The following is a 57,671-nucleotide window of genomic DNA, read 5'->3' on the forward strand; positions in this document are numbered from 1 at the left end:
TTTGAGCGTTACAATGAGGTGTTTTTGCAGTTAATAAAAGAAGGGCATATTTATGCATGCTATGAAACAAGAGAAGAGTTAGACATTAAACGAAAATTGCAGTTAAAACAAGGACTTCCCCCTGTATATGACAGAAGCGCGTTACTTCTAACTGAGCAAGAGAAAATTAGTTATGAGCAAGAAGGAAGAAGACCACATTTTAGATTTAAGTTGGATAGAAATGAGGTTGTTAAATGGAATGATGAAGTTAAAGGTGAAATAAATATTGCAACCAGTAGCATAAGTGACCCTGTGGTAAAAAGAGAAGATGGAATTTACACATACATGTTACCTTCTGTTATTGATGATGTTGACTTTAATGTAACCCATGTTGTACGCGGGGAAGATCATGTAACTAATACCGCAGTTCAGCTCCAAATGATTAAAGCATTAAAAGCGAAAATCCCTACATTTGCTCACCTTTCTCTGCTACATTTTGATGATAGCAAGATATCCAAGCGAGCCGGCGTGCTAGATATCAAATCTATAAAAGAAGATGAAATTGAACCGATGGCACTAGTTAGTTATTTAGTGAAGCTCGGAACATCCAATCCAATTGAAGCTTGTGCCTGTATGCAATCTTTGATTGATTCATTTAATATTAAAAAATTTAGCTCAGCATCTGTACAATTCAGCTTGAGTGAAATATATAAGCTAAATAGCAAAGTTCTGCAACAAATGCCATTTGAAATGGTGCAAGACCGTTTAAATCAAATTGGAGTGGACTCCTCAGAGTTTTGGTATTTTATAAGGAACAATATAGAAAGGTTTTCTGAGGTGGCCAAGTGGTGGAAAATATGCAAATCTGATATAGAGCCTGTGATTCTTGATAAGGAGCTTATAAAAATTGCGTTCAATGCATTGCCCCAAGGTGATTGTAATGAAAACACGTTGTCAGAATGGGTCAAAACTATTCGACAAACAGTGGATATAAAGGCAAAAAACCTATTTACGCAGTTGCGTTCAGCTTTAACAGGAACAGAAACAGGACCAGAGCTCGCTAAACTATTAATTTTTATCGGCAAAGAAAATATCATTGCAAGGTTAAAAGAAAAGTGAAAACTAAAGAATTATAGCTAATGCAATCCCTACGTCATACCGCGATTCATTCGCGGTATCTCAGCCGCTAACAAGAGATCCCGCTAACAAGCAGCGGGATGACGGTTGTCGTTTAGCCATAAACATTAAGAAATTTACCAAATAAAAAAAAAGGCAAAAGAAGCCCCGTGGTTATTATCCGCTTTAAAATATTGGCGTTTTTTATGTTTTAAACGCTTGACAAGCAAGATTTAGCTGCTTTTAATTGCAACTAACCTACGCTGCAAATGTTTAAGAAATTTACTAAGCAGAAAAAAAGACAAAGAATCCCCGAGTTAGCTAGTCTTTTACTATCTCTGTCGAGTATTGGCATTTTTTGATGTCTTGTAACGCTTTATAAGCGCGTTCAGCTTATTTAGATAAAAATCTAGATGTAGATGAAGTTTTGTAAAGACATACAGTATCTATATACTGCAAAAAATTGAACATAAGACGCCGATACATTAAGTAATCCTTACCTTTTAATCTGCAGATTGGCGAAAGCAAATACAATAGCTTCACTATCATGATAAGGGCGCTGGTGGAGTTTGTCAAGTAAGTTTTTGTATTTTAATTTTAGAATTTTATAGGCTTTTGTTCTCATGAAAATTATGTTCTCATGAGTAAATTAATGTTATCCTTTTTTGTTGATCTAAAGTTTCTTATGTTCATACACTTACGTGTTCATAGTGTTTATTCGCTGCTTGAAAGCTCGGTTAAAATTGAGGAGCTGATCGGCCTTTGTTTGCGAAATAAAATGCCAGCGGTTGCAATTACTGATTCAGGTAATTTATTTGGTTCACTTGAGTTTGCAGAATATGCGGCAAGTAGGGGAATACAGCTAATAATAGGATGCAATATTATAGTTAAACATTCAGAACAAAATTTACCTATATTATTGCTTGCAAAAAATGAGCAAGGGTACACTAATTTAGTCACTTTGGTGAGTGAGTCTTTTAGAAAGCGCAAGAATAACAGCGATATTCCTTACGTTGATTTTGATGAGCTATTGAATTTAAGTACGGGTCTGATCGCTTTAACCGGTGGATGTTTGGCTCAACTATTGTTGGGGCAAGATAAAGAAACGGTTGAAAAACTGCTTTCAGCATTTAATGGTCATTTATATGTTGAATTGCAGCGTCATGGGCTGAGCAAGGAGCTAGAGCTTGAAGAAACTTTAATAGATTTTGCTTATCAGCACAATATACCACTGGTTGCAACAAATGATGTATTCTTTACAAATAGATCTGACTATGAAGCTTATGATATATTAACGTGTATATCAGAGGGTAGTTATGCTCTCGAAAATAACAGGAAAAAGCTAACCTCTGAGCATTATTTCAAATCTGTGGCAGAAATGGAGGAGCTGTTCAGTGATATTCCTGAAGCAATTCATAACACTTTAGTAATAGCTAAGCGGTGCTCTTACATGCCAAGAAGCAGGCAGCCTATTCTGCCTAAATTTCCTTGTAGAGAAAATAAAACTGAGAATGAAGAACTGAGGGAGCAGGCAGTTGCGGGATTAGAATTCCGCATTACGAATGAGACAGACATAGACCTTAAACAATACTACGATCGGCTAAATTACGAACTAAGCGTAATCACTTCAATGAATTATTCCGGGTATTTTCTAATAGTTTCTGACTTTATCCGTTGGAGCAAAGCAAATGGCATTCCAGTTGGTCCAGGAAGAGGCTCTGGTGCTGGATCAATTGTTGCTTGGGGCTTGCAGATTACAGACCTTGATCCAATAAAGTTTGGCCTAATATTTGAAAGATTTTTGAATCCTGATCGTGTATCGATGCCTGACTTTGATATCGATTTCTGCCAAGAGAAAAGGGACCTGGTTATTGATTATGTTCAGAAAAAGTACGGTTATGTTGCTCAAATAATCACTTTTGGAAAATTGCAAGCAAGGGCAGTATTGCGTGATGTTGGTAGAGTATTGCAAATGCCTTACTCTCAAGTGGATAAAATATCTAAAATGGTTCCATTTAATCCAGTAAATCCTGTAACTTTATCACAAGCGATAGAGTTTGATCAAAACCTGCAGAAAGAGCGGGATAGTGATGAGGTAATTGCAAAGCTTCTTGATATATCTCTTAAGCTTGAAGGAATATATCGTCACGTTTCAACCCATGCTGCTGGAATTGTAATATGTGATCAAAAGTTGGAAAATTTTGTTCCTGTGTACTACGATCCAAATTCGGCTCTGCCAATCACTCAATACAGCATGAAATATGTGGAGAAAGCTGGGCTAATAAAATTTGATTTTCTTGGGCTTGGTACGCTAACGCTAATAGATCATGTATGTCGTTTAATTAATCGTGATGGAAAAAAGATTGATATTTCTTCAGTTCCTTTAAATGACCAAAAAACCTATGAGATACTCTCAAGCGGTGATTCAATTGGAGTGTTTCAGCTTGAAAGTTCGGGAATGAGAGAAGCTTTAATTAAACTAAAACCGGACTGCATTGAAGATATTATCGCTTTAATTTCCCTTTATCGTCCAGGACCTATGGATAACATTCCAACTTATGTTGCAAGAAAACATGGACTTGAAAAGCCAGATTATATTCATCCGTTACTTGAGGAAGTATTAAAAGAGACATTTGGGGTAATAATTTACCAAGAACAAGTGATGGAAATAGCCCGTATTCTTTCCGGGTATAGCTTAGCGGAAGCAGATCTGCTGAGACGTGCCATGGGTAAGAAAATCAAGGAAGAGATGGATAAACAACGTGAACTTTTTGTCCAAGGGGCAACAAAAAATGGCGTTGATTATGACAGGGCAAGTTATATCTTTGACCTTGTTGCAAAATTTGCTGGTTATGGGTTCAATAAATCTCATGCTGCAGCATATGCGGTTATATCTTATCAAACGGCTTACCTTAAAGCTAATTATCCATTAGAATTTTTTACAGCACTAATGAATCTGAATATTGATGATAGAGATAAACTGAATTTATTTTATCATGCAGCAAAGTTTAGTGGCGTTACCGTTCTTCCACCTGATATAAACAAATCTAAAGCTGAATTCTCAATAGAGAACGAACGCATACGTTATGGTATTGCTGCCTTGAGGAATGTTGGTTTTTCTATAGCGGAAGGAATAGTGAACGTACGTTCAAGCGCTTGTAAGGACATATGGGAATTCATTCAAAATTCAGGTCATATAATAAATAAGAGAGCGCTAGAAAGCCTGATTAAATCCGGAGCATTCGATAGCGTGCATAAGAACAGAAAGCAGCTATATGAGTCAATGGACACGCTGATTTACTTTGCAAATAAAAACAAACAGGATAGAGAATCAAGTCAAGCTGCTTTGTTTGGTAGCCTTGATGTCCTCAAACCGAAACTTGAGAATGTGGAAGATTTTGATGAAGAGAAAAAATTAGAGCATGAGTTATTTTCACTAGGATTTTATTTAACTAATCATCCACTTGAAAAATTTAGAATTCTTCTGGAAAAGTTAAATATTGGGTTTATCGGAGAAAATAGAACAGCAAAAACTGCTGGGGTAATATTAAATGCACGTATGAGAACTTCAGAGCGTGGAAGGTTTGTTATCCTCACACTTTCCGATCCCCATAACGTTTCTGAAATAGCATTCTATAATAATGAAATAATAGAAGAAAAAAGAGATTTATTTTCACCAGGAACATTTGTGATAATTGATCTTGAAGCTTCGGAAAATACGACAAGATTAGCAGGCAAGGATATATCTGAGTTTACAAAAAGAATCGCTTCTACAATAAAAGAATTAGTTCTCACCACTGAGTGCACGGATTCGCAAAAAGCCGCTATGGAATTAAACGCAATATTGAAAGATGAAGGCAGAACCAAAATAATGCTAAGACTTCTTCTCGAAAAACATAAAGTGAGCATCTTATTACCAGGTGCGTACTCAATTGCTCCTCAAGTTATGTATGAAATATCTAACTTAAGCTGGATTAAAGGCGTAGAAATTAACACAAATAACTTGCTTATATAAAAAAGCTTTATATAATGAAATATTTAATCGGTATTAAAGGAAGATATAGTGAATCTTTATGAATTTACTTTTATAACACAACAAGGATTATTACAGCAAGAAGTAGAGGAAATGGTCCAAGAGCTAGCTGTTTCATTGAAAAATATTAAAGCAGATGTTATGTTCCAGCAAATCAGGGATATTCTGAAAAAAGGAAATGACAAGCTTACAACACAAGAGTTAGAAGTGCGTGCTGAAAACATTAAAGAAGGTCTAGTTGCTTACTCTGATTTCTTGGAAGATCTTACAAAAATTTTATGGGTTGAATTGGAAGAAGATCTTTCAAATTTGAAAGAAGTGAAGTCAAAAATCGATAAAGAGTTGAAAGATGACCTAAAAGATTTAGGAATAACGCAAGATTTTACAAAATTTCTAGGAGGCAGTACTAAAAGTGCGTTTATCCATAACGCAGTAAATGCTTTGAAGAGAAATATTTCAGAACATCTAATAAAGATTTTTCAAGATATTTTGAAAGATTTTAGAATAAACGGTCCAACTCAATCGAGCAAAGCGTTGGAAATGCTTTTGAAAAACATTGAAGCATCAGGATTAATCAAGTATGAACATTGGGGTCTTTTGGATTTTGCATATCACAAAAATAAAATGAAGAGCGGTCATTATTGTATAATGTGCATAAGTTCTACTGCAAGCATTCTGGATGAATTTATGCGTAGAATGAAACTTAATGAGAACGTTATTCGCCACTTTCCTGTGCAGGTTGATAAAATTTTTGAAGGTAAATCTCATATGATGAATAAACAAATTGAGGAGCAAAGCGCATAATGATGAAAAGACGAAATAGTTTTAATAATTCTTACGTATCTGTAAATAATAGGACTGGCTTTAGGCGTTCTAAAGTTTGCCCTCTTGCTGCGTCTAAAGATGAAGACATAGATTATAAGAATATAGATTTATTATCCAAGTTTACCTCTGACTATGGTAGGATATTACCTAGAAGATTAACAGGCGTATGTGCAAAAAAACAAAGGAAGTTACGCTTAGCGATCATAAGGGCACGTTTTTTAGCTCTTATTCCTTACTGTACTAAAAAAGTTTAGGTAATTTATGTTGATAATTTTAAAGGAAAATATAAGGACTTTAGGTAAGCTTGGTGAAGTTGTCAAAGTTAAACCAGGTTATGCACGTAATTTTCTTTTTCCACAAAGAAAAGCGGTGAAAGCTACCAAGGAAAATTTAACAAAGCTAGAGGAGCAACGTTTATTACTGGAAGAAGAGAATATAAAAAGATTAAATGTAGCAAAAGAGCTTGCATTGTCACTACATGATAAGTTTGTGGTATTGATAAAGCAAGCTTCAGAGGATGGTAAAATTTTTGGTTCTGTAACAACACGTGAAATTGCGAAAATTTTACTACAAGAAGGACATGTGATAGACCACCGTAGTTTATCTTTTGGTGGAGTAAGCATCAAAAACTTGGGTGAATACCAAGTAAACGTAGAATTACATAGTGAAGTAGTAGTACCAATTACTATATACGTCGTGAAATCCGAAACAGATGCAAATGAGCTAAGGCAAGTAAAATTGCAAAATCAGAAGTCTGAGCAACAAGAGGCAGAGCAAGATGCGAATAAAGAAGCTGCTGATGGTGATGATAGCTGATCAAAGATGATCCCTTGTTATAGCCGAAAAGAAATGTCTGCCATGGCTAAGCTGGTGTCATCCCAGTGCTTCCCTCATGTCATCCCAGTGCGTGACACTGGGATCCAGTTTATTTCATCATGGACATTATTTTATGCTTCTAGAATCCGTTGTCCATTGAATAATTTGCAAATACTTTTATACCTGGATTCCAGTGTCACGCACTGGAATGACACCATTATTGGAATAAATCAAAAATGATTCCCCGCTATAGCAGAAAAGAAATGTCTTCCATTTGGGAGGAAAATAATAAATTTAATATATGGCTTAAAATAGAAAAATTAGCGTGTGAAGCTCAAGCAAAGTTAGGAGTGATTCCGAATAATATTGCTGAGAACCTCTCTGGTGCTATTGAATTTGATGTTGAATGTATCAACGAAATTGAATCCATTGTAAAACATGATGTTATAGCTTTTCTGACATATATTGCTAAAAAAGCGGGAGTTGATGTTCGTTATCTTCATTATGGAATGACAAGTTCTGATGTTTTGGATACATGCCTTGCGGTGCAACTGAAAGAGTCCTGTGATATTTTGCTCGAGAATCTAAAAAATTTACTTGCAGCATTGAAAAAAAAAGCTGAGGACTATAAAGATATTGTTTGTGTTGGACGCAGTCACGGAATGCATGCAGAACCAACAACTCTTGGAATAAAATTTGCCAGATTTTATGCTGAATTTAAACGCAATTATCAGAGATTAATTAGCGCGCAAAAAGAGATCTCAATTTGTAAAATATCAGGTGCAGTAGGCAATTTTGCAAATGTTGATCCGTTTGTTGAAGAATATGTAGCGAAAGAAATAGGACTCATACCTGAAATCATATCGTCTCAAGTCATTCCTCGTGATAGACATGCTATGTTCTTTTCAGTTTTGGGAGTGATTGCAAGCTCAATAGAAAATGTTGCTGTTGAAATTCGTCATTTGCAAAGAACTGAAATCGGCGAAATTTCTGAGCATTTTTCCACGGGGCAGAAGGGAAGCTCTGCTATGCCACACAAATGTAATCCTATTTTAAGTGAAAATCTGACTGGACTCTCACGTTTAATACGCAGTTATGTTTTTCCTGCGTTAGAAAATGTTGCATTGTGGCACGAACGTGATATATCACACTCGTCTGTGGAAAGATGCATTGCTCCTGATGCTTGTATAACAATGGATTTTGCTTTAGTGCGATTAACAGATTTGATAGATAAATTGGTGATCAATAAGGAAAACATTGAAAAGAACTTAAATTCTTCAAAAGGTTTAGTTTTCTCACAGCGTGTATTGCTTGAGTTAGTAAATAGTGGTTTGGCGAGGGAAGAGGCGTATAAAATTGTTCAGAGCAATGCAATGAAAGTGAAACAAAACAACAGTGATTTTCTGGCCGAATTGAAACAAGATAAACCCTTACTTAAGGTTATTAACTCGGAAAAACTTGAATCTTTGTTTGATTTGAAGTATTATACGAAACATATAGATCGTGTGTATAATAAGGTTTTTAATTAGGCTGAGTAGCTCAGTTGGTAGAGCAGGAGGATCATAATCTCTTGGTCGGGGGTTCAAGTCCCTCCTCAGCCACTCGAACTAAACTATGTTTAGCAAAGCAGTGCTACTGGTGAAACCCAGTGTCAGTTACTTGGAATGAGTTGTATATCCACTCAGGTGAGGAGACAATGGATAAGAGATTGTGAAAAGGGTTTAGCTTTTGGCCTATGATCTCTTTAAATGACAGAATTTCACTACAAAACTTAACTTTCTTCTATGCAGTTAGCTAAGTCAAGAAAGGTGAATCTATCTCTTGTTGTAAACGCAAGATCGACCACTTTACAATATTGTTCTTTATTCCAACTGAGGTGCTCTGGTAAGTGTGGAATTGATAGATCTTCAAATATTTTTTGCAGGTGTTTTGCAGGTAGTAAATTTTGCTTAATTAAACTGGAAATATTATGCCATTCTTTACAAATAATCTCTTGGATTTTTTGCTGCATAATTTGCTTCTGTTCAAAAGTTCTTACAAATTCGATATTATCAAAGCACTGAGTTATATGTTCTACATCTAAAGTGGTCGGTTTGATAATCGGGTTTTGTATTGATAATATCTTTTCCTGCAAATTAGCCATGGTAATCGTCGTAACAGCAATTTTTTCGCCATGTAGTAAGGAATGATCTCTTGTTACCATTTCCATTGCGTGAGCTATCATATGCTCTCCTTGGCTTGCAGAATAGCTGCCTTTTGATATTACCATTCCAAGTCCTGAAATTAGTAGAACTTCCATAAGTAATAGGACCACTTTTCTACTTCTTTTAGTAAGCGCCGTATACTCTCTTAGCAAAATTTGCTCCAAATCGCGAACAAGTGTAAAAGGTAATTCATTGTATTCTGTGCCAAGCAACAAATGAGATAGTAGCCAGTCAGCCTGAACTGTTGAACGACAAATGAAATCTGCAAATCCGCTTAATGTGAGACGCAGTGGTGCATTGGCAAGTATGTCTATATCTATATATACTGCTCTTGGAAGATGTGCTTTGAACGATTTTTTATATCCATTTACTAATATTGAAGCATTTGCAGAGGTATATCCATTCATAGAAGCGGCTGTTGGGAACGATATATAATCTTTTTTCTCGAGGTAGCTTGCATATTTGCAGATATCGTTAACAGTGCCGCTACCAAATGCAACTATTAAGTCACTGTCTTTTGCTTTGTTTCTAACTAGATTTACAGTTTCAAGAGAGGCAGCTCTGCTTGGTGTCATGCAAGTAGCTGACACTGGGATCCAGGAAAACAACTTATGGATTCCAGTGTCACGCGCTGGAATGACAGGTGGAGCTGGAATAATTAAGTTAGGAATTTTATTAAGTACGTTTTTGTTTAAAAGTTTTGCTGTATTTTTATCTGCAACTAGAAAGACGTCATTTCCGTGTCGTGTGCATATTTCATAGATATCATCAGCAAGGTAGTAATCTGTTATTACTTCCCTTAGAAAAGTTTGTTCGGTTTGATGTAATATTTGTTTTAAATAGTGCATAGAGTGTTTACAATATAGCAGTATAAGTATTTTAAGATTGACATGAAAATTGACCCTGTAGAGCTAACTAGGAAATTGATCTCTTTTGAGAGTATAACACCAGAAGACAGCGGGGCAATAGAGTATATAGCAACAATCTTCAAGAAGAGCGGCTTTGATTGTGAGATTTTAGAATTTGGTGATAAAGTTAAAAATCTTTATGCGAAATATATAAATGGAGTACCAAATTTGTGCTTTGCTGGGCACGTTGATGTTGTACCACCGGGTCAGTTAAAAGATTGGGCATTTGGTCCATTTAATCCAGAAGTGAGGGATGGAATGCTATATGGAAGAGGGGCCGCTGATATGAAAAGCGGAGTAGCTGCATTTATTGCTGCTATGGTAAATTTGATTGCAGAGAAGTTTCAATTTAATGGTTCGATAAGTGCATTGATTACCAGTGCTGAAGAAAGCATGGAAGAATATGGAACAAAGGCAGTTTTGGAATGGATGAAAAATAAGCAGAAAAAGATAGATTTTTGTGTGGTTGGCGAACCAACCAGTAGTGAGAAATTAGGTGATACCATAAAAATAGGCAGAAGAGGTTCTGTAACATTTGAATTAATTTGCCATGGAAAACAAGGGCACGTTGCCTACCCAGACCTAGCAGACAATCCAATATATAAGGTAATATCGATATTGAGTAAGGTAAAAAATACTACTTTTGATCATGGTAATAAATATTTTCAGCCTTCACATTGCGAAGTTACTACTATCGATGTTGGAAATAATACTAGCAATCTAATACCTGGCTCAGCAACTACACGTTTTAACATTCGATATAACAATGAACAAACACCGGGTGGCTTATATAAGCTGATTGATGAAATATGCTCCAGTGTAACTAGCGATTATAAACTTTCTGTGCATAGCAGCAGGGACGTTTTCCTCTCTACTCCCGATAGAAATACTGATATTATGCTTGATGCAATAAGTAAGGTTACCAACATTGATGCTATACTTAGCACAAGTGGTGGCACATCTGACGCTGCGTTTATCAAAGATGTTTGTCCAGTGATTGAATTTGGTATAATCAACAAAACCGCACATCAGATAAACGAATGCGTATCAGTAAACGATATACACAAGTTAACAGCTATATATAAGGAATTTATAGAAAATTATTTCAATCCCACTAATAAAATATTGAATCAGGTCAACGTGGTTAGGAATATATCTAGTGGTCCATTGTTAGCTTAGATGTAATCAGATCTCTTGCATAACTGTTGTCTGAATAACAACTGGTGTCATTCCAGCAAAATGTGTCAAGTAAGTTTTTTCGTTTCTATAGCTACTTGGATGACAAAAGAAGAAATACTAGACTTTATACCTTTTGCACTCAAATTCACATAAATCATGAATTATGCACGTTTCACACGAAGGTTTCTGTGCTTTGCAAACATATCTACCATGCAAAACTAGCCAATGATGAGCATAAAGCAGGTATTTTTTGGGAACCACATTTAAAAGAGATTGCTCTGTTTTAAACACATCTTTTTCTTTCACAAGCCCAATTCTATTGCTCACTCTAAAAACGTGAGTATCAACTGCCAATGTTGGAATGCCAAGCCCCGAATTTAAGAACACATTAGCGCTCTTTCTCCCCACTCCAGGCAAAGACACCAAATCATCAAAATTAGTAGGTACTTTGCTGTTGTATCGTTCTACCAATATTTTACTAAGCCCGATTATATTTTTTGCTTTGGAATTATATAAACCAATACTGCTTATGCATTTTTTCAGCTCACTCTGCCCAAAGCTCAGCATTTTTTCTGGCGTATCAGCGATATTAAATAGTTCTCTTGTAATTTTATTAACGCTTACATCAGTTGTCCGCGCTGATAAAACTATCGCAACCAGTAACGTAAAATGATTGGTATAATTTAGCTCTATTTTTGGCGCAGGATTTGATTGTTGAAACTTTTCAAATATTAGTTCTACTTTTTTTGAGTCCATCTCATTTACCACACCTCTTTTAAATATTTAAACAAAGAACCCCTCTTTCCCATCATACAAATACAATTTGTCCATTCTCACCACGTCAAAATTGTGTTCTTCGAGTTTGATTAGCAAGTTATTTACATCACTATTTGTAATAGCTTGCTTTTCATTATTTGCGATAAACCTACAGGTTATTTGGTCACTTGAAGGTTTTGAGTTTCCTGGCCAAATCGCAAGTCCTTTTGAGTATATTGCTATCATTTGCAGATTACTTGATTCAAATAATCCTACTATTTGATCAACATTACTGGATTTGTCCCAAGCGAGAGTTATATCACTACCCACTAGCTTTTTAACTTTGTAATCTTGTTCGTAATTGTCTTGTACTTTATTTATTTTACTATCCAAATTTATTTTACTATCCGAACCACTGCCAATTATAAGCTCAGCAGGTTTCTTTCCTAAATTATCTATAACAGCTTCTGCAAATTCTTTGGTACCAACTTTCTGTTTACTTCTTTTCTCCTTATATAAATCGGCAGTGTGTATTCCATCCTCCAAAGTCTTGAGCCATGCATCGTAGATTAGTTTTGCAGTACCCACTTGACCTATGTAAATTAGCATATGCACTGCAGCATTTAAAAGACCAGAAGGATTGGCTATGTTTTTTCCTGCAATATCAGGGGCAGAACCGTGCACTGCTTCAAACATTGCGTATTCATTCCCGATGTTGCTACTTCCGGCAAGCCCCACAGATCCAGAGGTTTGTGCGACTATATCTGATAATATGTCGCCATATAAGTTCTCGGTTACTATAACATCAAAATTCTCCGGTTCTGTTGCAACACGCGCCATTCCAATATCAACTATATAATGTTCTGCCTTTATATCTGGGTATTCCTTTGCAATGCGATCAAACGCGGCATGGAAAGTTCCGTCAGTCATTTTCATGATGTTATCTTTAGTCAGGCAAGTTACTTTTTTTCTGTTGTGTTTTTTTGCATATTCAAAAGCGTACCTGCATATCTTCTCTGAGCCAGATCTAGTAATAATTTTAGTGCATTGGTAAGAGTCACCAGTGAGCCTATGCTCTATTCCGGTGTAAACGTCCTCTTCATTTTCACGTATCACTACGATATCAAACTTATCGAATTTATTTTCTATAACAGGATGATATGAAATGCATGGTCTGATATTTGCATACAACCCTAGATTTTTTCTGAGTGCAACGTTTAAGCTTTTGTGCCCTTTACCTTGAGGAGTTGTTGTCGGAGATTTTAATAATATTTTTGTCCTTTCAATTGATTCCCAACCACTTGGAGAAATTCCGTGAGACCATTCTTTACTGTAAACACGCTCCCCTATTTCAATAATATCTATTGAGATTTCCGCTTCTGCTTCGCGCAATATCGACAGCACCGCTTCCATGATTTCTGGTCCGATACCGTCGCCATATGCAACTGTGATTAGTGTTGACATAACTTCCCTAGTTATAAATGATTTAATATTAATTTAAATAATAGAGTGGCACAAGTAGCTAATATTACCCAAGTTAGTATATTTACGGTTATTTAATAACGTATTTTTATATCATATGATGATATTATGAAATATAGGTGGGGTTATGAATACTGAAATAAATGTTAAAGTAAATTATGTAGGATTTACAAGGCGTATTGTAGCAGAAATACTTGACCTCATCATATTTTCCCCTCATTTTATCTTCGGTTTTATCTATGGTGTATTCATCGTATCATTACAAGATCAAGATAAAGACTCTTTTCAGGAACTTGCACAACTAGCAACAGAAATACCATTTATAGTTTCTACAGTGGTCGCAACATTAGTACTAACAATATCCAAAATATTAATGGTAACAAAACTTGGTGGTACCCCAGGAAAACTATTGTGTGGTATGCATATTAAAGATGCTAATACATTTACAAATGTTACCCTTATGCAAGCAACAATAAGATGTATTTCTAAGGGAAGCATCTGGATTATTTTTCGCTTTTTGCTTCATCTGCATTATCATGGTTATACTTTTCTATATCTTTTAATTGTGCTAATTTTATTTTTGTTTGCAGTATTTGATCAACGCAAACAGACTTTTTACGATAAAATTGCAAAAACAGTAGTGATAGACTATAAATCTAGTTGATATTTTTCTTTATAGGTAGTACATGGATAAAAAAGTAAACTACTCAACGATGACAAGACGTACTCTAGCATTTATAGTTGATTGTATTTTATTTATCGCAATACCATTTGGTTTAATGGCGGTGGGTTTCTCACTTACACACGCAATACAAGGGATCATGGGTGCAATAATTGTAATCACCACGATTGTATTTTCTTTATTTTTAATGATACCATGTATATTTCATATATTCATGCTAGTAAAATTTGGCGGCACTCCAGGACACTTGTTATTTAGCATGCGTGTAAAAGACAAAGATACATTTGAGTCAATCACTACAATGCAAGCAATGAAAAGGACTATAGCTCTTTTTATAATTTATTGCATATCACTTTGTAATCCCATTTTATTCTTAGCTATACTAATCTTAGTTTTAGTATGTGCAGTAGGTGATGAACATAAACAAGCTTTTCACGACAAAATTGCAAACACGGTAGTGATAGATTATAAACCTAGTTGATATTTTCCTTTAGCTGTCTGCCACCAAGGGTGTCATTCCAGTGTCACGCGCTAACTTAAGGTAAATTGCCAACTTAACTATAAATATATTTTGGTAAATCCAAATTATTTTAGCTATAAGAGCGTTTTACTTTTTGCTCAGCATATCCATCATAACTGGCTTACTTTTAGTGATTCATGGAGTTAAAAAAGTCAGCATTGCTCTTTGTTAAAAGTAGTTTGTCACGTAAAAATTCCATTGCTTCAACGGGTCCCATAGGATTGAGTATCCTACGCACCACCCATATTTTATTTAGTATAGCCTTATCAACTAATAGCTCTTCCTTCCTTGTTCCGGATTTTGTAATATCAATAGCTGGAAATATACGTTTATCAGAAAGTTTTCTATCAAGTATGATCTCAGCATTTCCTGTACCTTTAAACTCTTCAAAAATAACTTCATCCATTTTTGAACCAGTCTCTATAAGAGCTGTGGCGATTATAGTTAAAGAACCCCCATTCTCAATATTACGAGCTGCTCCAAAAAAGCGTTTTGGTCTCTGCAGTGCGTTTGAATCTACACCACCAGTTAGAACTTTCCCAGACGAAGGAATAACCGCATTATAAGCACGTGCAAGTCTAGTAATATTGTCAAGTAGAATTACCACATCTTTTTTATGCTCAACCATTCTTTTAGCTTTTTCTATTACTATTTCAGCAAGCTGTACGTGACGGTAAGCAGGCTCATCGAACGTAGAACTTACTACCTCACCTTTTACAGAACGTATCATATCTGTTACTTCTTCAGGTCTTTCATCTATAAGTAACACTATTAATTCTACTTCAGGGTGATTTATAGCTATAGAGTTAGCCATTTGCTGAAGCAATACAGTTTTTCCTGTGCGAGGTGGAGCAACTACTAACGCTCTTTGCCCTTTTCCAAGAGGAGCTACTATATCTATAGCACGCATGCTTAAGCCTTTTTTATCATCACCATTATTACACTCAAGTACTATGCTTTCCTCAGGATAAAGAGGAAGCAAATTATCAAAATGGACGTACTTTCTTAATTCACTTACTTCAGTAGAGTTTATACTTTGAACCTTAGTTAAAGTAAAATATCTCTCTTTATCACCAGGTGGCCTTATTTCTCCATATGCCATATCTCCTGTACGTAAATTAAACTTCTTTATTTGCCCGTTAGAAATATAAACATCATCGGTACTTGGGGCATAATTTGCACTTGCTGAACGTAAGAAACCAAAACCATCAGGCAATATTTCCACTATTCCACTCCCTGTGGTTATGCCTCCTTCTTCACTCATTTTTTTCATTAAGCTGAATATTATTTCCTGCTTTAGCATTCTACCATTGCTTTTACCGTTAGTTGAAATTTTTCTTTCTTCAGCTAACTCTAACAATTCTTCTGCTGTTTTCTCTTTTAATTCGCTCAGATCTAATGTTTTTCTGTTTTTCTCAGTACCTTCATTGACCATCTGTTTTACTGTATCGTTATTGTAAATTTGCTCACTTTTTTCAGGTTGAGCTGTAACCTTTCCTTTTGCCAAAACATCTTCATTGATTGTTGTCATAATCCTCCAAAAATTTTAATTGATGCTTACTAACCTAAAATGTGACTATAAGATAATAAATTAGGCTGAGTTAGTTTCAGTGCGTATTAAGCTTAATTATCATTAAACCCCGTACTTTACTTACATTATACTAATAAACACTAGCAAGTCAAGTTAATTTAATGTTAACAAAGCACAAAAATTTGAGGATTTTCAATAGCTATTCTTTATATTTTTTTAACCTTTCTTGCTTCTCCTCTTCTACTTTTGCTTTTTCCACTTCTGCTTCTAAATTTTCTTGACTACATAAGCCGAGTAGTACAGGATCTTGGGGTTTTATATTTTGCATGTTATGATGAGATCCATCTCTTACCTGCTCAACTGTGTAATTTGTTGTACTAATTAATTTAGCTATAACGTTATTGTCCAAGATAGGAAATTTTTTTACTAAATAATAAATCGCATCAGGTTTATCTCTACGTCTTGCCGTAGAGGCAAAGCCAAGAATGCTACCAATCGCTTTACTCCTTTTTTTTATATTTTTTATAATCAAATTTGGTACACGATTTGGATTTTTTTTGCAATCATCGATTTCTTTTTCAGTAATTATTCCAGAAATAATAGGGTTATATTTTTCTACTCCTATTTCCTCATCAGCTATGTCTTGTACTTCTTCAAGGGCCAATCTGCAACATTGTGCTATTTGATTAAAAGTTAAACCAGTGTTGTCTACTAACCAAGCAGCTATTTGCACTAGAAACTGTTTATTTCTATCGTTATTGCCCTTAGAAGATTCCATTGACATCAAAAAAGCATCTCCCATTTAAAGTATCCCTTACTGTTATACAGAGCTAAAATATAAACTATTAAAACTAAAAAAGCATTAATTTTGTCATTCAATAACTTTTTGTTTGTCATTTCCCACCTCTTAAGTTAATTAAATGCGCTTACCTTTAAGCATATTTCAAACAAAATATTTCCCCTTCCTAAGGTATAGTATAACTCAGTTAAACATATGTTCCTATTTAAGATTAGAGAGTTAAATTTTAAGTTAATATATTGTAATATTATATATATTAGCTAATAAAGCAACAGGTTTACAAGCATTAAATTATCACTATTCTATAATTAATCATTAATTAACTGGGTTTAAAATGAATGTTAAAAATTTTTTCACTAAAGTAACCGTTGTCCTTTTAGCTTGCTTGTTAATCTTCATGGGAATTGGCAACCTTTTATCAGGTGATGATGAAAAAGAAGAGGTAGCTAGGGTTGGAAAAGAAGTTATAATGTCAGATGAGTATAAATCACTATATCAAAATTATGAAAAGCAAATTTCTGGATCTGATGCGAGTAGAGAACAAGTAAAAAAGCTGAAATATGATTTGCTTAACGCACTTATAGAGCAAAAACTATTGTTTAACCTAACTAGTGAGCTGGGGTTGACAGTTGGAGAAGAATCTATAAAAAACCATATTAAAAACACCAAATACTTTCAAAATGATAAAGGTGAATTTGACAAAAATAAATTCTATGAAACGCTAAATGACCTGCATATGACAGAGAAAGAGTATATAGCAAAGCTAGAGAAAGTCCTGCCTGCAATGATGTTCATGACTTCATTATTTAAAGATAATTATCCAGTAACTTTTGGCGAGAAAATTGATGAGCAGATATACAAAAGTCGCTACCAAACTAGAGTAGTTGATATTGTTAAAATAACTGAAGATGCAGTTACAAACATTCCTGAACCAGATGATCAAGCCTTACTTGATTTGTACGAAAGAAATAAATCCCATTTTTATTATCCTGAGTATCGAACTGCGCAATATATTTCCCTAGGCCAAAAGTATTTTGAAGATCAAATCAAGATCTCAGATGAAGAAGTTGATGGTATAATAGAACAACAAGAACTTAAAAATCAAAGAGATATATTCAATGCAATATTTTCTACCAAAGAAGAAGCTGAGACAGCAAGAAGAGCATTTGAGGAGGGTAAAACAAGCTTTGAACAGATAGTAGAAGAGTTTGGCAAAGCAAAACTTGAGGAAACTAGAGTAAATAATATAACTAAGGATTTTTTACCAGAAGACGTGAGAGAGAAGGTATTTGCTCTTAAAGTAGGTGAAGTAAGTGAAGTTTTAGCAAGCAGTTTTGGTTGGCACATAGTAAAAGTGGAAAGTGCGCATCAAATCTCTGATGAAGACTTAGTTGATTTAAAAAAAGACATAAAGTCAGTTCTAACTAACCAAAAGTCTTTTGAAAGAGTCAATGATTTCATAAACCAAGTGAACTATAAGATATACAATGGTTCAGAAATTGAAGAAATATTGAGTGAATATAATTTACCTATACAAACTATTGGTCCAGTAGATGCGAGTGGAAAAGATCAAAGCGGTAATAACGTAGGAGATTCTGGTGATTTGATTTCTTTCATTTTTTCGCGAGAAAAGGATCAGAAAGGTTATTTTAAGGGCGTTGGGGACGCCGTTGTTAGTGTAAAAATCGTCGATATCTTTCCACCCAAATTGCAAAGTTTTGAAGAAGGCAAGGCATTAGCGGTAGAGCTTTGGCGTGGTGAGTTTATAAAAGAAAGAATGTTTAAATTCGGGCAAGAGGTTGCAGTTCAACTAAGAGAAAAAACAGATTTGGAAGAAATTCAAGGTGTGGAATTAGTTAAAGGTCAGCAGATGCACCGCAATAAAGTGGATCAACAAAACTACCCCTTTTCTTTTGTAGAAGAGATTTTCAATATGAAAACAACTGGTTCAGTGACAGATCCTATTCAATACAATAATGAAATTATAATAGGTGTTCTAAAAGAAATGCATTCATCAAATGGCAAATTAAACACGCTTGACACCGGAAAACGTGTGATGATATCGCTAAAAGAGCAATTAATTAGCTATCTGGAATCAAAGTATAAAGTCGAAGTTAATCACGCTATACTTGATGATATATAATCAAAAATCTTATAAGCTGCTTCAAACGCATCCAGTGCCCAGACACACAACTGTACGAACATTGCGATTTGAGAGCAATCTTCACTAGAAAGGATGTCATCCCAGTGCCCAGACACTGGGATCCAGGAATTTTATTAAGTTGGTAAGCATAAAAGTAGCCGTTTTATGTTAAAATACAACGTTTTAATGATTAAAAAAAGGCTGGATTCCAGTGTCAAGCACTGGAATGACACCATTTGCTGTGCAATTTACCTTCAAAAATGAATGTTCGTATAGCTGTGCGCCCGGCACTGCCCTACATTATTGGTAATTATATTATAAGGTGCAAAAGTTGTATAATTCATTTGACTTAAAACGGCTCATTGTATAAAATTGTGGCTAATATATGAATAAAGGTTAACATGGCAGTTAAAATAAGGTTGGCGAGGTTTGGCGCAAAGAAACGCCCTTTTTATAGGATAGTTGTAGCTGATTCACGAGCACCAAGAGATGGGCGTTTTATTGAGAAAATAGGACAATATGATCCAATGTTACCAAAAGACAATAAAAATCGTGTTGTGGTGAAAGCTGATAGATTAAAACATTGGCTAAGTGTAGGCGCGCAGGCAACTGAAAGAGTACTGTGGTTTATCAAAAAAGGCATAGTAACTTTAGAAACAGAACCAAAGAAAACAGAAAAGAAGAAAGTAGAGAACGAGAAAGCACAAGGGCAAGAGGCATAAGTCTCTTAAAATGCTAAATACTGATTTAACAAACAGCGATAAATTAGACGATATTGTATCTTCTGATTTGTCAGCTATGAATGACTTTGTCTTCAAAAATGTCAATGATGAAGATGCTAAGCTTGCTACTGATATTATATCTCATCTTGTTAGGTCAGGTGGAAAAAAAATAAGGCCTAAACTAGTTTTTATTATATGTAAAATGCTAAACTATTCTGGGGAGAATAGGATCAACGTTGCTGCATCGGTAGAGTTTATACACAATGCTACTTTACTTCATGATGATGTGCTCGATGAAAGTGAGGGACGCCATGGAGTTAAAACAGCGAATAAGATTTGGGGAAATAAATCAAGCATTTTAGTTGGTGATCTATTGTTGACTCTAGCATTTAGATGGCTTATAGAGTGTGGAAATTTAAATATTCTCTCTATTTTATCTAAAGCATCGCATTTACTTGTGAAGGGTGAAATAAAGCAGATGACAGCACGTTTTGACCCCCACACAGTCAGGGAAAATTATTTTGATATCATTGGAGAAAAGACAGCATCTTTATTTTCTGCATGCTGTGAAGCTGCATCAACAGTATCTGGTGCAACAAATGACGAAACAGAGAGGCTAAAGAATTTTGGTTTTAATTTTGGTATGGCATTTCAAATAGTTGATGATATGCTCGATTATACTGCTAATCAAGGCACTTCTGGAAAGCAAGTCGGAAAAGACTTTTTCGAAGGTAAAGTCACCTTACCTGCTATTATAGCATACGAAAAGGGCAGTCCAGCAGAGCAAAAATTCTGGGAAAAATGCTTTTCTTCAGCTAGACACAATTTTGACCAAGCATTACACTATATTAATCACCATAATGCCATTCAGCTTTCTATGGAAAAAGCTAGACACTACATTAATATGGCACAAAATGATATTAGTACTTTTTCTGATTCTTTTTATAAAACTACTTTAATTGACTTTTTAAATGCGAGCATAGAAAGACGAATGTAGCTGGCGCTTGATATTTTCGAATTAATTGCTATATATTTATTAGATTCTTAAGGGTAATAATATGTCAGATAGCAGTAAAGAGAAAAAGAAGAAGTTTGCTGATATGGTAAGTAGGCAGAAAGGTGACGACCAACAAAGTGATAACCATAAGCAGACTGATGATTTAAATGAAGATCTCAATACATTAAAAGAACGTGCAGCTCAGCTTGAAGATCATTTACGCCGTGCTGTTGCAGATAATGAAAACGTCAAACGTATAATGCAAAAGCAAATTAGCGATGCAAGTGACTACGCAGTCACAAAACTTGCACGTGATATGATCGACTCGTGCGACAATTTAAAAAGAGTAATGGAAATTTTGAAAGACGGTGATCCTGTTCATGAGGGGATTAAAGTAGCTTATCAAAAAATTATAAATGATCTAAAAAAACATGAAATAGAGGAAGTAGATCCACTTGGTGAGCTTTTTGATAGTAATTTACACCAAGCTGTTGTGGAAAGAGAAGACAATGAAAAAAAGCCTGGCACCATTGTAGAAGTACTACAAACTGGTTATACTATCAAAAATAGGTTGCTCCGTCCTGCAATGGTTATTCTTTCTAAGAAATCTGCTGATTGTGGAAGCGATTAGCATGAGGTAAATGTATAATGACAAGTATTGTCTTTTCAGGTATCCAGCCAAGTGGCGTACTACATTTAGGTAATTATCTTGGTGCAATCAAACAGTGGATAGACTTACAGGATAAATACAAATCTCTTTTTTGTATTGTCGACCTACACGCAATCACAGCAAATAAGCTTCCCGCAAGTGAATTAAAAAGTAATATTTTCAAAACAGCAGCAGCTTATATTGCATGCGGAATAGATACAGAAAAGTCCATTATTTTTAGTCAGTCCACAGTTAGTGGTCATGCAGAACTGGGCTGGCTGCTTGGATGCTATACACCAATTGGTTGGCTTAATCGCATGACTCAATTTAAAGATAAAGCTGGCAGCGATAAACAAAAAGCCTCTCTTGGATTATATAGTTATCCAGTACTTATGGCTGCAGATATATTGTTGTATCAAACTAAATACGTTCCTGTTGGTGATGATCAAAAACAGCATTTGGAGCTTGCACGTGATATTGCATCAGCTTTTAACAATCATTATAAGCTGGATTATTTCATCGTACCTGAAATCTTAACTTTGGATTGCACATCAAGGATAATGAGCTTAAGGGATGGCACAAGCAAGATGAGTAAATCTGATCCTTCAGAACATTCGTGCATTAACCTTGATGATACGGATGACTTAATTGTCAAAAAAATAGAAAAAGCAAAAACAGATTCAATTCTAGGCTTTGCTACTTTAAAGTGCCGACCAGAAATAAGCAATTTGATAAACATTTATTCAGTGCTTAGTAATGTAAATGCAGAAAAAGTATGTGAAGAAGTGAACAAACATGACATGAAGCACTTCAAAAAAGAGTTAGCTGATTTAATTATCAGTGTTATATCACCCATACGTGAGAAAATGAATGATCTTTTAAAAGACCAATTCCATTTACATGAAATATTAAAAAAAGGCACAAAGAAAGCAGCAGAAATTGCAACCCATAATATAAAAGAAATCAAGGATATTATTGGATTTGCTCAATATCTGTAAGGTTCCAAAGTGTGATGGTGCGAACCGTCATACCGCCGCGGTATCTCAGCCGCTAACACGTAGCGGGATGACGGTTTTTCAAATTGTCGGTAAATCTAAGTCAGTTTAGCTATAGGCAGCAATTTTCTGTATTTATTTTAAGTTGAAGAAAGCTCAAATGAAAAATCGTGTTTTGCTAAAAATCACAGAATGCAGTCTGGTTACAAAATTCTCTAATGGTCTTAAATAAAACTTCCAGTGAATGATTGTCAGACATATTGTGCTCTGCTGATTTTATTAAGTGTACTTCAACATCGGTTGACTTAATTTTTTCAGCTAAATTCAATGAAGTTTGATAAGGAACATCTTTATCATTAATGCTATGCAGCAAGCGCACAGGACAGTTTATATCTATTGTCTTTTTGTTTAAAAGAAGGTTCTTTCTGCCATCTTCGATCAAATTTTTAGTTATTTTGTATGTACAATGCTCTGAAGTAAAATCTATTACACCTTTAGAATCTAGTTCTTCTTTTTGCTTGCCTGACAATTGCTTGAATATCAAATCTTCAGTAAAATCGGGAGCAGACGATATACCAATTAGTGCTGCAATTTTTTCTGGAAATTGAAGGGCAGTGAGCAACATCAGCCATCCTCCCATACTTGAACCTATAATTATTTGTTTATCGCTAGTTAATTCACTCATTACTTTAGCACAATTTTTTTGCCAATCACTTATCGTGTAATCAATAAAATTACCACTTGAATGACCGTGACCAAAATAATCAAATAGCACAAGTGCTACGTCATTTTCTTGGCAAAATTTGTAAATAGCAGTTGCTTTAGTTCCATCCATATTGGATGCAAATCCACCGAAAAAAACTACAGAAGCTTTCTTTCCTTGTAGCTTTCGATATGCTATGTGACCATTATTTCCATCAAACAATTTACAATAATCCATACTACTTTGGCAAAGCAACCGGGCTATCACTCAATTGATGCAAATAACTAACTAGATCTGCAATTTCTTGTGGATTGGAAATACCTGCAAATGCCATACGTGTACCTTTTATATAGGCTTTTGGGTTCTTTAAAAAGGCAAATAGCTCCTCATACCCCCATTTTCCACCTCTGTCAAGCACTGCTTTTGAGTAATTGAATGAGTTACCAAGATGGGCCTTTTTATTTCCAACTATGTTCCATAAGTTTGGTCCTACTTTATTCATTCCACCTTTCTCAAAACTATGGCAGGCTATACATTTTTTTGCTGCTGATTTACCTTTCTCAAAGCTAGCATTCTGCATGAGCGCTCCAATATCAAGCGCCACTTGCTCGATTTTTTGCTGGAACTCATTGCTGCCAGCAGCTACTATCGTTTGGTGTTCAATCTTATATTCTTCTGGACTGTAAAGCATATCAACTACATTACTAACTATCATAATGATTAGCCCAGAAAGTAAAATCGATGCTGCAATCTTATTAAGCTCCATAGTTAATTTTTATTAAGTAATGTTACTTAAATTATGCGAATATTTTCGCAAATAGCAACCAATTACCTTGAAGCTCGCTAAAGATGAGAGTCTCTATAGCTGACCCAAGAAAGGTTTTCTTACGTCCATACCGCCGCGAACCGTCATACCGCGATTCATTCGCGGTATCTCAGCCGCTAACAAGAGATCCCGCTAACAAGTAGCGGGATGACGAGGTTCACTGCCATTAAGTTAAGGAAAGAATGGTTAAAAACTGAACTAAAAAGTCAGAAATAATTAAGGATTTATGACAAATGCTGAAACAGAATAGAGTAAACTTTAAAGCAGATAAACTCTGAAGTGTAAATTACTTAAGAAATAGTTTGTTTAGAAGTCATTTTACAGGAGCTATGGCAATAAGCTACCCAGTTATTATCAGAAGATATGAATACTACCTCTAGTCAAAATATGTGTTTTCTAACCCTTTTTTGGTAATTGAACGAACGAAGATAAGGTACCTTATGACGATCAACTTTCCTTCCCTTTCTTACCGCCAAAGTGTTCATCAAAAATAGCTTTGATAATTGATCCATAATGCAGTCAGTATCTGATTCCGTAGCAAAAATGTCGAAAGCCAAGTTTTTGATCGCGTTAAATGAGACAGATTTGTTAATGCTCCTCTTAAGCTTATCATCGGTTAAGTCCATATTCAACGCTTCTTCTACATCTTCTGTCATAACACTTTCTAGGTTGCTAATAAAGATAGCTGACCAAAAATCCTGTTTAACAGACTCAACACTTTTTCCTGTAAAATTTTCTAGACTTAGTCTTCCTTTGAGTTTTGCAAAAAATGTCTCAACTCCCCAGCGTAAAAAATATAACTCCTTAAATCCTCCAGTTTGAAACTTTTGTTCATCCATTAATGATGTAGCTAACACTTCAATTTCACCAGATGGCAGTACCACTTTGAAGCGTTATTCCACTATTTTCTTGTTTTATCTTACGCTGAGCACATATGGTAACCTCAACACTAGATGGGCTTTTTTCTTCAAACATAGCATTCACTTCATTAAAAGATGATCTGGGACATCGAATGACATAAGCAATTTTTCTTTTTGTAAGGCTAGAAAGAAATTTATAAGATAAATATACAAATCAGTAAGTCATTAGTATTTACAACTTTAAGCATTTCATCTGCTAAGTTAATTTCATGAGTGTTACCTCTATCTAACACTGACCTTATGGCAACATTATTTAGCACATCTTAACAAACCGCAAAGGTTGCACTTGCATAATCACCTAAATCTTTTGGTTTTTGGTTACGTATTTTTCTTGAGCCAAATTCATTTTTTATTTCAACGCTTGTTGGTAAAATGATTTTGGAGGCATCAAGAGCTAACACTCTAAAGCCAAAACAAGTTTTAAATTTTTGGTCTTGGTAGTACAAGGAAACCACACCTTCGTTAATTTCTGAAAATGCACTGTGTTTCATTTTTTTTCTTGCTTGACTAAAAGCACTAGCAGTAACGGTATAGTCTTTTTTCCTATATAAAATAAATTCGTTTAGTATTACTTGCAGCGACTTTACACTTTTTCTTAAAATTAAGATAAATATGTCAATAAAAGATAACTTCCTCTTTCTCATAAAATCTTTTGAAGATGATTTATGGGATTCTATAAATTCTAGACTTGCCAATTCATTTTGAATAAATTTTATTACTGCCTTTTTTACTCATACTACCTTTAAACTTATTGGTATACATCATTATCCCATAAAATCTATCTTTTTTCCTTAACTTAATGGCAGTGAGACGAGGTTATCGTCATGCCGCCACGAACCGTCATACCGCGATTCATTCGCGGTATCTCTTAGCCGCTAACAAGTAGCTGGATGACGATTGTCAGGGTGTAATCCCAGTGTCCCTATGATGTCATCCCAGTGCCCAGACACTGGGATCCAGGAAAAAGAATGGTGTCATGAAAGTAGCCTCCTGTCATCCCAGTGCCTTGACTACTTGGATCCAGAAAACTTAACTTTAAATAAGTGGCTGCATAATAAAGACTAGATTCCAGTATCAGCTACTTGCATGACACTATTTGTTGTAAACTCACTTTTACTCTATGGTTATCTTTTTATACTACCTTGTCTACCTTATTTTACCGCTTTCCTAAACGGATACAACTTGGAGCTATTTTGCCTTTTTTCTATGCAAGAAGTCTATTGTATAGCTATTGCCGGTTGTATATTACTTATAGTTTATCTATTCAAATTTTGACTTTATTTTTCATAATTAATTATTGACACTGTTGATAATCTAGTTATTATTAATATTCTAGTGGTTAATGAGGTAAAAAATGTCTACATCTAACCTTAAAATTTCGATTGCTGCTTTATCATTATGTGTATCTGCCGTTGCAATTTATATACATCTCCCTTATGTTATTGCAGCAGTTTCTGGTTCTGGTGCCATTGCAGCAGTTCCTTTAGCAATCTTTGCTGTTTCTGTGGTTGTTGCATTGGCTTCAGTAGCATATCTTATTAAACTTGCCGTTTCTAGAGATGATAATAAGAAAGAAGCAGGTCTTAATGGACAGGAATTTGGCCATACTGCATCTCAAGAACCACAAAAATCTGCGTGTAAAAATTGTAATAATCTGGACAGTGAACTAATTAGAAAAGGATTGTCTGTTAAGCAAGATAGTGGATCACAGACGGAAGTGAGAAGTTCGGAACATGTTCCGAACCTTACTCCTCAACAACCTCCGCTAACACTTGGTACAGCAATTCCTCAAAATAATAATGCACCTCCGCCACCACCTCCACCTCCAAGTTCAAATGGAACTTCTTCATCAAAGAATGCTAGTAGTCCTAGTGATCCTGACGTTAAACCTGACATGAGCGCTGTATTTAATAAAATAACACAACAAAAACCAAATCTCATGAGCAAGGAAGAGCGTGATAAGAAGTTAAAGGAACAGGCAGCAAAGAAGTCAAGCAATAAAGGAGGTGGGCAACAAGAAAAAAATGAAGATCTTATGGCTGATTTGAGTAAAGCACTTCAGAAACGAAGGGCAGGCGTTAATGGAAAGCAAGGGAGCGACGTACAACAGCCAAGTCACCTGGGCAGGGCATTCAGTAAAGTGTTAGCTATGATCCCACCACCACGGAGTCGTAGTAGTAGTGTATCAAGTGATAGTAGTAATGTATCTGATGATGAAAATTGGGAGACAGACCCAGAACCTATTGAGCAGGCATCTTCAGGCTCCCAATCGCTCCATAGAGAAAGAAGCGGGAGTCTTGACAGTGGTATAGGATCTGGTTCTGAACCCACATCTCCGTCACATTCGGGAGTGTTAAATAAACCATACGCGTCAAGTTAAGGAATGTAGAGAGCTTAAAGTAGATACCCTGGTCTTCCTATATCTGTCTTTCAAAGAAAACTTTGACCAGATTATAGTAAGCTTTTTTAGAAAAATTTTTAAATTATTGACAATATTGTTTAATATCAAAAAGAGCTCTCTAACCCGCCTTTTCAATTCAATAAATGCCTTTGTTAAACTGAGCTCCGTGTTCTTTTTTAGTTTTACACAGCCAATCATTCCGTGAAATACGAGAATAGCACATAATTTTGCGTATAGCTCGCACAATACTCTAAATGGATTTGTCTTTCCTTTTAGTTTATCAAGATTGATATGACTTTTATATAGTTTAAATAGTAATTCGATTTGCCATCTTACTCTATAAACCGTCAATATTTGTTCAGCATTAATTTTACTCTCTGGAACATTAGTTATAAATATTGACCAATCTAATAACTTTTGATTCTTTTGAGAAGATGTATATCCATGTGACTTTGCTAATTTATTAGCCTTTCTTCTTCTAGCCATAGACTGTTCTTCAGTTAGCTTTTGACATATAATTCTTACCTTAATTTTTACTTCCTTTCCTAATAATACTTCTTTTTCTGAAGATAATTGACCTTCCAAATACTCCAATAGCTCTATTTTTTGATTTGTTTCTATATCATATATATTGGTATCAGACTTATAACGACTAACAAAATATGCACCTGCTTCATCAATCTGTTTAAAAGAACTAGGCACAAAGTAGCCCAAGTCAAATATTAGCAAATCATTGGCTGATAAACCGTTCAGATAATCCCTATAACCTTGATCCGACCTTATTCCTTCCATAAAATTTAACTTATCTAGCGCTTGATTCAGGTAATCAAAGACTAACTGTAGCTTTATTCCTGATTTGGTATTATTCTCACAATCTCTATAGCTACTGCCATATCCTTTGTACATATCTTCCATGCTACTGGGCAGGCTAATGTAGCTGCTATCCAATAATTTAACGCTTCCAAATTGCTGTAAAATTTTGCAATCAATCTGTAGACTTTTTTTAAATAAACACAAAGCTTCGTTATACATTTTTTTCATGAACTCAACTGCTTCTTCACTAAACCTAAAATCTAAACCCTGTTTTGTAATTTCTATCGAGTCTTCATTTAGCAATTGGCACATTGTTTCTATGCTGCAATCATCAACTCCTATGTTACCAAAAACCATAGCTTTTATGAATGATGAGCCATTAAGTTTTCTCTTTCTTTTTATAAAACCTACTGCAATTGATATTTCGTCTGCTTTTTCATTAAAGAATTCATTGAGGTCTTTTGATAAGCAAGCTATTCTGTCCATTGTAAGTTCTCTCATTCATATATCCAAGAGAATTTATACCTTATTATTTTCCTTCACTCTATCAACTTTACTTACACTTTTCCTTAACTTGACGCGTATGGTTAAATAAACTGTGTCAAACCGAAAAAAAAGTAATAAATTGATATAAAAAAATGGAGGTTTGACAATGAGTCAGAAAGTAGTAAACAGAACTACCGGATTGGTAGATTATAAAGAATTAGAAACAAATATCCTGTCGTCTATACGAGAAGGAAGGCCGCTGACAGGAAGGGACGGAGCGTTAACACCGTTTATAAAAAGGTTGCTGGAGGCGAGTCTAGAGGGTGAAATAGAAAACCACTTGTTGGCTGAAAGCGAAGAAAATAACCGAAGAAATGGGAGGAATGCAAAAACTTTACGTACAAGTGCAGGCTCATTTGAGCTATTAACACCAAGAGATAGAGAAGGAAGTTTCGAACCACAAATAGTCAAAAAAAGGCAAACAAACTTACATCCAGAGCTTGAAACGAAGATTTTGAGCACATTTGCCAGTGGTATGGGTTATAGAGATATAGCGTCACATGTTGAGGAAATTTATGATCACAAAATATCGGCAGCAGAGATATCAAGTATTACTGACAAATTGCTACCAGTAATCAATGAATGGCGCAGTCGTCCGCTGCAATCTGTATATCCGATAGTGTTCATGGATGGCATGTTTTTTAAAGTCAAAGAGGATGGGCATTGCGTAAGTAAATGCATGTACAATATATTGGGCATAGATCAAAATGGCAGAAAAGAAGTCTTGGGCTTTTATTTGGCTGAAAGTGAAGGAGCTAACTTCTGGTTGGGAGTACTAAATGATCTAAAAGAAAGAGGAGTAGAAGATATCCTTATTGCCTGCGTTGATGGGCTGAAAAGCTTTCCTACAGCCATAAACAGTGTGTTTCCTAATGCGGAGGTACAGCTATGTGTGGTGCATCAGATACGCAATTCTCTGAAATATGTATCTAGCAAAGATGTAAAGATTTTCATGAGTGATTTAAAAAAAGTATATCAGGCTTCAAGTAGAGAAATAGCTGAAAATTATCTACTTGAGTTGGAAGAAAAATGGGGAGAAAAGTACCCATTGGTTGTAAAATCATGGCAGAATAATTGGGAAAACTTATCCGGCTATTTCAAGTATTCTGGCCCAGTTAGAAGGCTAATTTATACTACCAATCCTATTGAGGGACTGCATAGACAGATTAGAAAATTCACTAAAACTAAGGGCTCATTTACCAGCACAAATGCCTTGTATAAACAGGTGTATTGTGCTATAAAAAAGGTAGAGCAAAAATGGACTATGGCTTTGCCTAATTGGGCATTAACTATGTCTCAGCTCGACATTTTCTTTCCTAATAGATTGAAAATTGAGTTGAACTAAAAATGCGGTTTGACACAGTTTATTTAACCATACGCGTCAAGTTAAGGAAAAGTGTAAGTAAAGTTGATAGAGTGAAGGAAAATAATAAGGTATAAATTCTCTTGGATATATGAATGAGAGAACTTACAATGGACAGAATAGCTTGCTTATCAAAAGACCTCAATGAATTCTTTAATGAAAAAGCAGACGAAATATCAATTGCAGTAGGTTTTATAAAAAGAAAGAGAAAACTTAATGGCTCATCATTCATAAAAGCTATGGTTTTTGGTAACATAGGAGTTGATGATTGCAGCATAGAAACAATGTGCCAATTGCTAAATGAAGACTCGATAGAAATTACAAAACAGGGTTTAGATTTTAGGTTTAGTGAAGAAGCAGTTGAGTTCATGAAAAAAATGTATAACGAAGCTTTGTGTTTATTTAAAAAAAGTCTACAGATTGATTGCAAAATTTTACAGCAATTTGGAAGCGTTAAATTATTGGATAGCAGCTACATTAGCCTGCCCAGTAGCATGGAAGATATGTACAAAGGATATGGCAGTAGCTATAGAGATTGTGAGAATAATACCAAATCAGGAATAAAGCTACAGTTAGTCTTTGATTACCTGAATCAAGCGCTAGATAAGTTAAATTTTATGGAAGGAATAAGGTCGGATCAAGGTTATAGGGATTATCTGAACGGTTTATCAGCCAATGATTTGCTAATATTTGACTTGGGCTACTTTGTGCCTAGTTCTTTTAAACAGATTGATGAAGCAGGTGCATATTTTGTTAGTCGTTATAAGTCTGATACCAATATATATGATATAGAAACAAATCAAAAAATAGAGCTATTGGAGTATTTGGAAGGTCAATTATCTTCAGAAAAAGAAGTATTATTAGGAAAGGAAGTAAAAATTAAGGTAAGAATTATATGTCAAAAGCTAACTGAAGAACAGTCTATGGCTAGAAGAAGAAAGGCTAATAAATTAGCAAAGTCACATGGATATACATCTTCTCAAAAGAATCAAAAGTTATTAGATTGGTCAATATTTATAACTAATGTTCCAGAGAGTAAAATTAATGCTGAACAAATATTGACGGTTTATAGAGTAAGATGGCAAATCGAATTACTATTTAAACTATATAAAAGTCATATCAATCTTGATAAACTAAAAGGAAAGACAAATCCATTTAGAGTATTGTGCGAGCTATACGCAAAATTATGTGCTATTCTCGTATTTCACGGAATGATTGGCTGTGTAAAACTAAAAAAGAACACGGAGCTCAGTTTAACAAAGGCATTTATTGAATTGAAAAGGCGGGTTAGAGAGCTCTTTTTGATATTAAACAATATTGTCAATAATTTAAAAATTTTTCTAAAAAAGCTTACTATAATCTGGTCAAAGTTTTCTTTGAAAGACAGATATAGGAAGACCAGGGTATCTACTTTAAGCTCTCTACATTCCTTAACTTGACGCGTATGGTTTATTTAACACTCCCTCACATTCTGCGCCAAAGGCAGATAAACCACTGATATCGCCTAAGCCTGTTAATTTAAAAACGAAACCTGAAGCTCTTCCTGCAACAACAGTGACTAATGAAGCAGGAAAGCTACCAGCTTCTTCTGTTAAGGACCGTTGTAAAATGTTTGGTGGAGCGGCTACTAAATTTGAGAGGGGATCGGTATTAGTACGTTAAGGAAAGCACCACACACTTCCCTTCTTTTTCAAAATAAGTTTACCTATAGATCTGATTGTATTAAGATTGTTTAATACAATCAGATCTATTATATGCGTTTATCCAAGTATTACTTACCAACTCTAAAGGAAAAGCCTGCTCATGCTAAAATTATCTCCCATCAATATTCTTTACGTGCAGGTTTAATAAAGCAGATAGCATCTGGCATTTATTCCTGGTTACCACTTGGTCTCTTAGTGCTTAAAAATATTGAAGACATTATCAGAGATGAAATGAACAAATCCGGTGCTATTGAAGTGTTGATGCCTTGTGTCCAACCAGCAAATCTTTGGCGAGAATCAGGGCGTTACGATGATTACGGTAAGGAAATGTTACGTATAAGGGATAGGCATGAGGAAGACATGCTTTTTGGTCCAACGCACGAGGAGGTGGCAACTGATCTAATTAGAGATATGGTAAAAAGTTACAAAGATTTGCCACTTTGTTTATACCAAATTCAATGGAAGTTTCGTGATGAGGTAAGACCACGTTATGGCGTTATGAGGGGCAGGGAATTTTTGATGAAGGATGCATATAGCTTCGATGTAGATTACGAAGGTGCACTGAATTCATATAATTTGATGTACAAAACTTACATAAAAATCTTCAAACGCATGGGACTTACCCCAATTGGAGTTCGAGCTGATACGGGGCCAATTGGAGGAAATTTGAGCCACGAGTTTCATATATTGGCAAACACTGGTGAAAGCACTTTATATTACGACAACAAATTTTCTGAGTTGCTAGAAAGCGAAGATGTTGAAAGTTTGAAGAGTATATACGCAGTTGCAGATGATATGCATGATCCTGAGACTTGCCCTATATCACAAGAGCAGTTAAATGTTAGTAAAGGTATTGAAATAGGGCATATTTTTTATTTTGGCGACAAATACTCAAAGCCTATGAAGGCAAGTGTTACTTCTCAAGATGGAAAAAATGTCAATATACATATGGGTTCGTATGGCATTGGAGTTTCAAGGCTTGTCGGTGCAATAATAGAAGCTTTTCATGATGATAAAGGAATTATCTGGCCAGAATCGGTGGCTCCTTTCAGAATTGGTTTAATCAATTTACAAACGAAAGTAACGGAGGCTGCAGATAAAATATACAAAGCTTTGAAGAGCGATGAAGTGCTTTACGATGACACGGAAGGAAGTGTAGGAGTAAAATTTTCTAGAATGGATCTGATAGGCTTGCCGTGGCAAATAATTGTCGGAAAAAAGGCAATAGATGAAAAGATAGTTGAAGTAAAAAATAGAGCAACTGGAGAGGTAAAGGAAATGCAGATTGAGGAAGCAATAAATCACTTTAGCACAAAATGATACACGGTATCGGCACTGACATAGTATATATACCAAGAGTATCGAGGATATTACAAAAATACGGGGAAAAATTTCTCAATAGAATCTACACTGAGAAAGAAATAGAGCTAAGTAGAAAGTATAATAGTCAAGAAATGCGAGCAAGGTATTTCGCTAAGCGTTTTGCGGCAAAGGAGGCTTTTGTTAAAGCACGAGGTAGTGGTCAGGGTATTATAATGAAAGATATAGAAATATACAATGATGTAAGAGGCAAGCCATATCTTACCGTTAGCAAGGATTTTATCTCCAAAATTCATCTTTCTCTGAGTGACGATGGAGATTACGCTACTGCATTTGTTGTAATTTGCGTCTAGCAGATATTGTTTCAATTTATGCAGTTGACTTTATGCTATCTATATAGCTAAACCGACTTACAACAATTTGAAAAACCGTCATTCCGCTACTAGTTAGCGGAATCTATGCTGAGATACCGCGGCGGTATGACGGTTCGCGGTGGCATGACGATAAGCTCGTCATCCCGCTACTAGTTAGCGGATGAGATACCGCGAATGAATCGCGGTATGACGTAACGACAAATTCGTCATCCCGCTACGTGTTAGCGGGATCTAGAGATACCGCGGCAGTATAGCTATAGCATATGCAACAACTAAAAAAACATAGCAGTTTTTCTATGATTTTAGTATAATTCTAGCTTTACCTAAACAAAAAATTTAATGGACTATATCTTAATGTATCTTTCCTTACCATTTTCAATTACTGAGAATTATTTATTAATTACTGCGTTGATTCCACTTTTAAGTGCGTTAGTTATTTTTTTTACTGGTAAATGGCCCGGAGTGAACAATAGTATTACTGTCACTTCTTCTGTACTTCTGTTTACGTATACGTGTCTGTGCACTTTATATTGGGTGTATGGTGATCATTCTCAATTTATCCTCATGGATTTTGGTAATAATTTGCACATTAGTTTAAAGCTAGAGTCTACCGGAGTAATATTCAGTTTATTAATATCGTTTTTATGGGTGCTGACCAGTATATATGCAATATGTTATATGCAGAATAACTATGCTGATAGCAATCACTCAAGTTTTCTATGCTTTTTTTCAATATCAATTAGCTGTGCAATGTTTATTGCTTTTTCTGGAGATTTGCTCACTACATTTGTCTTTTATGAGCTTCTAACTATTAGTACATACCCTCTGGTTACTTACAACTCAACAAATGAATCAATGATTGCAGGGCGCTATTACTTTGGCGTGCTATTTTTCTCTTCTTTGGTATTGTTTTTTCCTGCAATAGGCCTTTTATATAATGAATTTCATACTTTAGACTTTGTAAGTGGTGGAATATTCAAATTTGATACTTCACTCATCACTTTCATTGCAGTGTGTTTTGCTATGCTGATTTACGGAATAGGAAAAGCTGCATTAATGCCAATGCATTTTTGGTTACCAAAAGCAATGGTTGCACCAACTCCTGTAAGCGCACTACTGCATGCTGTTGCTGTTGTGAAATCCGGAGTTTTCATCATCATAAAAGTTATATTATACACTTTCGGTATCGGTAACATGCAACGTTTTGCGCAGCAAAGTTGGTTTGCTGGAGGGTGGCTTCCGTACGCTGCTGGATTTACTATTATTACTGCATCATTGATTGCATTAAAGCAAAAAGAATTAAAAAAATTGCTTGCTTACTCTACCATCTCTCAATTGTCGTATATTATATTATTCGCTTCAATTTTTAGTGAGCTCAGCATGAGGGTTGCAATTTTCCAATTAGTTTGCCACGCATTTGCAAAAATCACTTTGTTTTTCGTTGCAGGAGCAATAATAACAAGAGCAGGTGAGAAGTATATAGATAAGATTTACGGTATAGGACGCAGTATGCCAATTAGCATGACAGCATTTGCTATAGGTGCGTTGTCTATGATAGGGGTGCCGCCTGCTCCGACTTTTTGGGGTAAATTTCTCATTTTTCAAGCTGTTTTCAACTCTGGCAATGTAATACTTTCTGTGTTTGTAACTCTAGTGTTAATTGTTAGTACTATACTCAACGCTCTGTACTTTTTACCGATAATTTACAACGCCTTTTTCTTAAAACCTTCTCAGAATTACTTTATTAAAAAAACACCAATTCTTCTAGTTTTACCTCCAGTTATTACTGCTACATGCACTTTGGTTATTTTTTTTAGCTACCAAGTAATATTTTAAAATCTGTATTTATAACCATTAACAATAAATTTAAATGGTATTATACCAGCCAGAGTTGCTTTTATATTCGACAAAGTGAAGCTAATCTCCACAGTATCCTCCTTATTTTGCTCGGTTGTAAAAACTACAGTAGCATTTCCAGCAAATGTAACTAGGTCCTTGGTCGATCGGTCAATAGATAATGTTATTACGTTTATGTTGGTAATTTTTCTTTTGGATGAAACAGCTTCATTATTCGTTTTTTCCTGAAAGCCTTGATGGATTTTATGTATAGAATTGTTTCTTATAAAATTTTCTTGGTACTTCGGTTCAACGGTCTTAATGGACTCGTATACTTCAATGTATTTACTTATTAAGTACCTCGCTGTGGAAGTGTATTCATCTTCCTTTTTACTGAAACTAAGCTTATGCATTGCAGAGAACTCATCTTCTGTGTGGTTCATATACTTCACAAAATTTAAATCTTTTTTAACAGGAAATAACAGGTATATGTTTAATGTTAATAAACATAAGCATACTAGGAGAAGCGATACTATTAATGCCATCCAAGATCTTTCTGCTACACAAAACAGATACCTATGGCAGTACCATTCGACTGCTTTACTGAAATAACTTTTGTTTTTTACTGATTCAAGCAATTTATCTTCCATAACACAATACTACCAGACCTAATCGGATCATTATAATAACAATAAGCTTAGATACTCTAAAAAAAACTTTAAAATATGTCTAAATTTTCCCAAATAGGATGAATGATTATATCACCTTGTTCTGCAATGAGGTAGAATTTATCGATTTTGCTCACATCTATATTTATCATTTTTACACTGAAATTTTCAGGATCATAAGTATTACTTTCTACACTTTTGTGATAATTATAATAATGTAATTTATTTTGATCATCAAAATAACCAAATTCATCAGCAAAGGTTCCCACTTTTCTACCTTTACCACTTTTGACTAGCTCAAATAGATCAATTACATGGTTTTGGGATCCAGGCTCAATAGGCCCTTCTGCAGCAAAAAATTTAGGTGCATGACCAACGTATTCCTTAAATTTTAGATTATGAGTCTTTTTTACACTACCAAAATCCACAAACTTATATTCATCTGAAACGCCAGAATATTGTGGATCATACTTTTTATATTCAAAAAACTCATTACCTAAAAAATTACAAAACGTTAATTTATAATTATCATGATCGGATTTTACGACTTTAAGGTAATGAAAATCTCTAGGAATCCTTACTTCCTCTTCCGTGATATGATTACGTACAACAAACTCACCATTTAGCATATGATAGCCAATTTTTGGCAAAGTGGCTATATTGATTGCCTTGTTTAGCTTAAAATTTGCCTCATAGATGCCACTTAATAACTCCTTTCCTTTTTCTAAGGTGACGTCCTGGTCTAAAGCTATATTCTTGATTGAACTCAATTCTTTCTGCATATTCAGTATAGCTTTCGTCAAAACTTCTATTGATTGCCATACAGTTAATTTATTATCAGTCAAATTATATACTTCAAGTATTAAATTAACAGGATTTTATCATGAATTTATGTTAAAAGTATTATACTTTGTAAACTTATGTCATGATATTAACTACATTAGCTAAAACATGCTTTTTATCTAAGTGGAGTTGCTTAGCAACAACAAAAAGTTCATCTATTTTTTTCCACTGACTTAGCAGAATTTCAACATCATTTACCTCTCTCTTTATGCTTTCTAAAATGAAGGCCTGAATTATATATGATGCTAGTTCTAGTTCGATTTCGCTATTAATTACTTTATTAATCATATTGGGATTCTTTAAATCATGAAGAAATTTATAAAAGCACTTGTATGCTTCATAAGCATCACTACTTATTGCATTTATTATCATTCCTGGCATTCCAGGAAATAAAGTAATGATTTCATCAAATATTTGATCATCAAATTTACATTGAGATGAAACAACTTGCTTTGTTTCATCATAAGTTAATGGGAGTAAATTCAGCTGAAAGCACCTACACAAGATAGTGGTTTGTATATCATATGGCTTATGGCTAATTATAAATATCTTAGAATTTTTTGGCGGCTCTTCTAATATTTTCAATATTGCGTTTTTAGCGTTATTAGTCATTGCCTCTAAGCTATCTATTATAGCTATTTTGTGTTCTGATTGAATGGGACTTAAGTGTAGAAAGTTTTTCATTTCTCTGACTTTTTCTATTCCGATAGTATCACCTTCAACAATGTGTAAGTCCAATGCTACTTCATTATAGCTTTTTATGAGTAACCAATTGGAGAAGGATTTTGCAAGTGTTGCTTTTCCTATACCTTTTTTACCACAGATCAGCCAAGACTGAACAGATAAGTTGTTCATTAATTTTTTTTTGGCCTGGTTGTGACCTATTACTTTTTTCATTCTTTCTCCTATAGATCTTAGTTTGAAAATGCATTGTTTACTGTTTGTAATAAAATTGCACCTTCCCTTAAAACCTTAATCTTATCTTCGGTTAAGTCAATAATAGTAGATTCTATACCAGAAACTAATTCGTCATCTTCAATCACTGCAGATAAATGTTGCTTAATGGATTGTGGTATATCGTCTGCCTTACATACACTTTTTTCTCCTGAAATATTTATACTAGTTGCAACTATTGGAACTTTCAGTTTGTTTAGTATTGAAATTGCAATAGGATGCTCAGGAATTCTGATACCTATACTATCTTTAAAGAATTCGTTTGGCAATATGTTGTTGTTTTTAAGTGGTAAAATATAGGTAATTGGTCCAGGAGAAAAGTGGTTTATTAAATCAATATATCTTTCCTTTACCTTTGCTATTTTTGTCAAATTGTAAATATCACTAACAAATATAGACAGTGGTTTATTTTGAGAGCGTTTCTTTATCTGATATATTTTTCCTATAGATTCATTATCTAGTGCATTACAAGCAAGAGCATACACTGTTTCTGTTGGAAAACACACTAATAAATTGTTCTGTATTGCATTTATTATTTTAGATACCATATAGCTAAAAACTTATTCATAACAACTAGATCAGTTTTGTTGCACTGTATCTTATATAGTAACTGCTAGTTTTTGTAAACGTAATGCAACGCAGCTTACCATTTGTTATGCAGATTTGCTACAACCCAAACTCTTCATTGACTTTATCAATTATTGCCTGTGGTGGATCCTCTCCCCATCCTGAATACAAAATCTCTCCATAGTCTGCAACATCTATAGAGCCAGTTCTGCTTTTTGCTAGAAACATTTCTCTTTTCTCTTTATCAACTAACACATAATGCCACGCTGATTTTCCACGATCTTTACCACGGACTAAGTATACAAGATCTGACCTACTTCTTTTTGTTGCATCAGCAAAAGATCTTTCATTGACAGTTCTGCTTTTACTTTTTATGCCGCCACTTTCAGAAAAAGCTTCCTTGGATTCGGTTTTTTTGCCTGCTAATTCAGAAATTTTTCCTTTTTCCCCTAATGCCCGTTCTTTGGTGTTTTGAGACGAATACTTACTGGAAAAACCTTCCCCTGTACCGCCAGGAGTCCTGTTTGTGAAACGCTTAGTAAATGAATTATTGTCGTTGTTTTCTGCCATAAAAATCTCCAAACTTTAGATTGTAGAATCCAAACTTTTACTACACTTTATCATATGTTAATTAAATTAATATAAATGAAAAATAATATAGTAATTATTACAGGAATTACGGCCTCAGGTAAATCAGAATTATGCGATAACCTGATAGAAAAATATGGAAATATTAGTATAATAAATTGTGATTCAAAGCAGGTATATGAAGAAATTCCCATAATTACTGCTCAACCACCAAAGCAAGAAGTATTTTATAAACTATATGGTTATGTTTCAGCAAAAGAAAATTATTCCGTGGGTCTATGGTTAGAAGATTTAGAAAAAGAAGTTAATCACGCATTAGAAAATGCTCAAATACCTATCATCACTGGAGGAAGCGGGCTTTACATCAGCAGTTTAATCAAAGGCTTATCATCAATGCCACAAATAAGTCAGAAAGTGAGAAAAAACGTAAGTGAGCTCAGGAAAAATTTAAGTAAAGAGGAGTTTTACAAATTAGCGCTAAGCAAAGATCCAAGGATTCAAGGTAAAGTGTTCATGAATGACTCGCACCGCCTTTCAAGGGCACTTGAAGTTATCACTGAAACTGGCAAGTCAATTTTTGTATGGCAAGAGAATAGACAGCCTCCTTTATTCAATAATTTTAAGATATATACAATTCTGCCTAAACGTGAAGATGTATACCGAAAAATAAATTCTCGTTTCATTACAATGATTGAAAATGGAGCAATTGATGAAGTAAAAAAGCTACTTAGCATGAACCTAGCCCCACATTTGCCAGCTATGAAAGCACACGGAGTGCCAGAAATTATAAAGTACTTGAAAGGTGAGATTACTTTAGACGAAGCGATACAAATTGCTCAAACAAACACAAGACACTACGCGAAACGTCAGTATACCTGGTTTAAAAAACAATTTCTAAATGCTGAAGTGATTGATTGTGCAAACAAGCTCAAGATATTTTAATTCAGGCCGTGCTCATTACTACGAATAGGGGGTTCCATATTTTCCAGATGGTCGCTTACTTCTAGTGGATCGCCTAAACCATGCTCTATTTTTATTTTAAAAAATCCAAGCCTCTCGCACAATTTCTGAAAGTATTCTTTTATAATGTCAAATAAGCTTTTATCACCTATATTATAGTCCTTCAGTCTCTCAGGAACAGTAAGTGACAAGTTACCATTTGTGTATGTTACATTTTTATCATCTTGAGACTTAAGCGTGAATTCTAGTGAGCTGGATAGATCACACACCTTGTCACCGAATGTACCGTCACTCCTTTGGAAAAATATTGGTAATGTCATATCAGATTTAACACTCACATTATTTTGGCTAACACAGTCAATACTTATCACTTTTTCAGGTCTTTCTATTATGAATGAATGCTGGCTAAGTGCACCTTGAAACTCTATATGTACACCAGCTTCATATCCTGCTTGATTACAATTGATAACTAATTCTTCCAAGATAGAGTCACTTGGAACTTCTGCCTTAGCGTATTTGAACATCTCCTTAAAAACTTTTCTTGCAAATGGGCGGTAGTCTTCATTTTTACCTTCACTTTTTGGCAGTAAACTATCATGTTCTTTGTATAGCTCGGCAATCAAATCTCTACTTATACTTTTGCCGTTAATAACAAAATCCATTCTCTGAAAATCTAAGAACGCTGTATTACCAGAATTCGCTTCAGCATTGTCTTTACCAGCTCTTAACTTGCTAAAACCAAACTTTTCTGCTTGAGCTCTTAATGTAACTACTGGATTTTCCTTTTCTTCTGATATAGAGCTACTCATTATGAATACCTTGATATAGACTGCTGATAGTATAATAATACATAAAAATGATTAATAAGTTAATAAAATACCTACTATAAGCCCTATGATAGCAAATATAGTTAGGGGTAACTTAGGCTTACCGATGATTTTAAAAACAACAAATTCGTCATTCCGTTACGTGTTAGCGGCTGAGATACCGCGAATGAATCGCGGTATAACGTTAGAGAGCTGTGCTAGCTATAGTGCATACCTGACCATAAGGTGACAAGATTTTAAAAAGGCTCTATAACAGTTTTACACATGTATGAATCTCAATGAGCAATCAGATTTTTCTAAATAGCAGGCTGGAGAATATACCTAAGTTCCATTCCGCAATATTGCCTAAACTTTGTGGTGGGGACAAGGTGGTGGATCTGCTGTTTTATAAGCCACTTAGTTATGTGGATAGAAGCAAGTTACTATCTGATGCTCGAGTTGGAGAATTTACAACTTTCATTGCAAAAGTTTATGAGCATCAGTCGCCCACTTTTAGAGGTAGACCATATAAAATAGTCGTTGAAAGTGAGAGTCAGTATATATTCATAGTCTTTTTTAATTACTCAGTTAAGTATTTATATAAACTATTTCCAATTGGAGCGAATGTGATCATCAGTGGCAAACTCGAAAAATTTGCTGAACATTGGCAAATTACTCATCCAGATTACGTGTCGCTTGACATCAACCAATTTAAAAAAATAGCTTGCATAGAGCCAGTTTACCAATTATGCCGTGGCATTACCAATAAGCGCATTGGGAACATAATAAGCTCTAATCTAAAGGAATTGCCTGATTTACCAGAGTGGATAGATGATACATTAATCAAGCAAAAAAAATGGTTAAGTTGGAGGGAAAGCATCATAAAGTTGCACAGACCAAGCTCATTGGTGGAAGCTGAGGTTTGTAGAAAAAGGCTTGCTTATGATGAATTGTTTGCGTATCAGCTAGCGCTGAAACTTGCAAGAAAAAATCATGTGAAAGAAAGGGGAAGAGAATTTATAATATTGAGTAAATACAAAGAGCAAGTTTTAAATGAATTGTCGTTTCAATTAACAAATGATCAAACTCGTGCAATAGATGAGATCTCAGAGAGACAAAAATCCAAGTATCGCATGATAAGCTTGCTGCAAGGTGATGTTGGTAGTGGCAAAACCGTAGTTGCACTTTTTGCAATGATAAATGTGGTAGAAAACAACATGCAGGCAGCTCTAATGGCACCGACTACTATCTTGGCGGAGCAACATTATAATTGGATTGAGGAAGTTTTATCCTGTACCGATATAAAAGTTGCGCTGCTTACTGGTAAAACTTCGCGCAAGGAAAGAAAGATTATCATGAACGAACTTGCAAGTGGTGTTTTAAATATAGTGATTGGCACTCATGCACTATTTCAAGCTAACGTTACATTTAAAAATTTAGGGCTTGCAGTCATAGACGAGCAACAGCGATTTGGAGTGATGCAGAGAAATCGCTTGGTAGGAAAAGGAGAAAATGCCGATATACTTTTCGTTACTGCAACTCCCATTCCAAGAACTTTGCAGCAAGCTATGTATGGTGACGTTGAATGTTCAATTTTGAAAGAAAAACCAAAATCCAGATTGCCAATAAAAACTGTAACTATGAACATTAGTAGGGTGCCAGATGTTATTGAAAAGCTAAAAGGTGCTATAAACAGGGGCGAAAAAGCATATTGGATTTGTCCATATATAGAAGAAAACGAAGAGACCAATATTGCTGCAGCAGAGATGCGTTTTCAGGAATTACAAAAAACATTTCTTGATAAAGTCGGGATAATACACGGAAAATTGACTCAGGAGCAGAAAGATCAAGTTATGTTTTCCTTCAAAAGGAATGAATTTTCTCTGCTTGTTGCAACCACTGTGATAGAAGTTGGTATAGATGTGCCAGATGCAACCATCATGATTATAGAAAATGCAGAGCAATTTGGGTTATCACAATTGCATCAGTTAAGAGGCAGAGTAGGGCGAGGAAACAAGCCATCTTTTTGTGTATTATTATACGATAATTTAAGTAAAAGCTCATCTTCAAAGTTAAAGATCATGTGTGAGTCACAAGATGGATTTTACATTGCTGAAAGGGATATGATGCTAAGAGGCAGTGGAGATATTTTAGGCACAAAACAATCAGGATGTATGGAATTTAAATTTGCTGATTTATATCAGGACAAAGAGCTGCTCAATCTCGCGTATAATAACGCAAAAGGCGCAATGGCTGATTTTGAATTACTGCTTGATATATTTGAATATAGGAGTAGATTACATTTTTCAAAATTTCAGTAGAAAAACCAGGTAGCCCGCAGAAACAAAAAAACTTCCTTGACAAACCTCGCCAGCCCCCTTATCATGAAACTGAAGCTATTGTATTTGCTTTCGCCAATCTGCAGATTAAAAGGTAAGGATTACTTAATGTATCGGCGTCTTATGTTCAATTTTTTGCAGTATATAGATACTGTATGTCTTTACAAAACTTCATCTACATCTAGATTTTTATCTAAATAAGCTGAACGCGCTTATAAAGCGTTACAAGACATCAAAAAATGCCAATACTCGACAGAGATAGTAAAAGACTAGCTAACTTGGGGATTCTTTGTCTTTTTTTCTGCTTAGTAAATTTCTTAAACATTTGCAGCGTAAGTTAGTTGCAATTAAAAGCGGCTGAATCTCGCTTGTCAAGCGTTTAAAACATAAAAAACGCCAATATTTTAAAGCGGATAATAACCCCAGGGCTTCTTTTGCCTTTTTTTTATTTGGTAAATTTCTTAATGTTTATGGCTAAACGACAATCGTCATCCCGCTACGTGTTAGCGGGATCTATGCTTTGAGATACCGCGAATGAATCGCGGTATGACGGTTCGTGGCGGCGTGACGATAAGCTCGTCATCCCGCTACTTGTTAGCGGCTAAGAGATACCGCGAATGAATCGCGGTATGACGGTGTAATGATGGTTAAGTAATTCGTCATCCCGCTGCTTGTTAGCGGGATCTCTTGTTAGCGGCTGAGATACCGCGAATGAATCGCGGTATGACGGTGTAATGACGGTTAAGTAATTCGTTATCCCGCTGCTTGTTAGCGGAATCTGCTGTGGCGACATAAACTCAAATCATTTCAAATTTCAATCCAAAGAGGTATCATTATGTCAAACAACTTCAATTTTAAAGAATTTTTTAACCACTATGAAACAAATAGTACGTCAGATGATATACAAAGGTATTATTTGCTGTGGAAATCAGTAATAGCGCAGGCAATGATTGATGCAGCAAGTCACTGCAAAAAAACAGAAAGCTTGGTAGAAAAACGTAAGGCAATTTCTTGGTTATCAGACTTTAGTCAAGATTTTGTGCACACATGTATATTGGCTGATTGTGATCCGGTATACGTAAAAAATAAAATACAGCCAACCTTAAAAAGCCTTACTAGATAAAGCCTTTTTATATACTTAATGAGGTTTACTCCTTTTACCGAAAAAAATATAATTCAATCTCCTATCTATAGTTGCCTCTATATCTTTGATTAATAGCTGCTTTATCATGTTTACTTTTCGCTTTGCATCTTGAGCTTGACGCTCATTGTTACCACTGTTATTGCTGTAATTATTCTTATCACTATAACTACTGCCACTTGGTTTGCTACTGTTACTGAACTCACTACCCTTTTTTCTTCTTGTGTTGAGTATCTGTATTATCTTTTCCTTTAAAAAGGACTTCCAGCCTGTGCCAAGTAATAATTTATAGAGAAAATGCGGAGTAAGAAACGCCACTAATATTCGAATAGAAATTCCGTAACCGAGATCTTCCCTATTTTCATAATACCACTTGCAATATTGAAACAAACGGTAAAACGCATTTTTGAAAGAGCAAAATTCTACAGCATACCAAAAACCATTGCTGAGAAACATGAGCACAATGCTGAATGTGTAAAGATACATTGTGAAGAGAAACAGTTTCACAATTATATCTTTTAGACTACCTAATATATAATTCAATAATCTTAATTTATAGAAAAGTGATATCATTTCACACCCACTTCAACATGGCTGGGGTGGAAGGATTCGAACCTTCGCGTGGCGGTATCAAAAACCGCTGCCTTACCACTTGGCTACACCCCAATACTACTTACATCAATAACACTATTAGCCCAATTAGTAAAAGATTTATTTGCTTTTTCTATGGGCATCACAGCAATAGCTGGCTGATCATAAGAATGCATTGCTTCAATTTTTTCTACAATTTTATCAACTTGATCATTTTTGCTTTTCATAATTGCTACTACTTCACAACTATTACTAATTTTACCTTCCCATAAATACAGAGAATTCACTTCGGGAAATATATTTACACATACAATTAATTTCTCGTTTAACAATTCTTCAGAAATAGTTTTAGCTTCTTCAAAATTTGAAAAAGTTGTATAAATCAAAACTAAACTACTCATTAGAATCTATATAAACGCACTGCTACTATACTCTACCGAGGTTTATTCATCAAGAGAAAATAACGCCAGCGCGTACTGTATGAACATTTGTTTGCAAAGGTAGTATGTTAAGTGTTATAGCTAGTTTGCCTCAAACGTAAAGGTGTCATCCCAGTGCCCCTGTGATGTCATTCCAGTGCTTGACACTGGAATCCAGTTTTCCATATAATCTCATCGAAAACGTTGTAACCACTTTCTATGCTAGTTTGCTTGTAAACAAGCAAACTTTCCTGGATCCAAGTGGGCTTTGTTGCATCACACTTTATGAGATGGTGATTTATGGTAAATTCATGTAACTATCTCAAATTTAGCCATACCAATATCAGTGAATTTATTAAGCAAATAGCATTTGATTAGCAGTTCTTTTTCTCGATTTATCTCAGATTTATTCCTCAAACTAAATCCGAATATTTGCTTTAATCTTGAGAAAAACCCTTCAATATAAGATCTTTTCCCATAATTTACTTCTTTTTTCCATTCTTTCATGCCATCTTCACCGTATAATTTTATTAACCTAATAGCAGCATTCCTGTCAGACATATAATCTATTTCTGGATGTTCTGCCGCATTGTTTATTGGTGGAATTTTTGTCTTTATATCATATTCGTTACACAACTTATAAAACTTGTGCCTATCACATGCTCTATCTGCATATAGTGCTTTTATGGCATGCTGAAAATCAACTTCTTTTAGCAAATCACAAGCTCCATAGTGATCAGAGTAGACACCGTTACTGTATTTTACAGCTATGGCTTTTTTGTTGTTTATATTCAACATTACGTGCAATTTTCTCGTTTGCTCATAGCCACGATATTTTCTGTCAGTGCTATTTTCCTTGCTGTGACCAGGAGTGTTGTTGTATATACTAATTCCTGTACTGTCTATAGCAATTTCGATATCTTCCATATTATTTTCTGCAATCATTTATCTTAATATTAAGTTTCTTAAACCTTCTTGATGCTTGTGAATAGCTGATAACTGCCAAATCTCTTCCTATTTGTTGCAAATACCCTTTTATAAACCCGACTGTTTGTCTTAAACCAATTCTAAAGAAACTGACGATTATATGCACCAAAATCACAACTTTATCACTATAAATATAGTTGCCGCCCTGCATTTTTGGACAATTCTCGTACCAATTTTCTATGGCGTCATTGATATAACAAAAAATGCTTCCTCTTTCTTGGAGAAATTTGTTATATTCATGGCAGTTACTGACTCTCATTTTTTGTGGCATATTTTTTCTTCAACAGTTAAATGGCTATTTATAATGAATTTTGTCAGTAACTGCCAGTTCTTTTCACTTGAGCGATGCAACAAAGCCCACTGGAATCCAGTTTCACCTTGTGATGGTGTCATGAAAGTAGCTGACACTGGTTTCCATCCAAGACGGTGTCATTCCTTACTATTACCCACAAATATAAATGGACTAAAAAGTAAAATATTACAATATTAAAGTTTGCAAATATTGAGGGTGTAAAATGGCAAGTAAAAGTAGTGAATGGGCTAAAAATGAATTTGGAGATAAAAGATTAACTGACCGATTAGTAAAGATTGCTGATAGTTTGATAAGTTTACCTGAAAGCTCAATTAATGAGGCATGCGGAAGTTGGTCAGAAGCAAAAGCAGCATACCTTTTTTTTCAAAATGAGAATGTAAAAGAAAGTGATATTTTAGCTACACATATTAATAAGACGGTTGAGAGAACAAAAGCTCACAAGAGGGTTCTTGTCATTCAAGATACCAGTTACATTGTATATAATAACCATAAAAAAACAAGCGGATTAGCAAATTTGTCCAGTTATGATACTGCAAAAGGTATTATAATGCATACAGCTCTTGCCGTTAGTATAGAAGGTTTGGTACTAGGGATACTAGATCAAAAAGTTTATTCAAGACCTGAAGAAACTGAGAACCTTAAAAAAAAGAGCGATCGCATTGAAGATAAAGAAAGCGTAAAGTGGTTGGAAACTTTAAGAAAAACAAATAATATTATTGATCCAACTCAAACTGAGACTATAACTGTATGCGATAGAGAAGCAGATATATATGACTTTTTTGAGCTTGCACATAATCTTAATTCGGCAGTGCTAGTTAGAGCATGCAGAGATAGAGCAGTAAATAGAAAATCTCGATATCCTGAAAAAGGTGAGCAGAAGTTATGGGCATTTATTAAATCCTCTCATTGTGCAGGTACGGTAGAAGTTGAAGTTCCTGTAAAAGATAATAAGCCAAAAAGAACAGCACGTTTGGAAGTTAGATTTGGAAAGTTTATGATGAATCCATCTAAGAATAATATTAGGCATAAGACGGAAGAACTACCTAAATTACCACTTTATGCAGTTTATGTTGTTGAGAAAACTCCCCTTCCCTTAAAAAAAACCGCTAGAATGGATGCTATTAACGAATCTTTCAGTTAATACTTTCGATGAAGCTGTTGAAAAAATTAGTTGGTATTGCCTTAGATGGAAAATAGAGATATTACATAAAATTTTAAATTCGGTCTCAAAGTTGAAGAATGTAGGCTTGGAATAGCAGAAAGACTAATGAGATATCTAACAGTTATGAGTATTATTGCTTGGAGGATCTTCTTTATTACATCAATTGCAAGAGCTAACCCAACATTACCATGTACTACCTTATTAGCTGAAGAAGAATGGAAAGTTTTATACGTTAAAATACACAGAAAACCATGTCCAAGTGTAGTTCCCAACATAAAAGAAGCTGTTTCATGAACTTGGAGGCCATTTAGCAAGAAAAAATGACCCAAAACCAGGACCAATTACTCTTTGGAAAGGATATAAACGTCTCTTTGATTTAGCAGAAGGATGGCGACTTGCTCACGAACCTCATATTTGTGGGTAATAGTAAGTTGTTAGGGGGATCTGGAGATACCGCGGCGGTATGACGTAGGGAAATCTTACTTATTATAGCTATAGTTCTACATGAATTACAAAAGTAATATTTACTAGATCTTAATATTTTAGATCTATATTTTAATAAATAATGAGCTGTAATTAGTATGAATAATCCATTTAAAAGTGAGAACTATAAAAAAAATCTCGATTCTCTGATCAAAGCTGTAAAGCTAGGAAATGCAGAGAAACAATATAACAAAACGTTAAGGGATTTATCTCATGCATTAGAAGGTTTTACAGGTGAGGCAAAAGGTATAGCTGAGTTTGTTATATATACTGACTTGAACAATTATGTAGAACAGCCATTAGGTCTTTTTAAAACATTAATGAATAGAATTTTGGGAAAAAATTTTCCAACCAAGAACAGTAGTATAAGTAATTTTGTAAATGATGAGTTGTCAAGTTTCACTTTAGAAACAGCAGCTAAGTATACAAGAATTTTAAAAAAAATTGATCTCTTGGAACAATTAGAAAAAGATTTCAGAAAAAATAATATTTTAAAAGATTCTTTAAATTTAGAACAAAGTGAAAAGAGTCAAGGAAAAGATAGATCACACGAAGTGAGTTTGGAAGGTAGAAAGCAAAAGGAAGGTACTTTTGAGCTGCGAAAAGAAGAACAGCCGAAAGAAAAATTAGGTGGTAATCGCATGAGGCAAATAAAGCGACCAACAACAGCACCTCCGGCTGCTCCAGATTCGAGGAAGGTACGCTTTAAATCAGAAATATCCTCAGATGGAGAAAGCAAGGCAAAGTCTACATCTTCTTTACTAAAAGGAGCTAATAGTTTTAGTATGCCTGATGCTAAGGAAAATCCTTCTGAGGATTCAGGCTATGAAAGTTCATTAGATCAGGGGTCTGAATATGAAGACATATCAAATTATCAAGAGAAAAAGCAAAAGGAAAATCCTTTATATGAGCAGAGAGAAGATTCAGGCTATGGAAGTTCATTAAATGAAGAGTCTGTATACAAAGAGATATCAAATTATCAAGAGAAGAAGAGTAAAATTTTAATAGAAAATTCGCAGAGTTCAAAATCGCCCAAAGAAGAGCCAATTTATGCAACAGTTCCTAAAGAACATATAGAAGCAAAAAGAGAACGTAAGCAGAAACAACAACCTCAATCCCTCGTACCACCAAAACCACCGCAAGTGCCAAAAAAAATGTTTACTACTGGTCAAGAAGTTAGACAAGAATCGAAAGTGGTAATCAAAGATAAACCTGCAGTACCGCCAAAGCCTAAAAATCTAAGCCGTGCTAATCAAAAAGTAAGCACAGAGCCAAAAGTAGTAGGAGTAATTCTTAAAAAATCAGCTGAAAGAGTACCACTAGAATCTGAAAATCAAGACAATAGGAAATCAGCACAAAAAGCTGCTGGTAAGGCGATACCAAAAGTAGCAGCAGCTACTATGAAAGGAGGAGCTAATCGCGAGATGGGCAGTAAAGTAAAGGCATTAAAAGAAAAATTTGAGCAAAATCAAGCAAAAGGAAATGCTAATGTACAGCTTGCTGAAAGCAAAACCACTCCAGCAGCACAAGCGGATATCGGTGTGAAGAAAAAACAATCTCATTCATTTCTAACAGAGAATAAAAGATCTGCAACGAAACACGTAACAGCAAAATCTGATCCAAAATCTCATATCAGCAAAAATTCCCTTCTCACGCATGCAAATGTAAAGGAAATGGTTGCACAAATTGAGAAAGGAAAAGGAGGAAGATAGTAACATTTGGGAAAAAAACATATGTGTCAAGTCAAGAGATTGTGAGCAAATTTAGGAAATTATAGCTAAACTGACTTAGATTTACCGACAATTTGAAAAACCGTCATTCCGCTAACTATAGTATTTTCAAAAGCGAATGATAAAGGTATAATATGTTTTTTTAAAGTAGGGAAAGCGATGGTATATAGTGTAGATTTAAGGGAAAAAGCAGTGTCTTTGGTAGAAAAAGGAAAGTCAAAGGTTGAAGTTGCAGAGGTTTTTGAGATAGGGATAGCAACACTATATAGATGGCTAAAAAAGAAAGCTACTGGCCAAGGTCTCAAAGCGGTAAAAAGTACTGGTTTTATTCGAAAAATAGATCCAGAAATACTCAAAGAATATGTCAAAAAACACCCAGATCACACACTAGCAGAAATGAAACAAAACCTTGGCTTTGGGATAAGTGCAATTTGGTATAGATTAAGACAGCTAAAAATAACCTTTAAAAAAAGTCACATTCTATCAAGAGCGCAATCAAGAAGATAGGCAGCAATTTATCGATAAAGTCTCAAAAATAGACCACTGTAGCATTTTATATATAGATGAAGCAGGAGTTGATAATAGACTATACCGAGAATATGCACGAGCTCCAAGAGGAGAAAAAATATATGCTGATGTTCCAGGAAAAAAGCGGGAAAGAGTGAGTATAATAGGTGGATGAGAAGTTTATTGCACCAATGACCTTCACAGGAGGGTGTAATAAAGATATATTTAATGTATGGTTAGAGCGAAGATTACTTCCACAATTACAGCGTGATACAACCATAGTTATGGATAATGCTACATTCCATAAAACTCCCAAAACAAAGTCATTAATAGAGTCTTTTGGCTGTCATTTGCTTTATCTTCCAACATATTCACCTGATCTAAATCCGATAGAGCATTGTTGGCACACCATCAAAAGTTGCCTCAGACCTCTAATGCATCAATGTACAGACTTACACCTTTTAGTTGGTAATACCATTTTAGACGTTTATCATTCGTTTTAGAAAATACTATAGTTGAAATAGCGCAGTTACTCACCCCATAAATTTGGTGCTCTCTTTCAATCAAAGGTGTCTTGCTGCTTGAAATGTTTTCTTTGTAAAAATTTGGCTTATCTTTATATCATCTCATTCAAACAGCATTAACATAACTTATGCCTTTTTTGGATGTAGAAATTTTCTAGGAATTGTCTTTTTGAATTCTATGGTATTTTGTTTAACATTGAAACAGGAGGCCAGTGTCACGCACTGGCATGACACCCATTTGTTCCTATAGTTGTCTTTTCTCGTCTACCTTATTTTGCCACTCTGCTGAACAGATACATAAAGAAAGTGGAAAATTGGACATTCTCAACTCGGCTCCTGCAGATTAAAAATTAAGTTGAATAAAAATTGGATTTGACGCAGTTTTTTCCCATAGTTTAAGAAATTAAAAGTTTAACGATTAGAATTATAATTACAAACCACAATAAAAAATAGACTTTTCCATTTGATTTATTTTTAATTTGGATGTTTTCTAATTTTTTATCAGCTATTAGGTTCAATTTTTCTATAAGGCTAAATATCCCTTGGATTGTTTTTACAGGATAAGAACTTCTAATTTTTTCCCTATACCCTATTTTACTTTCATGTTGACTGCTTATCCACGCTTCAACTACTTTCCACATATTGATTTCTGGGTAGATCTTTCTACATGTCCCTTCCAGTAAAATCATAGTTTTCTGCAGCAATAACAATTGTGTTTGAACTTTCATATCAAAATCACCAGTTATTTTTAATAGCTGAGCAAGTAAACTAGCAAATGAAATCTTCTGTATAGGCTGCCCAATAATGGGTTCACCTATTGCCCTGCAAGCTGTGACAAAATTTCTATGCTGTGATGAAACGTAACCAGCTTTAAAGTGCATTTTTGCAACGTGATCATAATCCCGATTTAAAAAGCCTTTGAGTATCTCTATAACGTAATAGCATGTCTCACGATCTATTCTACCCATGATTCCACAATCCAGAGCAATAATATTGTTATTACTATCAACCATTAGATTTCCAGGATGCATATCAGCATGAAAAAAACAATCCCTGTATACCTGATTACAAAACGATTCTATAAGATTGATAGCTATTTGCTTATGATTATTCAGTTTTTCAACTTCGTATATTGGCGTTGCTTCTATCCATTCTAATGTTAAAACCTTTTTTGCAGTTCTATTCCAATCTATTTCAGGTACATAAAAACCTCTGTCATTTTTTGTGTTTTCCTTTAGTTCCGAAGAGTGAGCAGCTTCAAAACGTAGATCTAACTCTAATCGGCAAATTTCAGCAAAAGTTTTAACTAATTCAATTGGCCTCAGCCTTTTTGATTGTTCGCTAAATTTTTCTGCAATTTCTGCAAGCCAAGAAAGCATTTTTATATCTCTTGAGAATGTTTTCTCAATATTTGGCCTTAAAACCTTTACAGCAACTTCCTTACCCTCAGTTGTAACCGCTCTATGCACCTGAGAAATCGATGCTGCTGCAATTGGCTTTTCAGAAAAGCTTGAAAAAATGTCGCTCAATTTACAATTAAACTCACTTTCTATAGTTTTAACTGCTATTTTATGTGAAAATGATGGCAATCTATCACATATCAATAACAAGTTATTTGTTATATCTTCATTTAAAACATCAGTACGTGATGAGATAGACTGCCCAAACTTAATGAACACCGGACCTAATTTTTCAAGAGCACACTTTAGCTTGTGGCCTTGTATTTTATTTATTGATTTTTTTGATGGTGGAAGTAAATAAGGTAATATATTGTAACGCGTCAGCACCGTAGTTATGTGCAGAAGACGCAAAATATTTTGAATCATTTCGCTGCGTAACTGCTAAATATTTCATTTAGGGTTCTATTTTTCATAATCTCATCAGGCTTGCCTTGGCAATAGATAGTATTATTTATACAAATTATGTAATCTGAGGATGGTAGAGCAGAGTTAAGATCATGAGAAGTCATAAGAATCGATACCAATCGTTTTTTTGCTATTTTATTTATAATATCATAAAATTTAGCCCGCGCGTTAATATCCATTGCACTAACTGGTTCATCTAGAATGATCAAGTCAGGCTCTGCAATTAAACAACGTGCAAGTAGCAATAATTGTGTTTGCCCTGCAGAAATTTCTAACACTTGATTCTTCAAAATGTTACCGATACTAACCAACTCTATCGTTTCTGTAATAATGGATTGATTTTTCTTTAGTCTTTTCAAGGAGCTATTTAAAAGGAAATATTCAACTGTTATTGGCATCAAATTACTAATACTAAAATTTTGCGGCATATAGCCAATTTTTATGTTGTCAGCAAATACGATATTACCGGTACAGCTTTTATTTATGCCAGCAATTGCTTTCACTAAAGAGGTTTTACCTCCACCATTTGGACCAAGTATTGTAATTATGTCTCCTCTTTCCATGAACATATTGATATTGTCAAGGATTCTTTTACCATCATATGTGAGAGCAAGATTTTCTATTTTTAGAACACGATTATTGACATTATTCAATTTATTGACAAAATTTAACTTCTTCTCAACGTTTATATGAGACATTTACTGACTTTTTTTCTATTACTTTCATTTACACTATACTATAATATCGCCTTTTCATCCAATTTAAAAGTTGTAGCTACAATCAAACCTATCCACTCACTTGTAGCTTCTATTACAGAAGGGATTTTAGAACCGGAATTGCTTGGCTATGCAACATCTGCGCATAATTATATATTAAAGCCATCTGATGCGAGTAATTTAGAATCAAGTGACGTTATATTTTATGTTGACGATAACTTAGAGACGTTTGTTCAAACTTTCGCCAAAAATAATAAAGAACTAGTGCAATTGTCAAAGGCAATCAACCTACTTCCTACTCGGCCACATTCATTTTCTAGAAAAATTACTCACATTAAAGATGAAAAAGATTTACACATTTGGCTGAGTCCCGAAAATGCAAAGAGCATGATACTTTCTGTAAGTGCAACATTGTCTAACATAGATAAAGAAAATTCCCATCGATACAACTCTAATGCAACAAAAGCTATAAAAAAAATAGACCAAGAAGTAAAAGAAATTATGAAAGAACTGAATGATTTTAAAAATCAAAAATATATCGTCACTCACGATGCTTATCAATATTTTGAAAAATATTTTGGTTTAAATCACCCAAGTGCCATTCTTTCCATAGAAGAGGATTCTTACATAGGTATGAGGAGTTTAATGAAGCTAAAAAAGATAATGAAGGAAGAAAACGTTAAATGTATATTTGCTCATTCACAGGAAGACAGCATAAAGCCTAATGCTCTTTCTAATGACGCAAAAATGGTAGTTCTTGATCCTATTGGATCAGACATAGAGCCTGGAAAAGATGCATATCTAGCTATAATCAATAACATTGCACAAAATTTTAAGTCTTGTTTTGTTGAGTAATAAGTTCCCTTTTAGCTTACTGTTTTATTGTTCTGCATTTATTTGTCCTTTACATATTATGCAGGTTTAGAATTATGCTTTATTCTTACGTTTATGTCTTGGCCCAATACAATCAATAAGTTAAGCAAGTATTCTAAGGAGAACCCTTCGATTTTTGACCTATTGATTTGAGATACTTTAGGTTGATCAATCTTTAGAGCGTTTGCTGCTTTTTTCTGTGTTGTGTACTTCTTACTTATTAATTGTGCAATGACCTTTATTAATTTCAGTTTTGTATCTTTCACATCCCCCAACTCTACTATTATAGGATAACTTAATTGTAAATTTTGCATAATAATAAAATCCCTTATAAAAAAATTACTTTAGTTTTTCTTCTTTAAATAACACATGCCTTCTGACTACTGGGTCATACTTCCTAAACTCCAGTTTTTTGGTAAGCTTTTTTGGATTACGCTTTTTTACATAAAAATAACCTGTTGATTTTTCTTCACCAGTTTTTGTTGTCTTGATTGCAGTGCTAACTAACTTAACGAGCAAAGAAGCATTTTTTTTCGCCATACTTATAATGATATAATAAATTCTATGCGAGTTTATTACGCAAAACACTAAAAGTCAACCGAATAATGCAGATCGTAAAATTCTTGACAATCAACAGTGCATTAAGTAGCATGAAGTTAACTTCAGAATGAAAAGCAAACGGTAAATAAGTGGTAAATAGTGGTAAAAGGTTATTATTGATAGAAAATTCCACCTGTTCTAATGAGGTAAGAGTTGCCTTGTCAGTTAATAATAAGGTTGTAGAATTTGAACAAGAATTCAAGGAAAAAAAACAATTAAGAGGTAATATATACGTTGCTTATATAAAGCGTATAGAGCCTTCTTTGCAAGCCGTATTTATCGAATATGGAAAAAATAAGCAAGGTTTTTTGTCTTTTTCCGAGATATCTCTAGATTACTTCAATATTCCAGAAAAAGAAAAGGAAACTATCTTTGAGAGCTACTCAAATGACGATTATACAGAAAAAGGGAACGATACCATAGCAAATGTCTCTTCAGATTCTGCAGCTAGTAAGAATGTCAACGAGTCAGGTAGTGGTTTTGTAAGAGAGGTACCTTTATATAAAAAATACAAATTACAAGATGTTATTTCAGTAAATCAAAAAGTATTGGTTCAGCTAACTAAAGAGGAACGAGGCAATAAAGGAGCTTCATTTACAACATACATAACTTTAGTGGGTAGATACTGTGTTTTCATGCCAAATTCCATGAGTAAAGGTGGAGTGTCTCGCAGAATTGAAGATGCTAATGTCAGAAAGCAGTTAAAGGAGATACTGAGTTCAATAAACTTGCCAAAAAGGTCAGGTTTAATAGTAAGAACTGTTGGTTCAGGAAAAAATAAGAAAGAAATTGAGCAGGATTACAATTACTTATCCTCATTATGGCAGAGCATTCAAAAAAATGCCTTCTCTGTAAACGTTCCATCATTAATTTACAATGAAGCAGATGTAATTATGAGATCTGTTCGTGATTTTTGTAGCGATGGTATAGAAGTTATAGTGTCTGGAAAGGAAGCTTTTGAGGCAGTTAGGCAATATGCTAACAATGCACTAAAAGGTAGTAAGTTGCGCTATAGATTGTATAGAGGTTATGCTCCGATCTTTACTTACTACGGAATCGAAGATCAAATTTCTGAGTTATATAGCAATAGAGTAGAATTGCCATCTGGTGGGTCTTTGATAATAACTTTAACTGAGGCGTTTGTTTCAATAGACGTAAATTCAGGAAAGATGACAGGAGAAGATAGCATAGAAGAAACAGCTTATAGAACCAACATGGAAGCAGTACCTGAAATATCAAGACAGGTGAATCTTAGGGGCCTATCAGGATTAATAGTAGTCGATTTTATTGATATGTTGAAATATCAGTATTGCAGAGCTGTTGAGTCTGCTATAAAGCAAGCGTTTAAAGATGATAAAGCTAAAGTTCAATTTAGCTACATAAATGACTTTGGTTTAATGGTATTTTCAAGACAAAGAATTAAACCAAACATACAAGAAATTAATACTACAGAGTGTTTACACTGCAAAGGTACTGGAAGAGTAAAATCAAACGAAGTAATTGTTTCATCAATACTAAGGGATTTACAACATATTGCTAACAAGAATCGAAATAAGTCTTTTGATTTAGTAGCACACAGTGCAGTTATAGCGCACATTTTTAATAACAAACGCAATACAGTTTCTACAATCGAAAAAGAGTTTAATATTACATTGAACGTTAGTATTGATAACAGTTTAGATGTAAATACATTTGTTTTAAAACAAGGAGATGATGTTAATTTAAACGGTTATAAGCCATTACAGAACTCTGGATACCAAATTGGGGATAGCAGCAATGAAGAAGCTGATAATTCAAATAAACTACGAGGCAATTTTTGGCTGACTAAGTGGCTTTCGCGCCTTTTAAGTTCTAATAACTAATTAGAAACCTAAATTGGGCTTGTAATTAATGAGCCCTATACTTATATATTCTTATATCAGATAATATTTACAATGGGGTACTCATTATGGGAAGAGCAATAGGCATAGATCTCGGAACAACAAATTCTTGTGTTGCAATAATGCAGGGCAAGGATACAAAGGTAATAGAAAATAAAGAAGGGGCAAGAACTACTCCATCTATAGTTGCATTGACTTCTTCAGGAGAAAGGTTGATTGGTGCTCCAGCAAAAAGGCAAGCAACCACCAATGCAAGTAATACCTTTTTTGCTACTAAGAGATTAATAGGCCGTCAATATAGTGATCCTGAGATGAAAAATCTAAGTGTACCATACAAAGTATTTGCAGCAAAAAGTGGTGATGCATGGGTTAAAACAACTGATAATAAAGAATATTCTCCTAGTCAAATTGGTGCATTTATACTACAAAACATGAAAGAGGCAGCAGAAGCTTATCTTGGAGAGGAAGTAAAAGATGCTGTGATAACAGTGCCAGCATACTTCAACGACTCTCAACGTCAAGCAACAAAAGATGCAGGAAAAATTGCCGGATTAAATGTACTCAGAATAGTAAATGAACCGACTGCTGCAGCACTTGCTTATGGTCTTGATAAGAAACATGGGCACACAATAGTAGTATATGACCTTGGTGGTGGTACATTTGACGTTTCAATACTTGAAATAGGTGATGGAGTTTTCGAAGTGAAAGCAACAAACGGTGATACCCATCTTGGAGGTGAAGACTTTGATAATGGAGTAGTGAGTTATTTACTAGATGAATTCAAGAAAAGTAATGGCATTGATTTGAAAAATGATCCAATGGCTATGCAAAGAATCAAAGAAGCTGCTGAAAAAGCGAAAATTGAATTATCAAGTGCAATGGAAACGGAAATAAATCTACCGTTTATTACAGCTGATGCAAGTGGTCCAAAACACTTAAATATGAAATTAACGAGAGCAAAACTTGAAAGCTTAGTGAATGATTTAATCGAAAGAACTATGGCTCCTTGTAAAA

General features: G+C 34.6%; 53 protein-coding genes, 2 tRNA genes and 2 pseudogenes (2 of these 57 running past the window's edge). 32 read left to right on the top strand and 25 right to left on the bottom strand.

All coding sequences use genetic code 11. The features are described 5' to 3' along the window. From gltX to AAGD59_RS05810, 7 genes are all read left to right on the top strand, one after another. Positions 1-1,098, top strand: the 3' portion of a protein-coding gene (gltX, locus tag AAGD59_RS05780; RefSeq protein ID WP_015589198.1) for a glutamate--tRNA ligase. The gene continues 225 nt to the left of window position 1, outside the view; the window shows 1,098 of its 1,323 coding nt (coding positions 226-1,323); the start codon falls outside the window, past its left edge; its stop codon occupies positions 1,096-1,098. Positions 1,099-1,780: 682 nt separating this feature from the next. Beyond that, entirely contained in the window at positions 1,781-5,110 is a 3,330-nt protein-coding gene (gene dnaE / locus AAGD59_RS05785) for a DNA polymerase III subunit alpha (protein WP_015589199.1), read from the top strand. 48 nt (positions 5,111-5,158) lie between these two features. Beyond that, positions 5,159-5,932 carry a 30S ribosomal protein S6 gene (locus AAGD59_RS05790; protein ID WP_065094495.1) on the top strand — a complete coding sequence of 258 codons (774 nt, stop codon included), beginning with the start codon at positions 5,159-5,161 and terminating at the stop codon, positions 5,930-5,932. Next, entirely contained in the window at positions 5,932-6,207 is a 276-nt protein-coding gene (gene rpsR, locus AAGD59_RS05795; RefSeq protein ID WP_007548890.1) for a 30S ribosomal protein S18, read from the top strand. The genes AAGD59_RS05790 and rpsR overlap by 1 nt, the downstream gene beginning before the upstream one ends. A gap of 7 nt (positions 6,208-6,214) precedes the next feature. Then, positions 6,215-6,769 carry a 50S ribosomal protein L9 gene (rplI, locus tag AAGD59_RS05800; RefSeq protein ID WP_141457004.1) on the top strand — a complete coding sequence of 185 codons (555 nt, stop codon included), beginning with the start codon at positions 6,215-6,217 and terminating at the stop codon, positions 6,767-6,769. A 236-nt stretch (positions 6,770-7,005) separates the two neighbouring features. Beyond that, positions 7,006-8,298: an adenylosuccinate lyase gene (gene purB, locus AAGD59_RS05805; RefSeq protein ID WP_012673216.1), complete on the top strand. Its 1,293-nt coding sequence runs from the start codon at positions 7,006-7,008 to the stop codon at positions 8,296-8,298. Then, a tRNA-Met gene (locus tag AAGD59_RS05810) sits at positions 8,298-8,370 on the top strand. Before purB ends, AAGD59_RS05810 begins: the two co-directional genes overlap by 1 nt. 170 nt (positions 8,371-8,540) lie before the next feature. Here AAGD59_RS05810 and AAGD59_RS05815 read toward each other — a convergent pair. Beyond that, complete coding sequence (locus tag AAGD59_RS05815; protein WP_141457000.1) at positions 8,541-9,821, bottom strand: iron-containing alcohol dehydrogenase; 1,281 nt, start codon at positions 9,819-9,821, stop codon at positions 8,541-8,543. Between the two features lie 42 nt (positions 9,822-9,863). Here AAGD59_RS05815 and dapE point away from each other — a divergent pair, with 42 nt between their 5' ends. Further along, positions 9,864-11,060 (top strand): succinyl-diaminopimelate desuccinylase, encoded by a 1,197-nt coding sequence (dapE, locus tag AAGD59_RS05820; protein WP_015589204.1) that lies wholly within the window; start codon positions 9,864-9,866, stop codon positions 11,058-11,060. Positions 11,061-11,177: 117 nt separating this feature from the next. Here dapE and nth read toward each other — a convergent pair whose 3' ends face one another. Together nth and icd are read right to left on the bottom strand one after the other, a co-directional pair. Further along, positions 11,178-11,816, bottom strand: a complete 639-nt coding sequence (gene nth, locus AAGD59_RS05825; protein ID WP_006279797.1) for an endonuclease III — start codon at positions 11,814-11,816, stop codon at positions 11,178-11,180. 27 nt (positions 11,817-11,843) lie between these two features. Beyond that, complete coding sequence (gene icd, locus AAGD59_RS05830) at positions 11,844-13,280, bottom strand: isocitrate dehydrogenase (RefSeq protein WP_141456998.1); 1,437 nt, start codon at positions 13,278-13,280, stop codon at positions 11,844-11,846. 145 nt (positions 13,281-13,425) lie between these two features. Here icd and AAGD59_RS05835 point away from each other — a divergent pair, with 145 nt between their 5' ends. Both AAGD59_RS05835 and AAGD59_RS05840 read left to right on the top strand, forming a co-directional pair. After that, on the top strand, positions 13,426-13,962 hold the full coding sequence (locus AAGD59_RS05835; RefSeq protein WP_006279799.1) for an RDD family protein: 537 nt from the start codon (positions 13,426-13,428) through the stop codon (positions 13,960-13,962). A gap of 22 nt (positions 13,963-13,984) precedes the next feature. After that, entirely contained in the window at positions 13,985-14,461 is a 477-nt protein-coding gene (locus AAGD59_RS05840) for an RDD family protein (RefSeq protein WP_006279800.1), read from the top strand. A gap of 166 nt (positions 14,462-14,627) precedes the next feature. Here the strand turns inward: AAGD59_RS05840 and rho are convergent, their stop codons facing one another. Continuing rightward, a complete protein-coding gene (gene rho / locus AAGD59_RS05845) occupies positions 14,628-16,031 on the bottom strand; it encodes a transcription termination factor Rho (protein WP_007549497.1) in 1,404 nt (467 codons plus the stop codon). Between the two features lie 199 nt (positions 16,032-16,230). Next, positions 16,231-16,833 carry a cell cycle transcriptional regulator TrcR gene (locus AAGD59_RS05850; protein WP_015589206.1) on the bottom strand — a complete coding sequence of 201 codons (603 nt, stop codon included), beginning with the start codon at positions 16,831-16,833 and terminating at the stop codon, positions 16,231-16,233. Positions 16,834-17,164: 331 nt separating this feature from the next. On the opposite strand from AAGD59_RS05850, the gene AAGD59_RS05855 reads away from it, so the two are divergent. The 5 genes from AAGD59_RS05855 to trpS all read left to right on the top strand — a co-directional run bounded on the left by AAGD59_RS05855 (position 17,165) and on the right by trpS (position 22,339). After that, positions 17,165-18,973, top strand: a complete 1,809-nt coding sequence (locus AAGD59_RS05855; RefSeq protein ID WP_341812910.1) for a peptidylprolyl isomerase — start codon at positions 17,165-17,167, stop codon at positions 18,971-18,973. 401 nt (positions 18,974-19,374) lie between these two features. Then, a complete protein-coding gene (gene rpsP, locus AAGD59_RS05860; RefSeq protein ID WP_006279266.1) occupies positions 19,375-19,695 on the top strand; it encodes a 30S ribosomal protein S16 in 321 nt (106 codons plus the stop codon). Between the two features lie 10 nt (positions 19,696-19,705). Next, entirely contained in the window at positions 19,706-20,692 is a 987-nt protein-coding gene (locus tag AAGD59_RS05865) for a polyprenyl synthetase family protein (RefSeq protein ID WP_341812912.1), read from the top strand. Between the two features lie 61 nt (positions 20,693-20,753). Continuing rightward, complete coding sequence (locus AAGD59_RS05870) at positions 20,754-21,323, top strand: nucleotide exchange factor GrpE (RefSeq protein ID WP_015589209.1); 570 nt, start codon at positions 20,754-20,756, stop codon at positions 21,321-21,323. Between the two features lie 17 nt (positions 21,324-21,340). Beyond that, positions 21,341-22,339, top strand: a complete 999-nt coding sequence (gene trpS / locus AAGD59_RS05875) for a tryptophan--tRNA ligase (protein WP_006280207.1) — start codon at positions 21,341-21,343, stop codon at positions 22,337-22,339. Positions 22,340-22,514: 175 nt separating this feature from the next. On the opposite strand, the gene AAGD59_RS05880 is transcribed toward trpS, so the two are convergent. The 3 genes and pseudogenes from AAGD59_RS05880 to AAGD59_RS05890 form a co-directional block, all read right to left on the bottom strand. Next, on the bottom strand, positions 22,515-23,276 hold the full coding sequence (locus tag AAGD59_RS05880; protein WP_012673268.1) for an alpha/beta hydrolase: 762 nt from the start codon (positions 23,274-23,276) through the stop codon (positions 22,515-22,517). Position 23,277: 1 nt separating this feature from the next. Next, positions 23,278-23,805: a c-type cytochrome gene (locus AAGD59_RS05885; RefSeq protein WP_015589210.1), complete on the bottom strand. Its 528-nt coding sequence runs from the start codon at positions 23,803-23,805 to the stop codon at positions 23,278-23,280. 440 nt (positions 23,806-24,245) lie between these two features. Beyond that, positions 24,246-25,501, bottom strand: a pseudogene (locus tag AAGD59_RS05890) (IS4 family transposase). A gap of 208 nt (positions 25,502-25,709) precedes the next feature. Between AAGD59_RS05890 and AAGD59_RS05895 the strand changes: the two are divergent. Continuing rightward, positions 25,710-25,850, top strand: coding sequence for a hypothetical protein (locus tag AAGD59_RS05895; protein WP_265027878.1), 141 nt, complete (start codon positions 25,710-25,712; stop codon positions 25,848-25,850). A 289-nt stretch (positions 25,851-26,139) separates the two neighbouring features. Further along, complete coding sequence (locus tag AAGD59_RS05900; protein WP_265027879.1) at positions 26,140-27,165, top strand: hypothetical protein; 1,026 nt, start codon at positions 26,140-26,142, stop codon at positions 27,163-27,165. Here the strand turns inward: AAGD59_RS05900 and AAGD59_RS05905 are convergent. Continuing rightward, a complete protein-coding gene (locus AAGD59_RS05905) occupies positions 27,157-28,485 on the bottom strand; it encodes an IS4-like element ISWosp9 family transposase (protein WP_041573564.1) in 1,329 nt (442 codons plus the stop codon). The genes AAGD59_RS05900 and AAGD59_RS05905 overlap by 9 nt on opposite strands. A 166-nt stretch (positions 28,486-28,651) precedes the next feature. Here AAGD59_RS05905 and AAGD59_RS05910 point away from each other — a divergent pair, with 166 nt between their 5' ends. From AAGD59_RS05910 to AAGD59_RS05930, 5 genes are all read left to right on the top strand, one after another. Further along, positions 28,652-29,890, top strand: coding sequence for an IS256 family transposase (locus tag AAGD59_RS05910; protein WP_174517027.1), 1,239 nt, complete (start codon positions 28,652-28,654; stop codon positions 29,888-29,890). Positions 29,891-30,018: 128 nt separating this feature from the next. Next, a complete protein-coding gene (locus tag AAGD59_RS05915; protein WP_041573564.1) occupies positions 30,019-31,347 on the top strand; it encodes an IS4-like element ISWosp9 family transposase in 1,329 nt (442 codons plus the stop codon). Positions 31,348-31,662: 315 nt separating this feature from the next. After that, positions 31,663-32,931, top strand: coding sequence for a proline--tRNA ligase (proS, locus tag AAGD59_RS05920; protein WP_015589211.1), 1,269 nt, complete (start codon positions 31,663-31,665; stop codon positions 32,929-32,931). Then, positions 32,928-33,284, top strand: a complete 357-nt coding sequence (locus AAGD59_RS05925) for a holo-[acyl-carrier-protein] synthase (protein WP_007549151.1) — start codon at positions 32,928-32,930, stop codon at positions 33,282-33,284. The genes proS and AAGD59_RS05925 overlap by 4 nt, the downstream gene beginning before the upstream one ends. Before the next feature lie 360 nt (positions 33,285-33,644). Further along, positions 33,645-35,141, top strand: a complete 1,497-nt coding sequence (locus AAGD59_RS05930; RefSeq protein WP_041573531.1) for a proton-conducting transporter membrane subunit — start codon at positions 33,645-33,647, stop codon at positions 35,139-35,141. Here the strand turns inward: AAGD59_RS05930 and AAGD59_RS05935 are convergent. From AAGD59_RS05935 to AAGD59_RS05955, 5 genes are all read right to left on the bottom strand, one after another. Beyond that, a complete protein-coding gene (locus tag AAGD59_RS05935; protein ID WP_015589213.1) occupies positions 35,138-35,791 on the bottom strand; it encodes a type IV secretion system protein VirB8 in 654 nt (217 codons plus the stop codon). The genes AAGD59_RS05930 and AAGD59_RS05935 overlap by 4 nt on opposite strands. A gap of 68 nt (positions 35,792-35,859) precedes the next feature. Continuing rightward, positions 35,860-36,654, bottom strand: coding sequence for a hypothetical protein (locus AAGD59_RS05940; RefSeq protein WP_015589214.1), 795 nt, complete (start codon positions 36,652-36,654; stop codon positions 35,860-35,862). A 73-nt stretch (positions 36,655-36,727) separates the two neighbouring features. Then, on the bottom strand, positions 36,728-37,549 hold the full coding sequence (locus tag AAGD59_RS05945; protein WP_141457205.1) for an AAA family ATPase: 822 nt from the start codon (positions 37,547-37,549) through the stop codon (positions 36,728-36,730). Between the two features lie 17 nt (positions 37,550-37,566). Next, a complete protein-coding gene (locus AAGD59_RS05950) occupies positions 37,567-38,154 on the bottom strand; it encodes an L-threonylcarbamoyladenylate synthase (RefSeq protein WP_141457207.1) in 588 nt (195 codons plus the stop codon). 118 nt (positions 38,155-38,272) lie between these two features. After that, positions 38,273-38,743, bottom strand: coding sequence for a hypothetical protein (locus tag AAGD59_RS05955; protein ID WP_015589217.1), 471 nt, complete (start codon positions 38,741-38,743; stop codon positions 38,273-38,275). A gap of 75 nt (positions 38,744-38,818) precedes the next feature. Here AAGD59_RS05955 and miaA point away from each other — a divergent pair, with 75 nt between their 5' ends. Continuing rightward, on the top strand, positions 38,819-39,703 hold the full coding sequence (gene miaA / locus AAGD59_RS05960; RefSeq protein ID WP_006280293.1) for a tRNA (adenosine(37)-N6)-dimethylallyltransferase MiaA: 885 nt from the start codon (positions 38,819-38,821) through the stop codon (positions 39,701-39,703). Here the strand turns inward: miaA and AAGD59_RS05965 are convergent. Continuing rightward, complete coding sequence (locus AAGD59_RS05965; RefSeq protein WP_015589219.1) at positions 39,700-40,530, bottom strand: hypothetical protein; 831 nt, start codon at positions 40,528-40,530, stop codon at positions 39,700-39,702. The two genes, miaA and AAGD59_RS05965, sit on opposite strands and share 4 nt — an antisense overlap. A gap of 296 nt (positions 40,531-40,826) precedes the next feature. On the opposite strand from AAGD59_RS05965, the gene recG reads away from it, so the two are divergent. Further along, positions 40,827-42,848 (top strand): ATP-dependent DNA helicase RecG, encoded by a 2,022-nt coding sequence (recG, locus tag AAGD59_RS05970; protein ID WP_015589220.1) that lies wholly within the window; start codon positions 40,827-40,829, stop codon positions 42,846-42,848. Positions 42,849-43,701: 853 nt separating this feature from the next. Continuing rightward, complete coding sequence (locus AAGD59_RS05975; protein WP_007549783.1) at positions 43,702-43,989, top strand: hypothetical protein; 288 nt, start codon at positions 43,702-43,704, stop codon at positions 43,987-43,989. A gap of 15 nt (positions 43,990-44,004) precedes the next feature. On the opposite strand, the gene AAGD59_RS05980 is transcribed toward AAGD59_RS05975, so the two are convergent. The 6 genes from AAGD59_RS05980 to AAGD59_RS06005 all read right to left on the bottom strand — a co-directional run bounded on the left by AAGD59_RS05980 (position 44,005) and on the right by AAGD59_RS06005 (position 46,397). Next, the gene (locus tag AAGD59_RS05980; protein WP_022626355.1) at positions 44,005-44,463 is read right to left on the bottom strand and encodes a hypothetical protein; all 459 of its coding nucleotides are present in this window, start codon (positions 44,461-44,463) and stop codon (positions 44,005-44,007) included. A 135-nt stretch (positions 44,464-44,598) separates the two neighbouring features. Beyond that, positions 44,599-44,673 (bottom strand) — tRNA-Gln (locus AAGD59_RS05985). Next, complete coding sequence (gene cutA / locus AAGD59_RS05990) at positions 44,664-44,999, bottom strand: divalent-cation tolerance protein CutA (protein ID WP_015589221.1); 336 nt, start codon at positions 44,997-44,999, stop codon at positions 44,664-44,666. Before cutA ends, AAGD59_RS05985 begins: the two co-directional genes overlap by 10 nt. Positions 45,000-45,326: 327 nt before the next feature. Beyond that, entirely contained in the window at positions 45,327-45,962 is a 636-nt protein-coding gene (locus AAGD59_RS05995) for a transposase (RefSeq protein ID WP_265027790.1), read from the bottom strand. Further along, positions 45,946-46,275 (bottom strand): transposase, encoded by a 330-nt coding sequence (locus AAGD59_RS06000; RefSeq protein WP_141456678.1) that lies wholly within the window; start codon positions 46,273-46,275, stop codon positions 45,946-45,948. Before AAGD59_RS06000 ends, AAGD59_RS05995 begins: the two co-directional genes overlap by 17 nt. Beyond that, a complete protein-coding gene (locus AAGD59_RS06005; RefSeq protein ID WP_179943636.1) occupies positions 46,260-46,397 on the bottom strand; it encodes a hypothetical protein in 138 nt (45 codons plus the stop codon). The genes AAGD59_RS06000 and AAGD59_RS06005 overlap by 16 nt, the downstream gene beginning before the upstream one ends. Positions 46,398-46,519: 122 nt before the next feature. Here AAGD59_RS06005 and AAGD59_RS06010 point away from each other — a divergent pair. From AAGD59_RS06010 to AAGD59_RS06025, 4 genes and pseudogenes are all read left to right on the top strand, one after another. Further along, positions 46,520-47,903: pseudogene (locus tag AAGD59_RS06010) on the top strand (IS4 family transposase). Between the two features lie 157 nt (positions 47,904-48,060). After that, positions 48,061-49,674, top strand: coding sequence for a hypothetical protein (locus AAGD59_RS06015; RefSeq protein ID WP_141457261.1), 1,614 nt, complete (start codon positions 48,061-48,063; stop codon positions 49,672-49,674). Positions 49,675-49,851: 177 nt separating this feature from the next. Further along, a complete protein-coding gene (locus tag AAGD59_RS06020; protein ID WP_022626382.1) occupies positions 49,852-50,199 on the top strand; it encodes an IS630 transposase-related protein in 348 nt (115 codons plus the stop codon). Positions 50,200-50,366: 167 nt separating this feature from the next. Continuing rightward, positions 50,367-50,702 carry a transposase gene (locus AAGD59_RS06025; protein ID WP_049973597.1) on the top strand — a complete coding sequence of 112 codons (336 nt, stop codon included), beginning with the start codon at positions 50,367-50,369 and terminating at the stop codon, positions 50,700-50,702. 416 nt (positions 50,703-51,118) lie between these two features. Here the strand turns inward: AAGD59_RS06025 and ubiB are convergent, their stop codons facing one another. Together ubiB and AAGD59_RS06035 are read right to left on the bottom strand one after the other, a co-directional pair. Then, positions 51,119-52,549 (bottom strand): 2-polyprenylphenol 6-hydroxylase, encoded by a 1,431-nt coding sequence (gene ubiB, locus AAGD59_RS06030; protein ID WP_012673305.1) that lies wholly within the window; start codon positions 52,547-52,549, stop codon positions 51,119-51,121. After that, positions 52,546-53,286: a metal ABC transporter ATP-binding protein gene (locus AAGD59_RS06035; RefSeq protein ID WP_015589282.1), complete on the bottom strand. Its 741-nt coding sequence runs from the start codon at positions 53,284-53,286 to the stop codon at positions 52,546-52,548. Before AAGD59_RS06035 ends, ubiB begins: the two co-directional genes overlap by 4 nt. Here AAGD59_RS06035 and AAGD59_RS06040 point away from each other — a divergent pair. After that, positions 53,278-54,159: a zinc ABC transporter substrate-binding protein gene (locus AAGD59_RS06040; protein ID WP_012673303.1), complete on the top strand. Its 882-nt coding sequence runs from the start codon at positions 53,278-53,280 to the stop codon at positions 54,157-54,159. The two genes, AAGD59_RS06035 and AAGD59_RS06040, sit on opposite strands and share 9 nt — an antisense overlap. Positions 54,160-54,215: 56 nt before the next feature. Here AAGD59_RS06040 and AAGD59_RS06045 read toward each other — a convergent pair whose 3' ends face one another. Further along, on the bottom strand, positions 54,216-54,491 hold the full coding sequence (locus tag AAGD59_RS06045) for a helix-turn-helix domain-containing protein (protein WP_010082632.1): 276 nt from the start codon (positions 54,489-54,491) through the stop codon (positions 54,216-54,218). A 25-nt stretch (positions 54,492-54,516) separates the two neighbouring features. Next, entirely contained in the window at positions 54,517-54,717 is a 201-nt protein-coding gene (rpmG, locus tag AAGD59_RS06050) for a 50S ribosomal protein L33 (protein ID WP_015589280.1), read from the bottom strand. Positions 54,718-54,866: 149 nt separating this feature from the next. On the opposite strand from rpmG, the gene AAGD59_RS06055 reads away from it, so the two are divergent. Together AAGD59_RS06055 and dnaK are read left to right on the top strand one after the other, a co-directional pair. Beyond that, positions 54,867-56,639: a ribonuclease E/G gene (locus tag AAGD59_RS06055; protein WP_007549119.1), complete on the top strand. Its 1,773-nt coding sequence runs from the start codon at positions 54,867-54,869 to the stop codon at positions 56,637-56,639. An 86-nt stretch (positions 56,640-56,725) separates the two neighbouring features. Further along, positions 56,726-57,671, top strand: the 5' portion of a protein-coding gene (gene dnaK / locus AAGD59_RS06060) for a molecular chaperone DnaK (RefSeq protein WP_012673300.1). Its footprint extends 977 nt past the window's final position; 946 of the gene's 1,923 nt are visible here — the first part of the coding sequence; it begins with the start codon at positions 56,726-56,728; its stop codon lies off the right edge, out of view.

This window comes from Wolbachia endosymbiont (group A) of Cephus spinipes (genome assembly GCF_964026895.1).
Lineage (GTDB): Bacteria > Pseudomonadota > Alphaproteobacteria > Rickettsiales > Anaplasmataceae > Wolbachia > Wolbachia pipientis.

Coding starts and splice junctions, on each gene's coding strand:
- AAGD59_RS06020 (WP_022626382.1), top strand. CDS start 49,852: ATGGTATATAGTGTAGATTTAAGGGAAAAAGCAGTGTCTTTGGTAGAA.
- rho (WP_007549497.1), bottom strand. CDS start 16,031: ATGACAACAATCAATGAAGATGTTTTGGCAAAAGGAAAGGTTACAGCT.
- AAGD59_RS05995 (WP_265027790.1), bottom strand. CDS start 45,962: ATGATTGCAGAAAATAATATGGAAGATATCGAAATTGCTATAGACAGT.
- AAGD59_RS05900 (WP_265027879.1), top strand. CDS start 26,140: ATGTCTACATCTAACCTTAAAATTTCGATTGCTGCTTTATCATTATGT.
- AAGD59_RS05945 (WP_141457205.1), bottom strand. CDS start 37,549: ATGAAAAAAGTAATAGGTCACAACCAGGCCAAAAAAAAATTAATGAAC.
- AAGD59_RS05910 (WP_174517027.1), top strand. CDS start 28,652: ATGAGTCAGAAAGTAGTAAACAGAACTACCGGATTGGTAGATTATAAA.
- ubiB (WP_012673305.1), bottom strand. CDS start 52,549: ATGATTCAAAATATTTTGCGTCTTCTGCACATAACTACGGTGCTGACG.
- dapE (WP_015589204.1), top strand. CDS start 9,864: ATGAAAATTGACCCTGTAGAGCTAACTAGGAAATTGATCTCTTTTGAG.
- AAGD59_RS05850 (WP_015589206.1), bottom strand. CDS start 16,833: ATGGGAGATGCTTTTTTGATGTCAATGGAATCTTCTAAGGGCAATAAC.
- AAGD59_RS05880 (WP_012673268.1), bottom strand. CDS start 23,276: ATGGATTATTGTAAATTGTTTGATGGAAATAATGGTCACATAGCATAT.
- AAGD59_RS06040 (WP_012673303.1), top strand. CDS start 53,278: ATGAGACATTTACTGACTTTTTTTCTATTACTTTCATTTACACTATAC.
- recG (WP_015589220.1), top strand. CDS start 40,827: ATGAGCAATCAGATTTTTCTAAATAGCAGGCTGGAGAATATACCTAAG.
- trpS (WP_006280207.1), top strand. CDS start 21,341: ATGACAAGTATTGTCTTTTCAGGTATCCAGCCAAGTGGCGTACTACAT.
- AAGD59_RS05965 (WP_015589219.1), bottom strand. CDS start 40,530: ATGAGTAGCTCTATATCAGAAGAAAAGGAAAATCCAGTAGTTACATTA.
- AAGD59_RS06045 (WP_010082632.1), bottom strand. CDS start 54,491: ATGCAAAATTTACAATTAAGTTATCCTATAATAGTAGAGTTGGGGGAT.
- AAGD59_RS05935 (WP_015589213.1), bottom strand. CDS start 35,791: ATGGAAGATAAATTGCTTGAATCAGTAAAAAACAAAAGTTATTTCAGT.
- AAGD59_RS05905 (WP_041573564.1), bottom strand. CDS start 28,485: ATGGACAGAATAGCTTGCTTATCAAAAGACCTCAATGAATTCTTTAAT.
- nth (WP_006279797.1), bottom strand. CDS start 11,816: ATGGACTCAAAAAAAGTAGAACTAATATTTGAAAAGTTTCAACAATCA.
- AAGD59_RS05930 (WP_041573531.1), top strand. CDS start 33,645: ATGGACTATATCTTAATGTATCTTTCCTTACCATTTTCAATTACTGAG.
- AAGD59_RS05975 (WP_007549783.1), top strand. CDS start 43,702: ATGTCAAACAACTTCAATTTTAAAGAATTTTTTAACCACTATGAAACA.
- cutA (WP_015589221.1), bottom strand. CDS start 44,999: ATGAGTAGTTTAGTTTTGATTTATACAACTTTTTCAAATTTTGAAGAA.
- AAGD59_RS05980 (WP_022626355.1), bottom strand. CDS start 44,463: ATGTTTCTCAGCAATGGTTTTTGGTATGCTGTAGAATTTTGCTCTTTC.
- AAGD59_RS05855 (WP_341812910.1), top strand. CDS start 17,165: ATGAATGTTAAAAATTTTTTCACTAAAGTAACCGTTGTCCTTTTAGCT.
- AAGD59_RS05885 (WP_015589210.1), bottom strand. CDS start 23,805: ATGGAGCTTAATAAGATTGCAGCATCGATTTTACTTTCTGGGCTAATC.
- AAGD59_RS05840 (WP_006279800.1), top strand. CDS start 13,985: ATGGATAAAAAAGTAAACTACTCAACGATGACAAGACGTACTCTAGCA.
- icd (WP_141456998.1), bottom strand. CDS start 13,280: ATGTCAACACTAATCACAGTTGCATATGGCGACGGTATCGGACCAGAA.
- AAGD59_RS06015 (WP_141457261.1), top strand. CDS start 48,061: ATGAATAATCCATTTAAAAGTGAGAACTATAAAAAAAATCTCGATTCT.
- dnaE (WP_015589199.1), top strand. CDS start 1,781: ATGTTCATACACTTACGTGTTCATAGTGTTTATTCGCTGCTTGAAAGC.
- rpsR (WP_007548890.1), top strand. CDS start 5,932: ATGATGAAAAGACGAAATAGTTTTAATAATTCTTACGTATCTGTAAAT.
- rplI (WP_141457004.1), top strand. CDS start 6,215: ATGTTGATAATTTTAAAGGAAAATATAAGGACTTTAGGTAAGCTTGGT.
- rpmG (WP_015589280.1), bottom strand. CDS start 54,717: ATGGCGAAAAAAAATGCTTCTTTGCTCGTTAAGTTAGTTAGCACTGCA.
- AAGD59_RS06000 (WP_141456678.1), bottom strand. CDS start 46,275: ATGCCACAAAAAATGAGAGTCAGTAACTGCCATGAATATAACAAATTT.
- AAGD59_RS05950 (WP_141457207.1), bottom strand. CDS start 38,154: ATGGTATCTAAAATAATAAATGCAATACAGAACAATTTATTAGTGTGT.
- AAGD59_RS06005 (WP_179943636.1), bottom strand. CDS start 46,397: ATGACACCATCACAAGGTGAAACTGGATTCCAGTGGGCTTTGTTGCAT.
- AAGD59_RS05955 (WP_015589217.1), bottom strand. CDS start 38,743: ATGGCAGAAAACAACGACAATAATTCATTTACTAAGCGTTTCACAAAC.
- proS (WP_015589211.1), top strand. CDS start 31,663: ATGCGTTTATCCAAGTATTACTTACCAACTCTAAAGGAAAAGCCTGCT.
- AAGD59_RS05835 (WP_006279799.1), top strand. CDS start 13,426: ATGAATACTGAAATAAATGTTAAAGTAAATTATGTAGGATTTACAAGG.
- miaA (WP_006280293.1), top strand. CDS start 38,819: ATGAAAAATAATATAGTAATTATTACAGGAATTACGGCCTCAGGTAAA.
- AAGD59_RS05870 (WP_015589209.1), top strand. CDS start 20,754: ATGTCAGATAGCAGTAAAGAGAAAAAGAAGAAGTTTGCTGATATGGTA.
- AAGD59_RS05915 (WP_041573564.1), top strand. CDS start 30,019: ATGGACAGAATAGCTTGCTTATCAAAAGACCTCAATGAATTCTTTAAT.
- AAGD59_RS05815 (WP_141457000.1), bottom strand. CDS start 9,821: ATGCACTATTTAAAACAAATATTACATCAAACCGAACAAACTTTTCTA.
- AAGD59_RS05895 (WP_265027878.1), top strand. CDS start 25,710: ATGATGTCATCCCAGTGCCCAGACACTGGGATCCAGGAAAAAGAATGG.
- AAGD59_RS06035 (WP_015589282.1), bottom strand. CDS start 53,286: ATGTCTCATATAAACGTTGAGAAGAAGTTAAATTTTGTCAATAAATTG.
- purB (WP_012673216.1), top strand. CDS start 7,006: ATGATTCCCCGCTATAGCAGAAAAGAAATGTCTTCCATTTGGGAGGAA.
- AAGD59_RS05865 (WP_341812912.1), top strand. CDS start 19,706: ATGCTAAATACTGATTTAACAAACAGCGATAAATTAGACGATATTGTA.
- AAGD59_RS05925 (WP_007549151.1), top strand. CDS start 32,928: ATGATACACGGTATCGGCACTGACATAGTATATATACCAAGAGTATCG.
- rpsP (WP_006279266.1), top strand. CDS start 19,375: ATGGCAGTTAAAATAAGGTTGGCGAGGTTTGGCGCAAAGAAACGCCCT.